Below are 57671 nucleotides of genomic sequence, written 5' to 3' on the forward strand. Positions count from 1 at the left end.
TCTTAAAACGGCTGTCAATTCAATATGTCTAGGAACGTGTTCTTATCTTTTTTTCCCTTCATTTGAGTCACATTGTGTCTCTCTGGAAGCGGGTGCAAAAGTACAACTTTCTTTTTAACTGGCAAGTAAATTTTGAAGTTTTTTTGAAATAATTTTTATCTCGTTTTCTTCTCGTTTTCTTATCAATCTATCAAGGAACTTTGCTTGTTTTGCGGGGTGCAAATGTAACATCCGTTTTCTAATCTCACAAGCTTTTTTTAATCTTTTTTAGAAAATAAATTTTCTGTTTGATTCGTTTTGCTTGCCAGTATTTGAAAGAACGTCTGCGTTGTTGCGGGTGCAAAACTACACCGTTTATTGGGTTATTCAAGCTTTTTTAATACTTTTTTTTGATGTTTTATTAAAGTAAACTTTAACTCGCTGAAACCGTGAATTTTGAAAGTAAAAGTTTTTTCATCTCCTCAGCCTTCTCCGAAGGAAATGGTGATGAAATGGCTAAAAACTGTGGATGTCTTTATATATCGGTGTTCTTGTTCTTTTGAAATTCACACCTTATGCCTGTTTTTACTGCTTCCGACTTCGCTTTGCATCCTTAAAAAGTCATCGGTTACTATCATAAGAACAAAAACAAAAGATTTAAACCAGTTAAATTGATTTATCCTATACCTTATATATAGATGGACAATGCTTTTATAATCTCTCCTATATATGGTTACCGGATTTTATGTTGGTGTGAGTTCTTCTACTCTTGATTTAACTGAATATCTTAATTATTCGAGGACCGCGTTAGGGATAGCAGCGAAAAGCCCACAGTCCCGCCTTTTGCGGGGCGAGGACTTGTAGCGAAAAGCCCGACTTATTATATAAAGAGAGGCGATTATCCTTTTTGGATAATCGCCTCTCTTTATATAATAAGGAACGCACAAATGAATTTTATTTCTTCAGATTTTCGGCTCTGGCCTCCCAGGAATCCGTTAGGTTATTATAATCCACTGGTGTTGCCGGATTTTGGTTTTGCAATCTTCCGGAGTCAAATGCCCGAACTAATATTGTTTCTATCAAATAGTCTACATTAACATCGAAAGGCGCATACTTTGTTTTTAAATTGATATCAAACATACTTGCCGCCGTATTTGACCAAAATGCTTTCCAACCACTTTTGAGGCTTTTCACCAATTCATATGTTGTGGTGCCTGTTTGACGATGAATCAATTTGACTAATATTTGACCTTGTTTACGGGAAAGCTTTTTGAGCTTGGCTTCGAACTCGTCATTCAAATAACTTTCTACTATTTTGAAATATCTTTTTTTCTCCTTATTAGTTTTCAGGTTTGCCATTCCTTTATTAAGAATAGTTAATCGCTCTGAGGCTAGTTTTGCATATGGATAGGTTTTATAAACCCTACTTTGAAGCAATAAAAACTGCTTTCTAGCTTCAGGATCCGTTTTTCCCTTGTATATTAAAATCTCCGGTAATTGAATGGTGTCATTAAGAATAAATTCATCTTCTCCTAATTCGTACCCCATCTTTGTGGTATCCTGAGGTATTACCTGTCCATTTACAGACAGAGTGGTAAATAAACAAAATAACAAAAATTTAATTAGCTTCATATAGAGAAATTTTATTGCCAAAATTATACATTATATCAACAACTGTAATGCCAAATTTATAATTTAGCAAAAAAATAATTTTATGAGCACTAAATCAATATTAAACAAGTCATCACTTGAGTTTTTAGAAAACTACCTTAATAATGCATCACCTACAGGATATGAAAGTGGCGGGCAGAAATTATGGATGGAATACTTGAAACCTTATGTAGATACTTTTATAACGGATACCTACGGTTCTGCTGTTGGAATCATAAATCCGGATGCACCATATAAGGTAGTGATTGAAGGTCATGCTGACGAAATTTCCTGGTACGTAAATTATATTACGGATGATGGGTTGATCTATGTAATAAGAAACGGTGGCTCTGATCACCAAATTGCACCTTCAAAACGCGTTAACATTCATACTAAATCAGGAATTGTAAAAGGGGTTTTTGGCTGGCCGGCTATTCATACTCGAAACAGAGATAAAGAAGAAGCGGCAAAAGTTGACAATCTATTTATTGACATTGGTTGTGAAACTAAAGAACAAGTTGATAAAATGGGCGTTCATGTAGGTTGCGTGATTACATATCCTGATGAATTCATGATTTTGAACGAAAACAAATTTGTTTGCCGCGCCATTGACAACCGTATGGGCGGGTTTATGATTGCCGAAGTGGCTCGTTTGCTACACGAAAACAAAATAAAACTTCCTTTTGGATTGTATATCACTAATTCCGTTCAGGAAGAAGTAGGTCTTCGTGGTGCAGAAATGATTACCAAAACGATCAAACCCAACGTAGCCATTGTTACCGATGTTTGTCATGACTCCACTACTCCAATGATCGAAAAGAAAATTGAAGGAGATACAAAAATTGGTCGAGGACCTGTAGTCACTTATGCGCCTGCAGTTCAAAATAATTTGAGAGAACTGATTTTAGAAACTGCAATGGCAAAAGAAATTCCGTTCCAAAGGTTGGCTTCTTCTCGCGTTACCGGCACAGATACTGATGCTTTTGCGTACAGTAATGGCGGTGTTGCTTCGGCTTTGATATCTTTGCCGTTGCGATATATGCACACTACGGTTGAAATGGTACATCGTGATGACGTTGAAAACGTGATTAAATTAATTTATGAAACCTTATTGAAATTAGAAAACGAAGAAACATTCTCTTATTTCAAATAGTTTTTAGGAGCTAATCCCGCTATCCGTTACAATCTTTCTAGTCCTGAACTTGTTTCAGGATCCTGAAATAAATTCAGGACTAGAAAGGATTTCCGCTTTTATCGGGGCTAAAAACCGCAGTTCAAATTATGAATTGCGGTTTTTTTATTAAATTTACTCAATCAATTCTTAAAAATGCAATCAACTACCACATCAATCGAAGCCTATTTAGACGAAATTCCAGAAGAGAGAAAAGATGCTTTTACAAGACTTCGAGAAACTATTCTTGAAAATATTCCAAATGGATTTGTTGAACAAATGTCCTATGGTATGATCGGTTATGTTGTGCCACATTCCATTTATCCAAACGGCTATCATTGTGATCCAAAATTACCGTTACCTTTCATAAGTATTGCTTCGCAGAAAAATTTCATCGCATTTTACCACATGGGAATTTATGCCAAGCCGGAATTACTCAATTGGTTTATTACTGAATACCCAAAACAAAGTGAACAAAAATTAGATATGGGAAAAAGTTGCATCCGATTTAAAAAGATGGACCAAATCCCGTTTGACTTAATTGCTGAACTCGTCCAAAAAATTTCGATTCAGGAATGGATTAATTGTTATGAATCAGCATTTAAAAAATAAAAAAAACCGCAATTCAAAATTATGAATTGCGGTCTTATTTATTTTTATAAAATTGTCCTATCTATTCGCTAGATATTCCAAAACATTTTTTTCGATTCTTTCATCTATATTGGTGATATCTGCTTTTACAAATTTCTCTCCTAAGATATTTTCGTATAATTCAATATATCTTTCAGAAACTGTTTGGATGTATTCATCAGTCATTTCAGGAATTTGTTGCCCTTCCAAACCTTGAAAACCATTTTCGATTAACCAACGACGAACAAACTCTTTCGATAATTGTTTCTGTTCTTCACCGCTATTTTGACGTTCTTGGTATCCTTCTGCGTAAAAATAACGAGAAGAATCCGGTGTATGAATTTCGTCAATCAAGACAATTACCCCTTCTTTAGTTTTACCAAATTCATATTTGGTATCCACCAAAATCAAACCACGACTAGCAGCAATTTCAGTTCCTCTTTGATATAAATCTCTTGTGAATTTTTCTAAAACAACATAATCTTCTTCAGAGACAATTCCTTTCAATAAAATATCCTCCCGCAAAATGTCAGCATCATGTTCTCCGTTATCCGCTTTAGTTGTTGGTGTAATAATAGGTTCAGGGAATTTATCATTTTCCTTCAAATAGTCAGGCATTGAAACTCCGCATATTTCTCTTTTGCCAAGAGCGTATTCACGTGCAGCATGTCCCGAAAGATAACCACGGATTACCATTTCTACTTTGAAAGGCTCACATAAATGACCCACCGCAACATTAGGATCAGGAGTTGCAATCAACCAGTTGGGAACAATATCCTCGGTCAATTCCATAAATTTAGTAGCAATCTGGTTTAGAATTTGCCCTTTGTATGGAATTCCTTTTGGCAAAACTACATCAAAAGCCGAAAGCCTATCCGTAGCTACCATAACCAAAAGTTCGTCATTGATATTATACACTTCTCTTACTTTACCGCGGTAAACAGATTTCTGGTTTGGAAAATTAAAATCAGTAGTTGTGATGGTGTTGCTCATTATACTAGTTGTGTGTGTGTTTATTTTTGTTTCTGCAAATTTAAAACTATTTCATAGAGTTTCGCAAAGAAGAGAACTCTTAAATTTAATTTTATCTCTAAAGTTATTTTTTAAGCAAGGTGTCGTTGAATAAATTTAAGATTCGGCTGTATTCATCTACCCACGAATAAGTTTCTTTAAAACCATGAGCTTCCACCGGGAAACTTGCTAAACTCCATTTTTTCTTACCTAATTCGATAAAACGCTGAGACAAACGAACAATATCTTTATATTCCACATTGTCATCTACCATTCCGTGAAGCATCAACAAATCGCCTTGTAAATTATCTGCAAAATAGATTGGAGAACTTTTCTTGTAAGCATCCGGATCCGTCTCAGGGAAATTAAGAATGTTTCCGGTGTAACCATGATTGTAATGCGCCCAATCCGTAACAGAACGTAAAGCAGCTCCCGAAGCAAACTCTTTTGGAGTTGTTAGCATTCCCATCAACGTGATGAAACCTCCATAAGAACCACCATAAATCCCAACTCTTGACGCGTCAATTCCGTAATTTTCGACTAGATATTTCTTGCCGTCAATTTGATCCGTTAAATCTTTTCCGCCCATAAACCGGTAAATTCCTGTTCTAAAATCACGTCCGTATCCATCGCTGCCTCTATAATCAATATCTAAAACGGTATAGCCTAAATCGACCAATAGATTATGAAACATGTATTCTCTGTGGTACGTACTCCAAAAGTTATGAGCGTTTTGCAAATAACCGGCACCATGCACAAACAAAATGGCTGCTTTGTTCGCATTTGCAGTTTGTGGTTTGTACAATCTGGCATTTACGGGAGTTCCATCCTGCGCTTTGAAAGTGATTACTTCCGGTTCACGCCAAGAATATCCTTTGAAACTGTCAGATGTTGATGACGTAATCTGATTTAAGTTGGTATTCTTTTTATTAGGCGCTACATACAGTTCCCAAGGTTTATTTTTATAGGAATAACGAACCAATAAGGAACTTTCGTCTGGTGATAAACTCACTTCATGAGCGCCATCTTTTGTTAAAATAGGTTGCAAAACGGCATTTGCGACGTCTAATTTATAAAAGTTTCTGTTTCCCGGATGCGTAGTTGTTGTGGTTAAATAAAAAGACTTTTTATCTTTTGCCAAACTTACGTTACGCACTTCCCAATTTCCTTTAGTCAACTGTGTTTTCTTTTTTGACTTTAAATTATATGAATACAAATGAGAATAACCCGTTTCTTCGGACTGAAAATAAACAGTTTCATTATCCCCCAAAAATCCAAGCGTTCCTCTACCATACGAATTAGAAGGAATTCCAGGTCCGCCAATCCAAGCTTCATCATGTTGATGATCTATTTCCTGAAAAGTCCCATTTTGTAAATTCAAACTAACAATCCATCGGTCTTTGTTATCCTGACTTCTAATTTCACTAATTGCATACGAACCATTTTCATTGTAAATAGGTTCTTGAACAACAATCAATTTATCCTTTTTCTCAACAGTTTTTGATTTTTCATAGGTCTCAAAATATTTAGGAACATCCTGAATATGACTTAACGATGAAAAATTCAAGAAATAAACAGAATCTTTGGCGATGTTATAAATCCCGAATTTAGTTGCCAACAAATTATCTACAGAAACTTTTTCCTTCGTGTCTTCAATTTGGTTGAAACCATCGGCTGTTATAAAACGTTCCATTTTTTCACTTTTTCGTTCCGAATCTTCTATTAATCTGAAGGTGGCGAAATTTCCTTTTGGATCTACTTTCAAGCTTCCAAAAGTGTTTTTTCCATAATAATAAGGTTTTGGAAAATCCGATTTTGTAGTTTTTGATTTTGCCAAATTCCATTTTTTCAGTGCTTCTTGATCTCTTACAAATTGAAATAATTCCTCTTGTTGGCTTTTCAAAAAAGAGCCTTTATCAGTGGCTTTCTCATCTGATTTTCCTTTACGAAAGTTCGTGATTTGAATAATCGAACCTTCATTGGTATTGAACTGAAAAAGGTTTTCATTTTGTCTGAAATAAAGTACTCCTGGAACTACACCCATTTGCAAATTAGCAATCGGACTGCTTTGTTGATACAATTTTTTTGAGGTTTTACTTTTTACAGAATACGAAAACAATCTTCCTTTATCGATGTAATAATACAAATCCAGATTGTTTGTTTTCTTGAAATCTAATTTTGAAAAAGCAGCTTCATTTGGTGTTGCCAATTCAGGTTTTGATAATCCATTTTTCCAAAAATAAGTACTGGTACCCAATTCATTATTTGGGTTCCAATCAAAATAAACTTTCTGTCCATCTAAAGACCATCTTTCATTCTCTGGTTGCGCACCAATGAAAGCATTGCCTTTCATGATTTCTTCCAGTTTTAGCGTTTGACTTTGAATTGCTATGGAAAACAAAATACAGATAACAAGGATTATTTTTTTGTTCATTTGGTTTTAGTTTAATGTGTAAATAGAGAAATATCGTTGGTTAAAAAAATTAAGTATTTAATAATTCCTGAGCTATATATTTGGCAACTCCTTCATTATCATTAGTCATAATTACTTCTAAATGTGAAAGTTTATTTTTCAGGCTCTCAGGTGCGTTTCCCATCACCAAAGCTTTACCAGAGGATTTGAGCATATTTTCATCATTATAGCCATCACCAAAAGAAATGCTTTGTTCGAAAACAAAATTCTCTTTTTCCAAGATTTTGGCAATCGCAAAACTTTTGTCTACAGCCTTGTCCATAAATTCCAAACAAATAGGTAGACTGAAAGCATGACTAAAAATTGCTGAATGATTTTCTAAAATTCGGTCTCTTAATTCAATTAATTTCGAATGTTTTTCGTGTGTGAAGAATAATTTTATTCCGCTGACATCATCCAAAGTATCGAAATCAACAATTTCAGGTAAGTAATTTAATTCTGTCTGAAAACTATTTAATTTTTCATTTATTTTATTGGTTTGCCAAACATTTTCTTTGAATAAAACGGTCGTAATCTCCGGGTCTATACCTAAATTTAATATTGATTTAATATCGTCACTATTTATATCAAAAGAAAAAAGCAATTCTTTTTCAGGAGAATGAATTCGAGCGCCATTTGAAGTAACTAAATAAACCGGACATCCTAATCCTTCCACTAAAGGCATTGCATCCAAGTGGTGGCGGCCTGTTGCTACAATAATTAAATAGTTTTGATTGTGAAGTTCTTGAAAAACAGTTTTGGTATATTGGGAAATTTTGTGATCTGAATTGAGTAGAGTTCCGTCTAAATCACTGATAACTACTTTAATTTTTTCTTTTAAAATCATTTCTTTTTCACTGACATTTTATTAATTCCAAATTTATTGCATTTATAAGACATACAAAAGGAATCAATTGGATTTTATTTAAAGCTTTGCGGATAAACTGGTACTTTTTTTATAAAAATAATGAAGCGGAAAGAAAATTCATTTACTACTTAAAATGAACTCGCTTTCCGCTTCAAACTTCTTTGTTTCTGATTACAACGAGGTTTTTATCCTAATCTGTATTCTCAATTGTCTTATACGCATCAATCACTTTCTTAACTAATCGGTGACGCACAATGTCTTTGTCATCCAGATAGATAATTCCAATTCCTTCGACGTCTTTAAGAACTAATAAAGCCTCTTTGAGTCCGGAAATAGTTCGTCTTGGCAAATCAACCTGACCCGGATCACCGGTTATCATAAATTTAGCACTTTTCCCCATACGAGTCAAAAACATTTTCATTTGCGAATGCGTGGTATTCTGGGCTTCATCCAGAATTACAAATGCATGATCTAGTGTTCGTCCGCGCATGAATGCCAACGGCGCAATCTGAATTATTCCCTTTAAAATATAATCTTCCAGTTTTTCATTCGGCAACATATCGCGCAATGCATCATATAATGGTTGCATGTATGGATCCAGTTTTTCCTTCATATCACCCGGAAGAAAACCAAGATTCTCCCCTGCTTCAACTGCGGGACGCGTCAATATAATACGTTTGACCTGTTTTTCTTTCAGCGCTTTTATAGCCATGGCAACTCCCGTGTAGGTTTTTCCGGTTCCGGCTGGTCCAACGGCAAAAACCATATCATTTTTTTCCATCGTATCCACCAACAATTGCTGATTGGGCGTCATGGCTTTTATGATTTTTCCGCCTACTCCATGCACTAATATTTTATCCTGTCCCTGAAATTTTCTGTCTTCCTGAACGTCACCAAGAATTACGCGTTCAATTACATTGTTATCAATATTATTGTACCTGGAAAAGTGAACCATTAATCGTTGAAAACGTTTTTCGAACTCGTCCAAAACTTCTTTTTCACCAAAAGCTTTCAATGTTGTTCCCCGAGCGACAATTTTCAATTTTGGATAATATTTTTTAATTGTTTCAAGATGAGTGTCTTGAGCACCCCAAAAGTCTTTTGGAGCGATGTCTATGAGCTCGATTATTCTTTCGTTCAAATGATGTAGTTTTTAGGTTATTTTAGTTTAAAGTGAATCGCAATCCAACTCCGTTTGAATTGGTAATTAAATCCAGTTTTTGATTGTTAAATTGATCGCCAGTAGTAGCGTTTTGATTGTTATGTTCATTAACTACATTTTTAATTTTTTTAGAAAAGCCAATTTTTATTGGAATCGCTGCTACAATTGAAGCAATTCCAATATAAGTCAATAATGATGGATAATTGTTTTTCTCGTCCTTAAGAGCATACTGCCCACCTCCAATTGGTGTTGCTGATATTCCAGATGCAGTTACTCCCTGAACTAAATCAGCAGTCAAAAATCCAAGACCACCAATAAGCAAAATGTTTCCAAGTGTTTTTTTAGATCTACCATCATTGTAATCCGATAATAATTTTTCATTGTCTTTTAATAATTCCCTTACTTGATTGGGTGAAATTTTTTGACTTTCAGAATCTAAAATAGTTCCATTGGACTTGTAAACTAATTTTTGTGAATGCGATTGTAAGCTACAAAAGAAAACAAGAAGAAAAAATAGAGGTTTGATCATGTGTCAGTTTTAAATTGAAATTAAAAATCTAATTAATTAAAGCCGAAAATACTTTAGCTTTGCGTTTCTCAAATTTAATGAAAATTAGTTTTACAAAACACCAATAGTTATAAACAAATTTATGTCAATAATTACCCTTACTTCCGATTATGGCTTGAAAGACCACTTTGTAGGTGCGCTAAAAGGGAAAATTTTATCTGAGTATTCCGAAGCTAAAATAATTGACATTTCACATGAAATTGACCCATTCAACACGGTAGAAGCAAGTTACATCATTAGTGCTTCGTATGCGAGCTTTCCAAAAGGAACTGTTCATCTTATTGGTGTGGATATGGAACACAATAAAGAAAACCAACATATTGTGATGCAATGGAATGATCATTATTTTATTGCCGCCGATAATGGTATTTTAAGCATGCTTTCGCAAAAAATTGTCCCTCAAAAAATCGTGGCAATCAATATTCACGATCGTTTACCCAGTGATGCAGTGGATCTGGATGTGTTTGTAACCGTTGCCTGCCATTTAGCCAAAGGTGGTTTGATGAACGTTATTGGCAAAGAAATAAATAAGATTAAACAAGTCACCGACTTACAAGCCGTTTTGGCCGTTGATGGGAATTCGTTGAAAGGACACGTCATTTACATTGACCATTTTGGGAATGTAGTGACCAATATTTCTAAAAAATATTTTATAGAAGTTGCCAAAGGAAGACCTTATGAAATTGTTATGAAAACCAAAAATATCAAAACCATTTTGCCCAATTATTCCGCAATTGCAAGTTCCGATAAATATCCGATTAAATCGTATGAAGGTGAAAAATTGGCGATTTTCAATGAAGCCGGTTTTCTCGAAATTGCTGTTTTCAGAAGCAACCCGTCCACCGTTGGATCAGCACATAGTTTATTGGGCCTGAATTACAGAGATGTTATTATTATAAAATTCGTTTAAAGTTTACGGTTTAAAGTGGAGCAACTTTATACCGTAAACTTTATACTTTAAACAAAAAATCTAATGTTAGTACGAATAGTAAAATTGAGTTTTCACGAGGAAAATATTCCTGCATTTTTAGAAAACTTTGAGTTAATGAAAGATAAAATACGAAATGCGCCTGGAAATCGTTTCTTAGAATTGTATCAGGATAGAGACAATAAAAGTATTTTCTTTACGTACAGTTATTGGGAAACCGAAGATGATTTGGAAAATTACAGAAATTCTGAACTTTTTTACGATGTTTGGACATTCACCAAGAAATTATTCAACGGCAAACCGGAAGCGTGGAGCGTGGATAAATTAGTCACTTTAGAATAGAAAATAGTTTAAAGTTTAAACAAAAAAATAAATGAAATCAATAGTTTTACGAGAGATAAAATCCTTTTTCGGTTCGCCCATAGGTTATTTAGTGATTGCCATTTTTCTGATTATTAACGGATTGTTTCTTTGGGTTTTCGAAGGAGAGTATAATATTTTGAATACCGGTTTTTCTGATTTGACTCCGTTTTTCACCTTGGCGCCTTGGATTTTGATATTCTTAATTCCTGCCGTAACAATGCGAAGTTTTTCGGATGAAAAAAAACAAGGAACATTAGAATTATTGCTAACTAAACCATTGAGTATTTGGCAAATCGTAAACGGAAAATTTCTTGGCGCTTTACTTTTGATTGTAATGGCAATAATTCCAACATTTATTTATGTGGCCGTTATTTCCAATTTAGGAATGCCTGAAGGCAATATCGATATGGGCAGTACGATTGGTTCTTATTTTGGATTATTATTCCTGATTGCCGGGTATTCCGCCATTGGAGTATTCACCTCAACATTGTCTGATAACCAGATTGTGGCTTTCATCGTTGCGGTATTTTTATGTTTCTTCTTCTATTTTGGATTTGACGGTTTAGCTAAAGTTGTACCAAATATGTCTTCCATAATCGCTTCTTTAGGAATGCAAGATCATTTCAAAAGCATGAGCCGAGGGGTATTAGACACCAGAGATATCCTTTATTTTACAAGCATAACCGTTGTCTTTCTTTCATTTACTGTTTATAATCTCAAATCTTTCAAATCGTAATGACTACTTCTAAGAAAAATAACCTAAAATCAATATTGATTATCCTCGCTATTGTAGTGTTTGCGAATGTAGTAGGAAGTTCATTATTTCATCGTTTTGATTTAACAAAAGATAAAAGGTATACACTTTCGCCTACGTCTTTGAATATCATTAAGCAGGTTCAAAATCCGTTGTCTATAAAAGTATATATGCAAGGCGATTTACCGCCTGAATTCAAGCGTTTACAACAAGAAACGAAACAATTACTGGAAGAATTTCAGGCGTACAATAACAATATCGTGTTTGAATTCGTAGATCCTTTGGAAAACGAAGACGCCAGCATGGACAATATTAAAGAGTTGTATCGAAAAGGGCTTACGCCAATAAACATAACCGTTGATGACAAAGGGAAGCAGTCCCAAGCGATGGTTTTTCCTTGGGCAATTGCCGTTTATGACAATAAAGAAGTTAATATTCCATTGTTAAAAAATATTATGGGCGCTTCAACAACCCAGAAAGTGATTGGTTCCGTTCAGCATTTAGAATACTCCATCGCTGAAGGGTTGAATAAGATTACCAAAGCAAAACAAAAGAAAATCGCTGTTATTAAAGGAAACGGTGAACTTCAGGATATTTTGATGGCTAAATTTCTTTTGCAGGTTCGCGAAAGTTATTTTATAGGCCCATTTACTTTAGATTCCGTTGCCAAAAATCCTATCGGAAGTTTAGAAGCATTAGAAAAATATGACTTGGCAGTTATTGTAAAACCTACTGAAACGTTTACCGATGCGGAGAAACAAGTTTTGGATCAATTTATTATCAATGGCGGAAAAACCCTGTGGCTGATCGACCAAGTTTCGGCAGAAATGGATAGTTTGTATGATGCTTCAGGAGCAACTTTAGCGTATCCAAGAGATTTGAATTTAAATGATATGTTCTTTAAATATGGAGTCCGAATCAATCCTGATTTAGTAAAAGACGAACAAGGAAGTCCAATAAAACTGGCCACTGGAGAACAAGGAAGTGCGACTCAATTTCAGGAATTCAACTGGAAATTTGCGCCGCAGGTGTATCCAAACAGCTTGCATCCGATTGTGAAAAATTTAGGTGGAATCAAATTTGATTTTGCGAATTCAATCGACACCTTGAAAAACGGAATTAAGAAAACCATTTTGTTGGAATCGTCACAATATTCGAAGAAAATAGGAACACCCGCAGAGATAAATCTTAACATCGTTGTCGAAGAAACGTCACCAACTGATTATTTAAATAAAGGAAAAATTCCACTTTCTGTTTTACTGGAAGGTTCTTTTCGCTCGATGTTTGAAAATAGAGTTTTGCCATTTGAGCAAAAAACATTTCAAGCCAAAGGAAAAGAGAACAAAATGATTGTGATTTCGGATGGGGATTTGATAAAAAATCAATTGGATAAAAATCTTCAACCGGTCGAATTGGGATATGACCAAAGGTCTGGAAATTTGTATGATAATAAAGATTACCTGATAAATTGCGTCAATTATCTATTAGATGATACCGGACTTATTAACATTCGAAGCAAAGATCTTGATTTACCTTTATTGGATAAAGAAAAAGTTTATGAAAACTACACTCGGACACAAATCCTAACTATCGGGCTTCCAATTCTTATTTTGGCACTTTTTGGTGTGGTATTTACTTTCCTTCGAAAAAGAAAATATAGTAAATAGATGTTAATAAAAAAGTTTCGAAACTAAAATAGTTTACGATATATTTGTAGAATGTATCGTATTTCGGATTTAAAGAAATACTTTAAAAAATAAAACAAAACAGATGAAATTTATAGTATCGAGTTCGTACTTATTGAAACAATTACAAGTTTTAGGTAACGTGATCAACAGCAGTAATACTTTGCCTATTTTAGATAACTTTTTATTTGATTTAGACCATAATGTGCTGACGGTTTCTGCTTCTGATTTAGAGACAACCATGTCAGCTACATTAGGAATTGATTCAGAAAGTAAAGGAAGCGTTGCTGTTCCTGCAAAATTACTTCTGGAAATCCTTAAAACATTCCCGGAACAACCCTTAACTTTCACGGTTGAAGAAAACAGTACGATTGAAATCAGTTCTAATTCTGGAAAATATGCTTTGGCTTATGCTCCCGGAGATGAATTTCCAAAATCGGTTAACTTAGACGATCCATCGGTAACACTTGTCCCTGCTGATGTTTTGGCAACAGCCATAAGCAAAACTATATTTGCTGCCGGAAACGATGATTTGCGTCCGGTAATGTCTGGTGTTTTCTTTCAGTTTTCGCCACAAGGATTAACATTTGTTGCCACTGATGCTCACAAATTAGTAAAATATGCGCGTACTGATGTAACCGCTTCTCAAGTGGCTGATTTCATTATGCCGAAGAAACCTTTAACTATTTTAAAAAATATTCTTGGTACTGCGGATGCTGAAGTGAAAATTGAATACAACGATTCGAATGCTACTTTCTCTTTTGATAATTATGTTTTAATGTGTCGTTTGATCGATGGAAAATATCCAAATTACGAAGCGGTAATTCCAAAAGAAAATCCAAATAAATTAATGATTGACCGTTCTCAATTTTTGAGTTCTGTGCGTCGTGTTGCTATCTTTTCGAATAAAACTACACATCAGATTCGTTTGAAAATCGCCGGTGCTGAGTTGAATGTTTCTGCTGAAGATATTGACTATTCCAATAAAGCTGAAGAAAGATTGACATGTGATTATCAAGGTGATGATATGCAAATAGGGTATAATTCTCGTTTCTTGACAGAAATGTTGACCAACTTGCAATCTGACATGATTATGCTTGAAATGTCATTACCAAACAGAGCCGGAATCCTTACTCCTGTTGATGGATTAGAAGAAGGTGAAACGGTTACGATGCTTGTAATGCCAGTAATGCTGAACAGCTAGTTCATTTTAAAAATACGCTATTAACCAAACCATTTTATATTTAAAAAACCGTCTCGATAAATCGGGACGGTTTTTGCTTTTATTAAAATTATAAATATTTGGTTTTACTTTTTAATAACAATCCTATTCTAAAATAAAACTCACACTGACATTAGCGGTGATATTAATTTCGCCTAATGCCAATGTTTCTCTTGGTGCATCAGCATCACTTCTTTCCATTGTTTTCATTGCTGAATACACCGGTTGCGGATAAAACGTTTGTGAATTGTCAGATATAGTCATCGCACGACCCACTTTTTGTCCTAAAACAGATACATAATCCTCTGCTTTCAATTTTGCCTCTTTCATCGCTAGCTTTCTTGCTTCTGTTTGATATTGCGCTAATTTAGAAGATTGGAATATTACAGTATTAATTCTGTTAATGCCTTCGTCAACTAAGCCTTCCATTAATTCGTCATATTTTGATAAATCTCTCAATAAAATTTCGATAGTTTGAGTTGCGTTATAATTGTGTTTCTTTTTTTCATAATCGTATTGCGGATTCAATGCAACACGTTGCGTTTTAAAATCTGCAGGTGCCAGATTCATTTTTTTAATAAACTTTAAGACGGCTTCTATCTTTTGATCATTTTGTTTTTTAACGTCTTTGGCATTATTCCCTTTTGTTTCAACAGTTACAGCGATAGTAGCCTGATCCGGAATAACTTTAACTTTTCCTTCCCCATTTACATTTATTTGAGGAATCTGTTTTACTTCTTGCCCGTAGGAAATTGTCAAAAATAAAACTGACAGTAATAGTAGTACTTTTTTCATGGGTTATATTTATTTAATTGTTTTTGTTGTAATTATCTTTCAAAAGTTGTGCCATTAAAGTTTGCCCATTTTTTCCATCACAAAAAGAATAACTATTGGAATAGTTAATAATAGTACCATCAGAGTGTTCTCTACTAATAGCGTAGGCTGCGTAATCAGTGTAATCAAATAGCCGCCAACTGCTCCGCCAAAATGAGCCGTATGTCCAATATTGTCATTCTTGGCTTTCATTCCGTAAATCGAATATAGTAAATAAAGAATTCCAAAAATGTAAGCCGGCATTGGAATAATGAAAAAGATGCCCAACATCATGTCCGGCTGCAGTAATATCGCCGAATATAAAACTCCCGTTACGGCTCCAGATGCGCCAACCGCTCTGTAACCATAGTCATTTTTATGAAAAACCATCGTCAGCAAACTTCCAAAAATTAAACTCGCAAAATAAATCAATGCAAAGGAGAAATCTCCCAAATGGGCAATAACTACCGGAGCAAAAAACCACAATGTCAGCATGTTAAAAAGTAAATGGGTCATATCCGCATGCAGAAAACCAGAAGTTAACATCCGTATATGTTCACCCGCCCGAATACTCCCAACATGAAATTCATATTTCCTAAAAAAAGAAAGGTCATTAAAACCCTTATAGCTTATTAAAACATTTACAACAATTATTGCAATTAAAATGATATTCATAAAGTCAGTCTCTTGTGAATTGTAAATATAGTCATTCTCAAATACTGATACAGTACCCGCTCATATTTTATCTCAACAATCATTTTTACATTATATTTGCAAAAAAAAATCTGCATGCAGTTACTTGTTTTTATTATTGCTTACCCTTTACTTTGGCTCATTTCTATTCTTCCGTTTCGCGTTTTTTATCGGTTGTCAGATATAATGTATTTTCTAGTTTACTACATCATTGGCTATCGAAAAAAAGTTGTTCGGGCAAATCTTGCTATGGCATTACCTCATCTAAATGATGAAGAGCGTCTTATCGTTGAAAAAAAATCCTATCACCATTTATGCGATATGTTCTTGGAAATGACAAAAACCTTGACTATTTCATCTGAAGAAATGAGCAAAAGATTTACCATAACAAATATTGAAGTTATAAAGGAATACGAGAAAAAAGGAAAAAGTATTATGCTTATAGCCTCACATTACGCAAGCTGGGAATGGCTGATTACGCTTAACCAAAAATTATCCTTTCAAGGTGTAGCAGTTTATAAAAAATTAGCCAATAAATATTTTGATAAGCTCGTTAGAGACATTCGATCAAAATATAACACTGAATTAGTTCCAACGATAAAAACGATTCCGTTAATTTCTACTAATCAAAAAAATGGTGTTCTTTGTGTTTATGGATTAGCCAGTGACCAATCTCCAAAAACAGATAGAATATTTCACTGGAAAAGCTTTATGGGTATTGAAGTTCCAGTGCACACAGGACCTGAAATGTTAGCAAAAAAATATGACATGACTGTTGTTTTTGCAAAAGTTAAAAAGGTTAAAAGAGGATATTATGTACTTACTATAATTCCAATTAGCGACAATCCTAAATCCGTTCCTGACTTTGGAATTACAGATGCCTACATCAAGGAAGTAGAAAAACAAATACATGAAGCTCCTGAATATTATTTCTGGACACATAAAAGATGGAAACACAAAAGATAGTGTTCAGTGTTCAGTAAAAAAAATCACAAATTATAAACAAGAGTGTTTATAATTTGTGATTTTTTTTTAGTTCTTTTTAAATCCTAACTTTCTTATAAAGAAAACCAGTTTTTTACCAATTCATCTTCTAAAGGTTGTGCGTTCTTATTTACAAACTCGTTCGTCACTGGATTATAATCATAATCCAAAGCCCAAGTTTTATGATTTTCAGCCAATGCTTTTATTCCGTTACAAACAAATTCAATTTCAGCATTTGTAGTTGTTGGATGAATAGACATCCTTATCCAACCCGGTTTTCTGAGTAAATCTCCTAATGTAATTTCGTCAATTAATTTATGGGAGGTCTCCTGGTCAACATGCAATAAAAAATGTCCGTAGGTTCCGGCACAACTGCAACCACCACGAGTTTGAATTCCGAATTTATCATTCAATAATTTCACTCCCAAATTAAAATGCAGGTCTTCCACAAAGAAAGAAATCACTCCTAACCTTTGCTGATGCTGTCCTGCCAGAATTTTAATATTGGATACAGTTCCTAATTCCGAAAAAATATAATCTACGATTTCGTGCTCTCTTTTTAAGATATTTTCAATTCCCATTTGCTCTTTCAACTGTACAGCCAATGCGGTTTTTATTACCTGAAGGAAGCCTGGCGTACCACCATCTTCCCTATCTTCAATATTATCAATGTATTTATGTTCTCCCCAAGGATTCGTCCAACTTACTGTTCCGCCGCCCGGATTATCGGGAACCAGATTTTGATATAATTTTTTATTAAAAACCAAAACACCGCAAGTCCCGGGTCCGCCAAGGAATTTATGTGGCGAAAAGAAGATGGCATCCAAATAACTTTCAGCGTCTTCTGGATGCATGTCGATTTTTACATAAGGACCTGAACAGGCAAAATCCACGAAACAAAGTCCGTTATGCTGATGCATGATTTTTGCGACTTCATGATACGGCGTTACGATTCCTGTAACATTTGAACACGAAGTAATGGAAGCTATTTTAAAAGGTCTTTCTTTATATTTTTCCAGTAACAGTTCCAGATTTTCAATGCTGAATAATCCCTCTTCCGTTGCAGGAATAACTTCAACATCGGCTATAGTTTCTAACCAAGACGTTTGATTGGAATGATGTTCCATGTGCGAAATAAAAATAATTGGTTTCTTTTCGGCGGGAATGGTGATAAAATTTTTCAAGTTTTCTGGAACTTTTAAACCTAAGATTCGTTGAAATTTATTTACAACACCAGTCATTCCTGTTCCATCGGTAATCAAAACATCATCAGCATTAGCATTGACATGATGCTTGATAATATGCCGCGCCTGATGATACGCTTTTGTCATGGCAGTTCCTGAAACAGTGGTTTCTGTGTGCGTATTAGCCACAAAAGGACCAAATTGATTCATCAGTTTTTCCTCAATAGGACGATACAAACGACCACTGGCTGTCCAATCCGTATAAATAATTTGTTGATGTCCATAAGGAGATTCAAACCCTTGATCTATTCCGATTATGTTATCGCGAAACTGCTTAAAGTATTGCTCTAATAATGTTGGTGCTTCTTTGGTAATCATAACATATCTAATTTGAGTTCAAAGATATTCATTTTTGATGGAATTGAAATTTTAGCAACAATAAAGATATTTTCATTTTCAGCATAAATATTCGCTTCAAAAAATTTTGATTAGTTCGAAAAAAATAAAACCCTTTCAAATTTTATTTTGAAAGGGTTCTTTTTATAGATAATTGCGGAATTAAATTCCGGCAATTGCTTTTATTTCGTCTATGATTCGAAGTGCCAAAGCATCTGCCTTTTCTTGTGTAGAAGCTTCGGTATAAATACGAATAATTGGCTCGGTATTCGATTTTCTTAGGTGAACCCAATTTTCAGCAAAGTCAATCTTCACACCGTCAATGGTTGTAATATCTTCATTTTTGTATTTTTCCGTCATCGCAACAAGAATGGCATCCACATCAATTTGTGGCGTCAATTCTATTTTATTTTTGCTCATGTAATATTCCGGATACGATGCACGCAAAGCCGAAACTGTCATTTTTTTGTTGGCCAAATGCGTTAAAAACAACGCTACTCCCACCAAACTATCACGTCCGTAATGCAATTCCGGATAAATGATTCCGCCGTTTCCTTCACCACCAATTACGGCATTGTTCTTTTTCATTAATTCCACTACATTCACCTCACCTACTGCGCTGGCTTCATAGCTTCCGTTATGACTATTAGTCACATCACGCAGCGCACGGGAAGACGACATATTCGAAACCGTATTTCCTGGTGTTTTACTCAAAACATAATCAGCGCAAGCCACCAAAGTATATTCTTCACCAAACATTTCTCCGTCTTCACAAATGAAAGCCAAGCGATCTACATCAGGATCAACCACAATTCCTAAATCAGCTTTTTCTTTGACAACCAACTCTGAAATATCAGTCAAATGTTCTTTCAACGGTTCCGGATTATGAGGAAAATGTCCGTTTGGTTCACAGTATAATTCTACCACTTCAACGCCCATTAATTCTAATAATCTTGGAATAATAATTCCACCTGAAGAATTGACACCATCCACAACCACTTTAAATTTGGCTGCTTTTACGGCTTCAACGTCTACCAAAGGCAGATTTAGTACTTCATCAATATGAATATCCATGTAGGCATCGTTGATCATAATAACTCCTAAATCATCAACATCCGAAAAAACGAAGGCTTCAGCCTCAGCAATTTCAAGAATTTTTAGTCCTTCTTCGCCATTCAGGAATTCTCCTTTTTCATTCAATAATTTCAATGCATTCCATTGTTTTGGATTGTGGGAAGCCGTAAGGATAATTCCGCCTTCGGCTTTTTCAAGAGGAACAGCAACTTCAACCGTTGGCGTTGTTGAAAGACCCAAATCAATCACGTCAATTCCTAAACCAATCAAAGTGTTTACCACCAGATTGTGAATCATTGGTCCCGAAATACGGGCGTCACGACCTACCACAACAGTGATTTTTTCTTTTCCAATATATTTTTTCAACCAAGTTCCATATGCCGAAGCAAATTTAACGGCATCAACCGGAGTAAGATTATCTCCTACTTTTCCTCCAATAGTTCCTCGAATTCCTGATATTGATTTTATTAAAGTCATTGATTATTATTTTATTTTTTGAATTGTGAATTTTAAATTGCAGACAAATATAAAAAAGTTGTAAGTTGTAAAGAGCCAAAGCAACAAAGTTTTTTAAATAACAGTAAATTTTCAAAGTATTGATTGAACTTTGAAACTTTGTATCTTTGACTAAGCCATTTGGCAGACAGACGAAATAAACGCTGCAACTTAAAAAAAAATGAATTTCTTAGCACACATTTATCTATCGGGGGATCACGAATTAATCAAAATTGGCAATTTCATGGCTGATGGAATTCGCGGGAAACACTTTGAAACCTATCCAATAGAAATTCAAAAAGGAATTATTCTGCATCGTGCTATTGACACTTTTACCGATGCACATCCGATATTTAGGAAAAGTACTAAAAAATTGCATGAAAAATACCATCATTATGCGGGTGTGATTGTTGATGTTTTTTATGATCATTTTTTGGCTAAAAACTGGAGTACATATTCACAGGAAAAGCTGGAGGATTTTATCGAACGATTTTATCAATCCTTACACGATAACCACATTAATCTTTCGGAAAGAACCAAGCAAATAATGCCCTACATGATTCAGCACAATTGGTTAGTCAGTTATCAAACAGTCGAAGGAATTAACCGGATATTAACGCAAATGGATCAGCGAACCAAAAACGAATCTAAAATGCGGTTTGCTACCAATGAACTTTCAGAATTTTATTCGGAATTTGAAGATGAATTCACGAATTTCTTTCAAGAATTAATCCTATTTTCGAATACTAAAATAACTACTTTATGAAAAAAGGCTTTTTGTAAGGTTTTTGTTCCTTAAAATTCTATTCAAATATTAATTTATAGTATAAAAATGAAAAAAATTATTATTCTATTGAGTGTTTTGTCTCTTGGTTGTAAAACCCAAAATAATATGGTTCAGCCCACAGGATTGGTTGCTAATGCAGCAATGGTAGTTTCGGCAAGGGAAGAAGCTTCAAAAATTGGAGTTGAAATCATGAGAAGAGGCGGTAATGCTTTTGATGCAATGGTTGCAACCGAATTGGCTTTGGCTGTAGCCTATCCGTTTGCAGGGAATATTGGCGGCGGCGGTTTTATGGTGTACCGAAAAGCAAACGGCGAAATTGGATCATTGGATTACCGCGAAAAAGCGCCATTAGCAGCAACAAAAGATATGTTTCTTGACGAAAATGGAAATGTTATTAAAGGAAAAAGCACCGAATCTCCCCTTGCAATTGGAATTCCGGGAACTGTTGCAGGTGTTTTTGCAGTACATGAAAAATTAGGTTCATTACCCATTGAAGAAATTCTAAAACCTGTAATTGAATTGGCTGAAAGAGGTGTCGTTGTTACAAAAAAACAAGAAAACCGATTAAATGATTACCGAGACAAAATCATTAAAGTAAATGGTGACAAAACACTATTTGCAACCGCTTTCAAAGAAAATGATATTATAAAATATCCTGCGCTGGCTGCTACATTGAAAAGGATTTCAAAAAATGGCAGAGATGAATTTTATAAAGGCGAAACAGCTAAAATATTAGTGAATTACCTTCAGGAAAAAGGAGCAATAATCACTTTGGAAGATTTGGATAAATACGAAGCTAAATGGAGAACACCACTGATTTTTGATTATAAGGATTTAAAAGTGATTTCTATGGCTCCACCCAGCAGTGGCGGAATTTGTCTTGCCCAAATATTTAAAATGGCTGAACCCTTCGATTTAGCAAAAATGGGACATAATTCAACAGAAGCGATTCAGGTAATTGTTGAAGCCGAAAGAAGAGCGTATGCAGACAGAAGTTATTTTCTGGGTGATCCGGATTTTGTAAAAACACCTTTGAAGGAACTGACGTCAGATGACTATTTGAAGCAAAGAATGTCTAATTTTAGTTTTGAAAAAGCCACGTTGTCATCGGAAATGAAAGAAGGAAAAGTAATGTATAATGAAAGCACCGAGACGACGCATTATTCAATTGTAGATCAATTTGGTAATGCCGTTTCGTCAACCACAACATTAAACGATGGGTATGGGTCCAAATATTATTGTGACGAATTGGGCTTTTTCCTAAACAACGAAATGGATGATTTCAGTTCCAAACCGGGTGAACCTAATCTGTTTGGATTAGTGGGAAATGAAGCCAACAGTATCGCGCCACAAAAACGAATGTTGAGTTCGATGACTCCAACTATCGTGGAGAAAAACGGAAAATTATTCATGGTGGTGGGTTCTCCGGGCGGTTCTACGATTATTACATCGGTATTGCAAACGATATTAAATGTATATGAATATAGTTTGAGTATGCAAGATGCTGTGAATGCACCCCGATTTCACCACCAATGGTTACCGGATTTAATCACTTTTGAACCTAATACATTCGACACTACAACCTTTGAAACCCTGAAATCAAAAGGATATCTTATCAATGAAAAAACGAACCCTGTAATAGGAAAAGTGGATGCTATTTTGGTTTTACCAAATAAAAAACTCGAAGGTGGCGCTGATTTTAGAGGAGACGATAAAGCGGTTGGATTTTAGCGTAGACGAGAGACTTCAGAGAATAGAAAATAGAGAATAGAAAATAGAAAGTAGAAAATAGAACAAAGAGAATAGAAATTTAGGCAACTGATTTTATGACGTTTTTGAATTTGATATTTAATTTTACTATTGTTATTGAATTTTGCCATCGCTATTGATTTTTAGACATTGCCATTGGATTTTGCCATTGAAATTGACCATTTATGAGCTTTATACTTGCCTTAGAAAACGCTTTTGCGGAAAACAAAAATCCTGAAAATGCTTTTGCGATGGCAAAATACATGAAGAATAAATTTCCTTTTTTTGGAATAAAAACCGAGGAACGCAGACGGATTTTCAAGAAGATTTGGAAAGAAAATAAAGCAGAAGTTTCAGCAAACGCAAGAGCAATTGCTTTAGAACTACATTCAAAACCACAACGCGAGTTTCATTATTGTGCGATTGAAATTTTAATAAAAGAACTCAAAGGGAATTACAAAAAAGAGGACATTCTGCTTATTGAAAAACTTATTCTGAACAATTCTTGGTGGGACAGCGCAGATACTATTGCAAAGAACATTTTGGGTGGCTATTTATTGCAATTCCCATCGGAAACCAAAAATGTAATGGAACGTTTTTCAAATTCAGAGAATATGTGGTTGAACCGAAGCGCTATTTTATTTCAATTGGGCTACAAACAAAAAACGAATGCTGATTTATTATTTTCTGAATGCTTAAAAAAATCTCATTCAAAGAAATTTTTTGTACAGAAAGCTATTGGCTGGGCGCTAAGGGAATATGCAAAATCAAATCCAGAAGCCGTTAAAGAATTTGTGAAAACCGGTAATTTAAAACCATTAAGCACAAAAGAAGCGTTGAAAAATATGTGTTAGGATAAAATAATAGTAGTTTTGTGTCCCTTTTAAAAATCGTCATGCTCAAAAAATATTTTTCAAAATTAGAAATCATAATAGCTTTTGCACAGTCCATGCTGACGCCAAAGCAGTTTATATTCTTATCAGCGGTTTTGGTTGGTATTTCTTCCGCTTTTGCTGTTATCGTCCTAAAAACTTTCGCACATTGGGTATTTTCTTTTGCTACTTATGTCAACGGTATTTTAAAATTAGGGTTTCTTAATAGTATTCTGCCTATAATTGGTATTTTACTGACTGTTTTAGTAGTCAAAAAAGTATTAGGAGGAACCATCCAAAAGGGAACTTCGCAAATTCTATATGCTGTTGCCAAAAAAGCAAGTATTATTCCAAAAAAACAGATGTATGCACAAATCGTAACCAGTTCATTAACAGTGGGTTTGGGAGGTTCAGCAGGTTTAGAAAGTCCGATTGTAATTACGGGAGCTGCTTTTGGTTCTAATTATGCCCAAAAGTATAAATTAAGTTATAAAGACCGAACCTTATTAATAGGATGTGGAGTCGCAGCAGGAATTGCCGCTGCCTTTAATGCGCCTATTGCCGGAGTTTTATTTGCCATCGAAGTGCTGTTAGTTGATGTGAGTATTGCTGCATTTACTCCTATTATGATCGCCGCTGCAACAGGTGCTTTAGTTTCAGTAATTGCACTTGATGAGGAAATATTGCTTTCGTTTAAACAACAGCAGAGCTTTGATTATCATAACATTGCATACTATATTCTTTTAGGATTGTTCACAGGATTTATTTCGATTTATTATTCCCGAAATTTTCAGAAAGTAGAACATTTTTTTGCGAGACTTAAATTATCACCTTACAAAAAAGCGCTATTCGGTGCTTCGATTTTAGCAATCCTTATTTTCATTTTTCCAACGCTTTTTGGAGAAGGATATGAAAGTATCAAAACATTATCTGAGAATGATCCCGGGAAATTACTGGAAAACACCTTGTTTAGCGGTTTTCGAGACAATAGTTGGGCTTTATTAGTATTTGTAGGTTTCACTATGATGCTGAAAGTTTTTGCAACTGGAATTACTCTGGGAAGTGGCGGAAACGGAGGTAATTTTGCTCCTTCCCTCTTTTTGGGATCTTATGTTGGTTTCTTTTTCTCTAAATTTTTAAATCTGACAGGACTTACAAAATTACCGGTGAGTAATTTCACTTTGGTGGGAATGGCAGGAATCTTAAGTGGTTTGTTTCATGCGCCGTTGACTGCAATATTCTTAATAGCTGAAATTACAGGAGGCTACAACTTGATGATTCCACTTATGATTGTAGCTTCCATAAGTTTTGCAATTTCAAAACGTTTTGAAAAACATTCTATGGATGTTAAGAATTTAGCCAAAAAAGGCCATGCTTTTACGAGCAATAAAGACACCAATATCCTTTCGACTTTAGAGACCACTTCCATAATTCAAACGGATTATTTGACGGTTTCCGCTGATGAAAATCTAGAGAGGCTGGTAGATTTAATTTCTCATTCCAATCAAGTTATATTTGCAGTCGTTGATACTGAAAAAAACTTATTGGGCATTGTTCATTTTAATGATATTCGAGAAATAATATTCAATTCGTACCGCGTAAAATATACTTTGGTCAGAGAAATAATGACAAACCCCGCAGAAATCATTTCTCCAGATGACAGCATGGAAACCGTTATGAATAAGTTTGAAAAATCGAAAAAAGTCTTTTTACCGGTTCTCCAAGAAGGGAAATATTACGGTTTTATTTCAAAATCTTTTGCGCTTGAAGCCTATCGAACTAAACTAAAATCGATGACGATTGAATAATTTGCCAATTAGTTTTAACATAAACTTCTAAACTGTTACAACGAAAGACTAAATCAAAATGGTAACTTTGCTTTTTTGCAAAAATTATGTTAGATAAAGACAATACCATTGAAGTTCAAGGCGCTCGCGTTCACAACTTAAAAAACATAGATGTTTCCATTCCTCGTGAAAAACTGGTCGTAATTACCGGTCTTTCAGGATCCGGAAAATCCTCCTTAGCTTTTGATACTATTTATGCCGAAGGGCAACGCCGTTATGTGGAAACTTTCTCTGCGTATGCCAGGCAGTTTCTGGGTGGTTTGGAACGTCCCGATGTTGATAAAATTGACGGGCTTTCGCCTGTAATTGCCATCGAACAAAAAACAACCAGTAAAAGTCCGCGTTCCACAGTAGGAACTATAACTGAAATATACGATTTTCTGCGTTTGTTGTATGCTCGTGGCGCTGATGCGTACAGCTATAATACCGGAGAAAAAATGGTTTCTTATTCTGATGAGCAAATCAAAGATTTGATAATTCAGGATTTTACTGGAAAACGAATCAATATTTTGGCTCCTGTTATTCGTGCTCGGAAAGGACATTATGCGGAACTCTTTCAACAAATTGCCAAGCAAGGTTTCCTTAAAGTTCGTGTAAACGGCGATGTACTGGATATAACTTTGGGCATGAAACTAGACCGTTACAAAACGCACGACATAGAAATTGTTGTGGATCGAATGGTGATTGAAGACACTGCAGATAACGAAAAACGTTTGACCGAAAGTATAAATACAGCGATGCATCACGGTGAGAATGTATTGATGGTTTTGGACCAAGACTCTAATGAAGTGCGTTTTTTTAGTAGAAATCTGATGTGTCCAAGTACTGGGATTTCCTATCAAAATCCAGAACCTAATTTATTCTCTTTCAATTCTCCAAAAGGTGCTTGTGATCATTGTAACGGCCTTGGAACGGTAAATGAAATCAACACTAAAAAGATTATCCCAAACCCGAAATTATCGATAAAAGCAGGTGGCTTCGCTCCTTTGGGCGAATATAAATCTTCTTGGATTTTCAAACAATTGGAAATCATAGGTGAAAAATATGGTTTCAAATTAACAGATGCAGTTAACACCATTCCTGATGAAGCGATGGAAATGATTTTGAACGGCGGAAAAGAAAAATTCACCATCAACTCCAAAGATCTTGGTGTTGCCCGAGAATACAAAATTGACTTTGAAGGGATTTCACATTTCATCAAAAATCAGCATGACGAAAGCGGTTCTACCAGCATAAAACGTTGGGCAAAAGAATTTATGGACGAAATAAAATGTCCGGTTTGTGATGGTTCCCGCTTGAAAAAAGAAGCGATGTTCTTTAAAATCAATGAAAAAAATATTACTGAATTGTGCGATATGGACATTTCGGATTTGACGGTTTGGTTTAATGATTTAGACAGCCATTTATCTGACAAACAAAAGCGTATTGCTACAGAAGTAATCAAAGAGATTAAAGATCGATTAAACTTTTTGATGAATGTAGGTTTAGATTATTTGGCTTTAAGCCGAAGCTCGAAATCACTTTCCGGTGGTGAAGCACAACGTATTCGTTTGGCAACTCAAATTGGTTCGCAATTAGTTGGTGTTTTGTATATTCTGGATGAACCAAGTATCGGTTTACACCAAAGAGACAATGATAAATTGATTCATTCTCTCGAACAATTACGTGATATCGGAAACTCTGTAATTGTAGTCGAGCACGATAAAGACATGATTGAACGTGCCGATTATGTAATTGATATTGGACCAAAAGCCGGAAAATACGGAGGAGAAATCATCAGTAAAGGGACGCCTGCCGAAATTATGAAACATCATACCATTACAGCGATGTACATGAATGGTGAGTTGAAAATTGAAGTTCCAAAAAAACGTCGTGAGGGAAATGGGAAATTCCTAAAACTGACCGGAGCAACAGGAAATAACCTGAAAAATGTTTCGATAGAATTGCCTTTGGGTAAAATGATTTGCGTAACGGGAGTTTCAGGAAGCGGAAAATCGACTTTAATTAATGAGACGCTCTACCCTATTTTGAACGCCTACTATTTTAATGGTGTCAAAAAACCGCAACCGTACAAAAAAATTGAAGGATTGGAACATATCGATAAAGTGATTGATATTGACCAAAGCCCGATCGGTAGAACGCCACGAAGTAATCCGGCAACTTATACGGAAGTTTTTACAGAAATCAGAAACCTGTTTACGATGACTTCTGAGAGTATGATACGGGGTTACAAAGCAGGTCGATTTAGTTTTAATGTCAAAGGCGGACGTTGTGAAACCTGCGAAGGTTCGGGTGTGCGAACAATAGAGATGAACTTTTTACCAGACGTTTATGTAGAATGTGAAACCTGTCAAGGAAAGCGTTTTAACAGAGAAACACTGGAGATTCGGTACAAAGGTAAATCCATATCAGATGTTTTGAATATGACGGTTGATGAAGCAGTTCCGTTTTTTGAAATGATTCCGAAGATTTACAGAAAAGTCAAAACCATTCAGGATGTTGGCTTGGGTTATATTACACTTGGGCAACAAAGTACAACGCTTTCCGGTGGTGAAGCACAGCGTATTAAACTTGCGGGTGAATTATCTAAAAAAGATACAGGTAATACGTTTTATATCCTGGACGAACCTACAACAGGACTGCATTTTGAAGATATTAGAGTCTTGATGGAAGTGATTAACAAATTAGTAGATAAAGGAAATACAATCCTGATTATCGAACACAATATGGACGTGATTAAGCTGGCAGATTATATTATTGATATTGGTCCTGAAGGTGGAAAAGGCGGCGGACAACTTATTGCGAAAGGAACTCCTGAAGAAATTATAAAAATTAAGAAGAGTTACACGGCGCAGTTTTTGAAAAAAGAGTTGACTTAAATTCCCCTCCTCTGGAGGGGTGCCCAGAGGGCGGGGTGGTTTTTATATTCTTTTATTATCGCTACAATTGACATATTTTTGTAAATTCAGCCTTAAAAAACCACCTCGCTATGAATGACACCCTTATAATTGAGGAGTAAAACAAGGAGTTATGGAAAACAATAGAGAAATAACCGCTCATATTTACACTCACCCTATTTATCGAAATTTCATTGAAAACTTACCCTACAACGCAAAACTAAAAGCACGTTCCCGAGCCTTGCGCAAAGCTGGTGTGCTATCAGAAGTGATTTTTTGGTTGCAAGTGCACAAAGGAATGTTTTGGAAAATAGATTTTGACAGACAAAGAATCATTGGTAACTTCATCGTAGATTTTTATATAAAAACCTTGGGATTAGTAGTCGAAATTGACGGTTCAAGTCATAATGACAAAGAAGAATACGACCAAAAAAGAGAGGATTATCTTATTTCTTTGGGTTTAAAGGTCTACAGAATCTCTGATTTAAGGGTGAAAAATGATTTGAGAAATGTGATGATGGAACTGGAGAAATATATTGTTTTAGAATATGGTGGTAAAGAGACTAGTATCTGAAAATTTATACAGAAAATCCACCCCGCCCTTCGGGCACCCCTTCAAAAGAGGGGAAAAGCTGACGGGCAACTAATTGCGAAAGGAACTCCTGAGGAAGTTGCTAAAAATAAAAAGAGCTATACAGCGCAGTTTTTAAAAAAAGAATTACTTTAGTATATAGAAGCCCTAGCCCAGATAGCAGTGAAAATCCTTATAAGCCGGGTTTCGGCTTATAAGATTGTAACGAATAGCTGGAAGTAGCTCCAAAAAAAATAAGATTATAAAATAGAGAATATGAGATTAGAAGATTTTGATAATGACGAGGATAAAGTTATCCAAGACCGATTGAAAAGAAAGACGTGGAATGAGATTAGAACCAATGATAGTTGGGCGATTTTTAAAATCATGGCCGAATTTGTAAACGGTTATGAAAGTATGGGACGCATAGGTCCTTGTGTCTCTATTTTTGGATCAGCCAGAACAAAACCCGACGCTGCTAATTATTTACTGGCAGAAAAAATTGCTTATAAAATAAGTAAAGCAGGATATGGTGTGATTACCGGCGGTGGACCCGGAATTATGGAAGCGGGCAATAAAGGCGCACATTTAGGCGGAGGTACTTCTGTGGGACTGAATATTGTATTACCATTTGAGCAACATTACAATCCTTACATTGACAGCGATAAAAATTTGAATTTTGATTATTTCTTTGTTCGAAAAGTGATGTTTGTCAAATATTCTCAGGGTTTTGTTGTGATGCCAGGAGGTTTTGGTACATTAGACGAAATGTTTGAAGCGATGACGTTAATTCAGACCAAAAAAGTAGCCAGATTCCCTATTATATTGGTTGGAACCAGTTTCTGGTCAGGACTCATTGATTGGATTAAAACGGTTTTAGTAGAAAAAGAAGGTACTGTTCATGCCGAAGACTTGAATTTGATTAAAATTGTTGACAGTGCAGATGAAGTCGTTGATGTTTTAGATAAATTCTACAAGAAATATGATTTATCTCCCAATTTTTAATAATAAGCTGCCTAAAAGCAGCTTTTTTTATTTTATTTTATACCTTCTTTCTTTATTTACTGTTTATTAATAATTACATTTATTTTTTTATTAAATTTTAAATCATTTCGTTGAAATCATTTTATAAAATCATTGTTTTTATTCTTGTTTTATTGGTTTCAGTAAAGCAATATGGACAGCATCATTCTAAGATGACCGTTGAATTGAATCCAGGGAATAAGACGTTGAATGTAGAACAGGAAATCACTTTTTTTAATCAATCGAATGATACTTTGAAATCGATTGTTTTGAATGACTGGAATAATGCCTATTCCAATAAAAACACACCATTGGCGAAGCGGTTTTCTGATGAGTTTTACCGAGGTTTTCATTTGGCAAAAGAAGAAGAACGAGGAAGTACCAAAAATTTAATTGTAACAACTTCACGACTATCGCCACTGGCTTGGCAACGACCAGATAAAAATCCAGACATCATTGTTGTTGAATTAAACGATAAATTGTTTCCCAATCAAAAAATCACTCTACATCTTACCTATATTGTAAAGATTCCCAGTGATAAATTCACCAAATATGGTTATAATGACAAAGGAGAAATCAACCTTAAAAACTGGTTTCTCAATCCGGCTCGTTATGAAAATCATGATTTTATCAGGTACAGCAACAATAATCTTAATGATATTGCTAATGCGGTTTCTAATTTTAATATTGATCTGAAAATCCCAAGAAATTTAGAAATTACTTCAGATTTAAATAGCACTGTAACCGATAATGAACTCTTTTCGTTTTATAAATTATCAGGCGAAATCAGAACAGATTTCAGCCTCTTTGTTGAACCAAAATCCAGTTTTGAACGTTACACCAATAGCTCCATCGACGTACTTTATGATCTGAAAGACAATAAATTGGATTCACTCCAAAAAGGAATTATAATTGCTAAAATTGTAAATTTCACAAACGATTTAATCGGAAAATATCCAAACCCGAAAATCATTGTGTCACAAACGGATTATGAGAGAAATCCATTTTACGGATTGAATCAACTTCCTTCTTTTATAAGTCCGTTTGCGGATGATTTTATTTTTGAAATTAAATTTTTGAAAACCTATTTAAATGAATTCTTAAAAAGCAGTCTGAATTTAGATCCAAGAAAAGACAATTGGATTTATGATGGCATTCAAGTGTATGCGATGATGAAATATATTGACGAAAATCATCCAAAAATTAAAATGATGGGAAGCGCATCGAATATCCGTCTTTTGAAAAGTTATAATTTAATGAATCTAAGTTTTAATGCGCAGTACAGTTATTTTTACATGCTGATGGCCCGTAAAAATCTGGATCAGCCATTGGGAGCGCCAAAGAATACTTTAATTAAATTCAATGAACAAATCGCCAGTAAATACCGCGCGGGTCTGAGCATTCGGTTTTTAGATGATTATTTAGCGCGCGATGTTGTAACCGCCAGTATTCGCGAATTATATGCACAAAATCAGGGGAAATCAGTTTCAGGAAAGGATTTTGAAAAGTTGCTTAAATCAAAGGCTAAAAAGGATATTAGTTGGTTTTTTAATACCATCATTAATTCCAGAGATATCATTGATTATAAATTTTCCAATGTAACCAAAACGAAAGACAGTGTCACTTTTTCTGTAATTAATAAAACAGGAGCACCAATTCCCATTCCGGTGTATGGCACCAAAAATGGCGCTATTGTTTTCAAAAAATGGCTCGATATTGAAGAATGTGACAGCACTTTCACTATTCCCAGAAACAGCGTTGACAAGATTATTTTAAATTTAAAAAATGAAGTGCCTGAATACAATTTAAGAAATAACTGGAAGAAATTAGAAGGTTTTTTTCCTAATAATCGACCGGTCAAGTTTGTTTTTATGAAAGACTTGGAGGATCCCTATTACAATCAAGTTTTGTATGTTCCTTCGATATATTACAACTTATACGATGGTTTAACTCCTGGACTTCGACTGCACAATAAAACCATCCTCGAAAAACCATTCACATTTGATGTTAACCCATCTTTTTCCACTAAATCAGAAAATTTATCCGGATCCGCGAGTTTTGTCATTACTCAAAATTATAGAAAAAGCAATCTTTTTAGTGCAAGATATTCCTTGAGCGGATCTTATTTTCATTATGCTGAGGACGCCTCCTACTTAAAACTAAATCCAACAATTCAGTTACGAATCAGGGAGCCCAACTTTAGGGACAATAGGAAACAGCTGCTTTTATTCAGACAGGTTATCGTAAACAAAGAAAAAAGTGCTTTAATTATAGACAATTCGCCTCAAAATTATTCCGTTTTTGACGCCAGATATATTAATACAACTACTGAAGTTACTAAACATTTTAGTTTTAATACAGATGTACAAATTTCCGGAAAATTTGGAAAAATAACAGGTGAAATTGAGTACCGAAAACTATTTGAAAACAATCGGCAGATTAATTTGCGATTTTACGCCGGTAGTTTTTTATACAATTCAAGCCAGTCTGATTTTTTCAGCTTCGCGCTCGATAGACCCACAGATTACCTGTTTGATTATAATTATTTAGGCAGGTCCGAAAGCAGCGGTCTTTACAGTCAGCAATATATCTCGGCGGAAGGTGGTTTTAAATCGAAAATTAATACACCTTATGCCAATCAATGGATTACAAGTGTCAATGCAAGTTTCAGCATTTGGCACTGGATCGAGATTTATGGAGACGCAGGGATAATCAAAAATAAAAGTCAGGACGAAAGATTCGTTTATGACAGTGGTATTCGTCTGAATTTAGTTACTGACTACTTTGAGTTATATTTTCCGGTGTATTCAAATAATGGATGGGAAATTAGTCAAAAAAATTACGATGAAAAAATACGTTTTCTAATCACTTTATCTCCTAAAACATTAATCAATCTTTTTAATCGAAAATGGTTCTAAAATGATGTAAAGATCATTAATTTTTAAACTATTCTTAATATATTAATATAAAAATTACATATAGTAAAAAAATAAAGTTCTTTTTAGTGTAATTTATTGCAATAATTAAATTCTATTTTTTGCAAGGAATTATGAAAATAGCATGTTTTTAATTAAATTTACATCCTAAAGTTATACTTTTGAATTATGATACAAGAAAAAAACAATACTACATTAACATTTGAGGATTTCAAAATTGAGGTGTTAAACGACTACACAACTGCGGTAATTAGCAGAGAATGCAGTCTGTTAGGACGTAAAGAAGTATTGACCGGAAAAGCTAAATTTGGCATTTTTGGGGACGGTAAGGAAGTGCCACAATTAGCGATGGCAAAAGCCTTCAAAAATGGCGACTTTCGCTCTGGATATTATCGCGACCAAACGTTTATGATGGCTATTGGTCAATTAACGGTACAACAATTTTTTGCCGGATTGTATGGGCATACTGATCTTGAACAAGAGCCAATGTCAGGAGGAAGACAGATGGGTGGCCACTTTGCCACACATAGTTTAAATGATGACGGGAGTTGGAAAGATTTAACAAAACAAAAAAATTCAAGCTCAGACATTTCTCCGACGGCCGGACAAATGCCCAGACTTTTGGGACTTGCACAAGCTTCAAAGATATACCGACAAGTTTCCGGTATTCCAAATGCCGCTAATTTCTCAGTTGAAGGGAATGAAATTGCATGGGGAACGATAGGAAATGCAAGTACTTCTGAAGGTTTATTTTTCGAGACTATAAATGCTGCTGGTGTTTTACAAGTTCCGATGGTCATGAGCGTTTGGGATGATGAATATGGTATCTCTGTACATGCAAAACATCAGACCACTAAAGAAAACATCTCTGAAATCTTAAAAGGCTACCAGAAAGAAAAAGGGACCAATGGTTTTGAAATACTTAGAGTAAAAGGCTGGGACTATGCTGATCTAGTGGCTACTTATGTGAAAGCTGCCGATATTGCGAGAGAAAATCACGTTCCGGTTTTGATTCATGTAAATGAAGTGACGCAACCACAAGGACATTCGAGTTCTGGTTCACATGAAAGATATAAAAATGCGGATCGCTTAGCTTGGGAGAGAGATTTTGACTGCATCCGTCAAATGAAATTGTGGATGATTGCCATCAACATTGCTTCGCCTGAAGAAATTGAAGCTATTGACGCACAAGCTAAAAAAGACGTTTTAGAGGGTAAAAAAGCCGCTTGGAATGCTTTTATTGAACCTATTATAAGCGAACAAAAAGAACTGATTTCTCTATTACAAAAAATAGGCGATACCAGTAAAAATAAAGAAACAATCTTAACATTCATTTCTGAATTAAGCAGCAATAAAACTCCTTTAAAAAAGGAAATTCTGGTTGCCGCACGAAAAACCTTGCGATTGGCACTGAGCGAAAACGGAAGAGAAGAATTGTCCCAGTGGATAACATCCTACACGGATAAAACCCAAAAGAATTTTAGCAGCAACTTATTTTCAGAAACAGATTTGAATGTCTTTTCTGTTAAAGAAGTATTGCCGGTCTACCCAGAAGACGCTAAAGAAGATACTGATGGACGTATGATTTTGCGTGATAATTTTGATGCTATTTTTACTAAATATCCTGAGGTTTTAATATTTGGTGAAGATGCCGGAGCCATTGGTGATGTCAATCAAGGTCTTGAAGGCATGCAGGAAAAATACGGAGAACTCCGTGTTGCCGATGTCGGAATTCGTGAAGCAACTATTCTTGGTCAGGGAATAGGAATGGCTATGAGAGGTTTACGTCCCATCGCCGAAATTCAGTATTTAGATTATTTATTATATGCGATCCAAATCATGAGTGATGATCTGGCTACGTTGCGCTACAGAACTGTCGGAAAACAAAAAGCTCCGCTGATCATTCGTACCCGCGGTCATCGATTGGAAGGAATCTGGCATTCAGGTTCACCAATGGGAATGATTATCAATGCAGTTAGAGGAATTCACGTTTTGGTCCCTAGAAACATGACACAAGCAGCAGGTTTTTATAATTCTTTACTGGAATGTGATGAACCGGCTTTAGTGATTGAATGTCTGAATGGCTACCGATTGAAAGAAAAAATGCCGTTGAATTATGGTGATTTTAAAACTCCAATTGGCGTTGTAGAAACGTTGAAAGAAGGGGCAGATATAACATTGGTTTCTTACGGTTCGACATTGAGATTGGTTCAGCAAGCGGCCAAAGAATTGCTGGAAGTAGGTATTGATTGCGAAATTATCGATTTACAGTCATTACTTCCGTTTGATATTAATCAAGATATCGTAAAAAGTATTAAGAAAACAAATAGGCTTTTAGTAATAGACGAAGACGTACCAGGTGGTGCTTCAGCATATATTTTACAACAAATAATTGAGCAGCAAGATGCTTACGTTTATTTAGACAGCAAACCGCAAACTTTAACGGCAAAAGCACACAGACCTGCTTATGGAACTGATGGTGATTATTTTTCAAAACCTTCTACCGAAGATATTTTTGAAAAAATCTACGGAATGATGAATGAGGTAAATCCTTCAAAATTTCCTAATTTGTATTAAAAAATTTTTATTTATCAAAAAGCCAGATAAAATCACATTTTGTCTGGCTTTTTTTATGGTTGCTTAACAGTGTTACCAAGCAACAAGGAAACAAATGTCAATAGATTATTTTTAATAATATCAGAAAAAAAATTCCCGAAGATTATCCTTTCAGCTTATATTAACAAAACCTAAAAGTTTCAATTCAAAGTTATTTTGGGAGTCTATTTTTTTTTGTCTGCATTTTTTAATTTAATTTTAGCGTTTTCAAAAATTTACTAAAAATGATACCATTAGAAACACTCTTACACAACATCGAAAATGTTAAGGTGATAGACGCAAAAATTGATTACACTCAGTATATTCCATTGGATTTATCTACAACAAATGAAGCCTTTACCAATTTAAAGTTCGAAACTGCAGGAGATTTTGAAGAATACATAGAACACTATTTAGTACAAAATAATGCCAAAGTAGCTTTTGGAGGCTACAACGAAATTAGAAATCTGTATAAACGAAGTAGTGTTTTTAATGATTCGAAAACTCAGGAACGAAATATACATATCGGATTAGATTTATGGATACAATCCGGCACCCCCGTTTTGGCGGCACTTGACGGATTCATCCACAGTTTCAATTACAATACTGGAGTCGGCGATTATGGCCCTACTATTATTTTGGAACATAAAATTGAGGAACTAAAGTTTTACACCTTATACGGCCATTTATCATTAGAAAGTATCAGCGGTATTAAAATTGGTGATTTTTATGAAAAAGGACAGCAATTAGCTACTTTGGGTGATACTTCCGTAAATGGTGATTATGCGCCGCATCTGCATTTTCAGATTATAAAAAATAATTTGAATACCTTTGGCGATTATCCCGGTGTTTGCAGTGAAAATGATCGTCCGTATTATTTAGACAACTGTCCAGACCCTAATATCTTACTAAAAATTAAATAAAACATGAAAAAAGTAATTATTCTCTTCACTATCCTTTTGCTCATTGGATGTAAATCAAAAAAAGTAGTAGCCGTTGCAGAACCGGTACCGGAAAAAGTTAAAATCATGAAAATCGCGCTATCTGAGGTGAATGATAGTCAAAAAAATAAATCGTATGAGCTTGGAAAAAGAGTTTTAATGACCTGTAACACCTCAAAATTTAAACCTTTTAACACTACTGAGGCAACCCTTTCTGTAATAAAAAATACTACTGAAGAAAGACTCACCAAAACATGCACGAGATTTCGCCAATATTATGGCACTTTCATTGACCTTCAATTAGTGGAGGTTTATCAAAACAATTTTGACCAAACAACTATTTTTCGTTACAAAGCATTGTATTCAAAAAAAGTAGCCAACAAAGAACTTCGGGTTACTATGAATAACGAGAATAAAGTGTCAGCCATTAAATCATCCGATTGGGTAAATTCCTTTATAGCTAAATAATCTATTACACTTATCAACGATTATTGCGTGATTTTAAAACCAAGCAAAACAAGTATTAGTCAGTAAATCATAGTTCATACAATTTCAAAAATTGTTTGCCCTGTTTTGAAGAGGTTTATAAATGACCTGTCGCAACTGTTAATAAATATTTTTACAGAAAAGTAATGGCTATTGGATAGCTGCTTTTTTTTCTGACGCGAGTTAATCAGTGCGTCAGGTTAAAAATTATAATGCGTGAATTATGTAATTTTAAAAAGAAGTTATATAATTTTATTGAACAAGTTTATTCGATTTTTACATAATCTGTTAAAAAATAATAATTTGAAGCTATACATCAAATACATGGTAAGTAATCGCTGTAAAATGGCGGTGAAAGAAGAGTTAAAAAAACTAAAACTGCACTATATGGTTGTTGATTTAGGTGAAGTCGAAATTATGGAAAACATTTCGATCGAACAGAGACAACAGTTGAAAATTGCGCTTTTGGATTCGGGATTAGAATTAATGGATGATAAAAAATCAATGTTAATCGAAAAAATTAAGAATGTTATTATTGAAATGGTACACCATTCCACCGAAAACATTAAAATCAACTTTTCGGATTATCTAAGTCAAAAATTAAGTCACGATTATACGTATTTATCTAATTTATTCTCTGAAGTACAAGGAACGACAATTGAGCAATTTATTATCTCTCATAAAACGGAACGCATTAAAGAATTAATTATCTATGGCGAATTAAACATCACTGAAATTGCCTGGAAAATGAATTACAGCAGCGTTGCGCATTTATCAAGTCAGTTTAAAAAAGTGACCGGACTTTCTCCTTCGCATTTTAAACAACTGAAGGACAAAAGAAGAAATCCTATTGAAGATATAGGAAAATAAAAGCCTCATAATACGCTAAGTTCTTTTGTATGAACTCAATAAAATTAAAAAATAGAAATCATAAATAATCAAGTACTAAAATACGCCCAAAGTTTAATAGAAGCTAGTTTAGACCCACTAATTACAATAAATAGTGAGGGTAAAATTACGGATATGAACGAGGCTGCCGTGAATATTACTGGGCAGTACCGCGCTAATTTGACAGGTACGGACTTCTATAATTATTTTACTGAACCACAAAAAGCAATAGCAGTATATCAGCAAGTTTTTGCAAATGGATCTATAACAGATTCTCCCTTAACCCTTCGCCACAAAGGCGGCAAACTGACAGATGTTTTGTTCAACGGTTCCGTGTACAAAGACGATTGTGGTAAAGTTTTAGGAATTGTAATCGTCGCCAGAGATATTGCTGAACAGAAATGGGCCTTAGATTTGAAAATGGCGAACGATGAATTGGCACATCAAAATAATGAGAAAGAACTGCGCGCTGCTGAATTAGTCATTGCCCGAAAAGAACTTGATTTTCAAAATAAAATTAAGGAAAGAAAAGCCGCTGAGCTTATAATTGCCAATAAAGAACTGAAGTATCAAAACGGCGAAAAAGCAAAACGAGCAAAGGAACTACTTGTTGCCAGGAAAGAATTAGCTTTCCAAAATGATGAAAAAGAGCGATGTTCCCATGAGTTAGTTGATGCGAATAAAGAATTGGCTTTTCAAAATGATGAAAAAGAAAAACGTGCGCAAGAACTAATTGTCGCAAACCAAGAATTAGCATTCCAAAATGATGAAAAAGAAAAGCGTGCGCAAGAATTAATTATAGCCAATAAAGAACTGGCCTATCAAAATGATGAAAAAGAGAAGCGTGCAGAGGAATTAATTATAGCCAATAAAGAACTTCGTTTTCAAAATAACGAAAAAGAAAAACGAGCATCCGAATTACTAATCGCGAACAAAGAGCTTATTTTTCAAAATCAAGAACGAGAAAAACAGAAAATTGAAAATAGAGAATTGGAAGATTTTACCAATTCCTTAAAATTAGCTTCGCAGTATTCTTTAAGTTTAATTGAGGCAAGCCGCGATCCTTTATTTACAATTTGCCCACAAGGAAAAATAACCGATACTAACGAAGCGTCAGTGAGAGTGACCGGTATTTTACGTGATAAAATAATTGGTTCTGATTTCTTTGATTATTTCACTGAACCTCAAGATGCACGTAAAGCGTATCAGGAAGTATTTGATAAAGGATTTATCGCTGATTATCCTTTAATTATTAAAGAACATGAAACTAAATTAACGGAGGTTTTACTGAATGGTTCCGTATACAAAAATGAAGAAGGTGAGGTACTAGGCGTGGTTGTGGTAGCCCGAGATATCACAGATCAAAAAAGAATTGAAAAAGAAACAGTAGAAGCACGAATTTTTGCAGAATTAGCAACTGAAATTGCAGAACAAGCAAAAAGCAATGCTGAAAATGCGACGATTATAGCAGAAAATGCAGTGAAGGCAAAACAACAATTTTTGTCAAACATGAGTCATGAAATTCGAACTCCGATGAATGCAATTATCGGATTTACCAAAGTGGTATTAAAAACAGAGTTGTCTGCCAAACAAAAAGAATATTTAACCGCGATAAAACTAAGTGGCGATGCCCTAATCGTACTTATAAATGATATACTTGATTTAGCAAAAGTAGACGCCGGTAAAATGGTTTTTGAGAAAACTCCTTTTAAATTAAAGTCCTCAATATCCTCAATGCTTCATTTATTTGAAACAAAAACCCAAGAAAAGAATTTAAAATTATTAAAGGACTACGATGCTAATATCCCTACTGTTTTAGTGGGAGATTCTATTCGATTACATCAAATTATTTTAAATCTGGTCAGTAATGCTGTAAAATTTACGAATACAGGAAATATTACTGTGGGAGTTCATATGCTGCATGAAGATAATGAACAGGTAATTCTTGAATTTGCTGTCACAGATACCGGAATTGGTATTCCCGAAACAAAAATCGAGAGTATATTCGAAAACTTTCAACAAGCAAGTAGCGGAACTTCAAGATTATATGGAGGAACAGGTCTTGGACTTGCAATTGTAAAACAATTAGTGGAACAGCAAGGCGGTAAAATTCGAGTGAAAAGCACTGTTAACAGTGGAACCACATTTAGTTTTACGTTAGTTTTTGATAAAACAGACGAGGCGGCTCCATTAGAAAATGAGATCTATGAATTAAATACCGAGATAAAAGATATTAAAGTTTTGGTGGTTGAAGACATGCCTCTGAATCAATTATTAATGAAAACGCTGCTCGATGATTTTGGATTCGAAAGAGATATAGCCGAAAACGGTGCTGTAGCGATCGAAAAACTAAAAAATAAAAAGTATGATATCATACTTATGGATTTGCAAATGCCCGTAATGAACGGCTTTGAAACTACAGAATATATTCGTAAAACAATGAATTCAAAAATTCCCATTATTGCCTTAACTGCTGATGTAACCACAGTTGATTTAGCTAAATGCAAAGCAGCGGGAATGAATGATTATCTGGCAAAACCTATTGATGAAAGAGTTTTATACAGTAAAATCATTGGGATACTAAAAAATCCAGAAGTAGCGAAGTTTGGGAAAAAAAATGTTGGGAAAAAAAATGATTCGGGAAAAAAAGTGAAATGTATCAACATGGTTTATTTAAACGAGCATACAAAATCCAATCCAGTATTAATTAAGGAAATGATATCCCTGTATTTAATACAAACACCCCCTTTAATTAACACCATAAAACAAAGTCTGGAGGATAAAAATTGGCCTTCATTAGCAGCGGCAGTACATAAAATGATTCCTTCATTTTCGATTATGGGAATCCATACTGATTTTGAAGATATGGCTAAAAAAATCCAGAAGATTGCAGTGGCAAAAGATAATACAGAAGAAATTACGGACCTAGTGCTGCAAATCGAAGAAATCTGCTTGCAAGCTTGTAGTGAATTAGAACATGAATTTAATATAATATAAATATATAATGACAAATAGCGACAACAAAATAAAAATCTTCCTTGTAGATGATGATGCATTATTTTTAAAATCTTTAGAAATTGAGTTTCTGGAAAATGCAGACTTCATAATTGAAACCTATCCTACCGGAGAGCAGTGTATTGCCAACTTATCACATAATCCTGATGTAGTAATCTTAGATTATCAACTTGATGGAATCGTAGAAAATGCAATGAATGGCCTTCAAACTTTGGAAAAAGTAAAAGCTTTCAATCCGGACACTCCTGTTATAATGTTGTCTTCACAAGATAAAATTGAAGTGGCTGTCAATTGTATGCACCATAAAGCATTTGATTATGTTGTAAAAAGTGAGACTGCTTTCGTTCGTCTGCAAAAAATAATCTCTGCTATTTTTAAATATCAAAAAATGGAAAAAGAATTGAATTGGTACATGGATAGAATGTAAGCTGCTTTTTCACAAAGCCAATTTTAATTTTACTCTCTATTTAAATTAGTTATTACCAATTTGGTGAATTTTAAATCAAATTTATCATTACAAAAATGCGCTATAAAGAAACATCTGATCTGGAAATTTCATTGCTATTGGAAGCCATTTACCGCAAATACGGTTATGATTTCAGGCAATATTCTCAGGCTCATATACGGCGCAGAATCATGAGCAGAATGGTGATGTCCGGTTTTGAAGACATTTCCGAGATGCAATCCACGGTGTTAAATGATGAAAGCTTTGCAGCAACACTCTTGCAGGATCTGTCCATTACAGTGACTGAAATGTTTCGCGATCAGAGCTTTTATAAGTCGTTACGTGAAAATGTCATCCCTATCTTAAAAACATATCCTTTTATCAAAATATGGCATGCCGGTTGCGCAACGGGTCAGGAAGCCTATTCGATGGCTATTATATTACAGGAAGAAGGCTTGTACGATCGAAGTATAATCTACGCTACTGATTTTAATCAAAATGCCTTGAATCATGCAAAAGAGGGGATTTATTCAACTTCCCTCATCAAAGAATACACTACTAATTATCAGTTGTCTGGAGGCAAAGAATCATTTTCTAATTATTATACTTCTAATTATGATAATGTGATCATGAATCAGTCGCTGAAAAAAAACATCGTATGGGCCAATCATAATTTGGTTACCGATAGCGTTTTTGCTGAAGTAAATTTGATTTTATGCCGGAATGTACTTATATATTTTGATAGAGAATTACAAAATAATGTCCAGACGTTATTTTATAATAGTCTGATAAATGGCGGCATTTTATGCTTAGGTGCCAAGGAAAGTCTTCGTTTTTCAGATGTATATGAAAAGTACACAGAATGGGATCCAAGACAGCGAATCTTTAAAAAAAAATACTAATTAGTAATGAAATATGAAGCCATTGTAATGGGAGTTTCTTCTGGTGGAATGCAGGCAATGAAAGTCATGTTTCCTCTTTTTCCTAAGGATTTCAAAATTCCAATTATTATTGTGCAACATATTGGCGTGCAGTCCGATGGAGAATGGATCAAGATTTTAAATCATAACTGCAACCTCCACATTAAAGAAGCAGATGAAAAAGAAACAATTGAAACGGGAAATATTTATATAGCACCTCCTAATTATCATTTGTTGGTTGAAAAAGATAAAACTTTTTCGCTTACGATTGGGGAACGCGTAAATTTTGCAAGACCGGCAATTGATATATTATTTGAAACGGCTGCCGAAGCGTACGAAAAAAAATTGATTGGAGTAATTCTTACCGGTTCTAATTATGATGGTACCAAAGGAATGGAACGAATAAAAGAATATGGTGGTTTAACAATTGCACAGGATCCTGAGACAGCGGCATCCTCGTTTATGCCTGCCGCGGCAATTGCTGCCATGCAACCGGATCATATATTATCTCTTGAAAATATAGTGAAGTTGCTACTAAAAATAACCTAAGTTTTTAATGATTGAATACTAAAAATGGAGCAAAATATTTCTACCAATACTAAATTAAAAATGTCGCTGTCAAACAAAATAATAACAGGATTCATTGTATGTATCCTGATTATTATAGCGGTTTCAATTTTTACTTTTAAAAACAGTGAAAAATATATCGCGTCAAATGATATGGTGAACCGTACCAATCAGATTCTATTTGAATTTGAACAGATCATGGTGAACAGCATTGAAGCCGAAAGCGGCACACGCGGTTTTATCATTACCGGCAGTGAGAATTTTCTTCAATCATTTTCAGAGTCCAATTCAAAAGTAATGTTGCACCTTAATAAGGCTAGGCAATTGACTAGAGATAATGCCCTTCAACAAAAGAATATTGAGGAACTCGAACAGGAAGTAAAAATTCGCACCGATCATTTGAACAAAAGCATTGAATTTAGAAAAAAAGGTTTTGAAAATGCAAGAGAATTAGTTGCTGCAGGAGAAGGGAAGCGAATTCAAGATAACATTGCAGCAATTGTTAATCGGGCAAAGGACATTGAACAGGATTTACTTGTGAAGCGAAAAGAAACAAGTGAAGCGGATGCCAGCAATTTTTATATAATTCTACTCTTTTTTGTTGCACTTATCATTAGCATTTTGGTCATTGTATACAATATCATTTTTAAAAACTTAAGGGCGCTTAAACAAGCCGAAACAGAAAATATAAGTAAAACCTGGTTGGCGACCGGAAACTCCGAGCTGAATAAAAAATTGATAGGTGATAAAAGTATAGAACAGCTCTCAAACAATACCATTAGTTTTTTTTGTACGTATTTGAAAGCCAATATAGGCGCTGTCTATTTGTTGGACGAAAAAGAAAACACATTGGTGCTGAGCGGACAATATGCTTTTTCTTCTCTTAAAAGTGCGAAGCGACAATTTACGCTTAATGAAGGATTAATAGGTCAGGCCGCTTGGGAACAGAAACAAATTTCAATTTCAGCTGTAGCAGAAGACCAAGTGCACATCACTTCCTCGGTAATGAACATCACACCAAAATATTTGCTGATTACTCCTTTTTTGCAGGATGGCAAAACTCTGGGAGTAATAGAACTAGGAAGGCTTACCGAGTTCAATACAACCGAAAAAGAATTCATCAATGTTTCGATGAATAGTATTGCCATTAGCGTTAATACTGTTCAACAAGCTGAAGAAAAAGAAAAACGCGCAGCTGAATTAGTTATTGCTAATCAAGAGCTTATCTTTCAAAGAGACGAAAAAGAAAAACGGGCAGCAGAATTAGTTATTGCCAACCAGGAACTGATCTTTCAAAGTGATGAAAAAGAAAAACGTGCTGCTGAACTACTAGCTGCTAATCAGGATCTTGCCTATCAGGCCGAAGAACTTCAAGCACAGCAGGAAGAGCTAAGACAGATGAATGAAGAGCTGGAAGAACAGTCGCAAAACCTGAAGCAACAACAGGAGGAACTGCAAATGACCAATGAAGAGCTCGAAGAGCAAACACAGTCATTAGAATTAAAAAACACAGAGGTTGAAGCGGCAAAAAACAACATTGAACAAAAAACCAAACAACTCGAAATAAGCAATAAATATAAATCAGAATTCTTGGCTAATATGTCCCATGAATTAAGAACACCACTCAATAGCTTACTAATATTGTCAAAAGATTTATCTGACAATAAAAAGAAAAACCTGGATCCACTTCAAGTGGAAAGTGCCGAAATAATTTATAAAAGTGGCCATGATTTACTGGTGCTGATTAATGAAGTACTTGATCTTTCTAAGATTGAGGCAGGAAAAATGGCCATCCAAATTGAAAGAATATCATTGATAAATTTTATGAATAATCTCATTCGTAATTTTAAACACCAAGCGGATCAAAAAGGACTCCTTCTCAGTGCCAATTTGGATCCACAACTTCCCGAATTCATCTATACCGATTTGCATCGTCTGAATCAAATATTGAAAAACCTTTTATCAAATGCCATAAAATTTACGGAGAAAGGAAGTGTCATTATCTCTATCAATCCCCATACTGCAAATACTATATGCATTTCAGTAACTGATACCGGAATTGGCCTACATCCAGACAAACACGCTTCCATTTTCGAAGCTTTTCAACAGGCAGACGGCGGTACAGCAAGAAAATATGGCGGAACCGGACTAGGTCTTTCCATTTCACGAGAACTCGCTAAATTGTTGGAAGCTGAAATAAAAGTAAGCAGTGAAGTCAATCAAGGTTCTACTTTTTCGCTCATTATTCCACTTAAAATAAATGCTGAAAAAGAGACTGTCGTAACTAATTTAAACGAGGTCGTTTCCTTTCAGCCACGCTTACAAGATGACTCGAAGTATTTGAATTATCCCTCGATAAACGATAACCGAAATTCAATCAACGCAAATGACAAAGTTGTGCTTCTGATTGAAGATGATTTAAAATTTGCTAAGATTCTTTTAAATCAGGCCAACGAAAAAGACTTCAAATGCATCGTTGCAGCAACAGGAGAAGACGGTTTAGTACTTGCTGCCAAATACAAACCGCAAGCCATTATTCTGGACATGGATCTGCCTGGAATCCAAGGACATCAAGTCTTAGTTGAATTAAAAGCAAATCCGGAAATTAAGCATATTCCCGTGCATATAATTTCTGCAAACGATTCGTCCTCAGAGCCAATTAGAGCCGGTGCAGTAGAATATTTAATGAAACCCATTGACAAAAATGATTTAGAAGCAGCATTCAACAGAATTGAAACATTTGTCAACAGAGAGATAAAAAACCTTCTAATTATTGAAGACAATGAAAATGCAAGAAAAGCAATAAAAATACTAATCGGTAATGACAATGTAAATTGTTTTGGAGCAGGAACCGGAAAAGAAGCCCTTGAAATATACGAAAATAATCAAATCGACTGTATCATATTGGACCTTGGTTTACCTGATATTAGCGGGTTTGACCTTATTCATCAAATCAAGAATCATAAAGACCATAATATTCCGCCCGTTATCGTTTACACCGGCAAGGAATTAACAAGAGAAGAGCATAATGAGCTTCAAAAATACTCCGAAAGTATTATTATAAAAGGAATCAAATCTGAAGAACGATTGCTCGATGAAACAGCGCTTTTTCTTCACAGAACGGTTAAGAATTTACCGGAATCGGAACAAATAGCCGTCAGTAAATTGTATCATAAAGAAACTATATTTAAGGGTAAAAAAATATTGCTGGTTGATGATGATTCACGTAATGTCTTTGCTTTAACCAAAATACTGTCCGAGCAGGGAATAGAAATAATAAAAGCAGAAAATGGAAGAATTGCTTTGGATATGCTGGACGCCAATGATGATATTGATATGGTTTTAATGGATATCATGATGCCTGAAATGGACGGCTATGAGGCAATGAAACGCATAAGAGCTCAATTTAAATTCCGAAAATTACCCGTGATTGCCTTGACTGCAAAAGCTATGAAAGACGATAAACAAAAGTGTATTGATGCCGGAGCCAACGAGTACATCACTAAACCTATTGATGTAGAACGACTACTTTCCTTGATGCGAGTATGGTTGAGCAAATAAAAAACAGCTTGAATAAAGAATGTAGATTAAAGATTAAAACATTGTGAAAAATGGATACAAATAGTGCAGTAAAAATTTTAATGGTAGATGACAGGACAGAAAATTTATTTGCCCTGGAAATCATTTTCCGAGACGAGAATTACCAATGCATTAAAGCTACTTCTGGCGGCCAGGCGTTAACCATTCTTGAGACGGAACAAGATTTTGCAATCATTTTAATGGATGTTCAAATGCCGTTGATGGATGGTTATGAAACCGTCGAATTTATTCGCCAGATTGAAAATCTTAAACACGTCCCGATTATTTTTCTGACAGCCAGTATGGATTCCTCTATTCAAATCTTTCAAGGGTATCAGGCAGGTGCAGTTGATTATATGATCAAACCATTATCACCTGAAATCTTGCGGGCAAAAGTAGCTATTTTCGTAGATTTATATAAAAAAAACAAAGAATTATTAGTTCAGGCAGAGCAATTAAAAAGGCTTAACGCCGATTTTACAGCCCAAAAATTACTTTCCAAATATTCACTCAGTCTTATCGAAGCAAATCTCGATCCTTTATTTGCGATTAATCAAGAAGGAAAAATAACGGACATGAATACTGCTTCAGTAAAAGTTACTGGAGTATCAAGGGAGAAATTACTTGGAACTAAGTTTAAAGATTATTTCACTGAACCACAAAAAGCTGTGGAAACGTATGAAAATGTTTTTGCAAAAGAAATTGTTGCTGATTCTTTATTACGGCTTCGGCACGAAAATGGCAAACTGACTGATGTATTATTTAACGGCTCCGTGTACAAAGATGATGATGGAAATGTACTAGGAGTCGTGCTTGTTGCCAGAGATGTAACTGCGCAGAAAAGATTTGAAAATGAATTAATTGAGGCAAAAAGCAATGCTGAAGGAGAAAGACAAATCGCTGTTGCGGCCGTAAAATCTAAGCAGCAATTTTTGTCAAACATGAGCCATGAAATCCGTACGCCGATGAATGCCATTATCGGATTTACGAAAGTAGTTCTAAAAACAGATTTAGATAAAAAACAAAAGGAGTACTTGAATGCCATTAAAGTTTCGGGTGACACCCTGATCGTTTTAATTAATGATATTCTTGATCTTGCAAAAGTAGATTCCGGTAAAATGACATTTGAACGGATTCCCTTCAAGATGGCTGAATCTATATCGTCAATGCTACATCTTTTTGAAACAAAAATCCAGGAAAAAAATTTACAATTAATACGGGAATATGACCACAAAATTCCTGAAGTTTTGGTAGGTGATCCAGTTCGTCTGCATCAAATCATTTTAAATCTGGTCAGTAATGCGGTTAAGTTTACACATAAAGGTAAAATTACAGTAAGCGTTAATTTACTCGATGACACTGACGATATTTCAACGATAGAATTTGCAGTCACGGACACCGGAATAGGAATTGAGACAAAAGAATTAGAAAATATATTTGAAAATTTTGAACAGGCGACCTCAGATACGTCAAGGTTGTACGGCGGTACAGGTTTAGGTCTTGCCATCGTCAAGCATTTAGTGGAGCCTCAAGGCGGAAGTGTCAGTGTAAAAAGCAGAGTAGATAAAGGCTCAATATTCAGCTTTATATTAAGCTTTCAGAAAACAAAAGCTGAAGCTGAATCAAAAACGAATTTGTTAAAATTAGAACCTGAAAATAAAAATTTAAAAGTCTTGGTAGTTGAAGACATTCCGCTCAATCAATTGCTAATGGAAACACTTATGGACGATTTTGGATTTGACTGCGATATTGCCGCCAATGGTAAAATTGCAATCGACAAACTAAAAATCACAAAATACGATATTATTTTAATGGACTTGCAGATGCCCGAGATGAACGGTTTTGAAGCGACGGAATACATCAGAAACACGATGCGTTCGGATACGCCCATAATTGCCTTTACTGCAGATGTAACCACCGTTGATATAGCTAAATGCAAGGCTGTTGGGATGAATGATTATATTACAAAACCTGTTGACGAAGAATTATTATACAGTAAAATAATCAGCTTGGTAAAACAACCTATGCTAATAAGTACTGCAGTAGATAAGGAAGTGCAAGCCGTAAAGTCGAAATGCACTGACCTAACCTATCTGATTCAGCGCACAAAGTCAAATCAAAAACTGATAATGGAAATGATTGGACTTTATCTAGAACAGACTCCCACATTAATTAATGCAATGAAAAGGGCCTTTGAGGATAAAAACTGGGATAAGGTTCAGGCGGCAGCTCACAAAATGATTCCGTCGTTTTCAATAATTGGAATAAACAGAGAGTACGAAGAAATGGCAAAAAAAATTCAAGAATACGCCTCTACAAATCAGCAGAGCGAAGAAATTCCGCGTTTAATTTTAGCCCTTGAAAACATCTGTTCTCAAGCATGCGACGAATTGGAACAAGAGGTGAACATTATTAAAAATAGTATATTATAAAAGTGAAGTAAAAATCTTTGGTGTAAATCAGTAAAAAATACAATAATTCACAACTATTCTATAGTACCGCAAACAAAAGAAAGTCGCTATTTAGCTACTTTTAATATTATTCGTTATTTGCATTCCGTCTTCATAACTCAGAAAGCACTATAAATCGTTCCTTTTTAGATAAATTATTAAACATATTTTCTTATTTTTAAACAAATATTAGAAATACAATTTGAATTAAAACGTCTCAAGAAGTCTTGGATGTAACATAAATTTACAGTCATCTATTGAAACTGTAAATTTAGCAATACCTACTCTATTATGACGTTAGCTAAAAAACCCAGTCCGAAAAAAACAACACCCGAAAAAGAAATCAAAAAAGAATCTTTTACTGTTGTAGCCATTGGTGCCTCCGCCGGAGGTCTGGAAGCGTTTAGCCTTTTACTGAAAAATTTACCTGCGGATACCGGTATGGCTTTCATATATGCCCAACACTTAAGCCCAGACCATAAAAGCTTACTGACTTCCATTTTATCAAAGATCACAAAAATGAAAGTTCAGGAAATTGATAATATGGAAAAAATGGAGCCTAATAATGTGTACGTTATTCCACCCAATAAAGTTATTGAAGTGATTAACGGACATATTCGATTACTTCCTCGCCTTAAAAAAAACGTAACCAACCTGACAATTGATCTCTTGTTTTCCTCACTTGCCGAGACTCATAAAGAAAATGTCATTGGCGTGGTGCTGTCCGGTTATGCCAGTGACGGTATGATGGGGCTTAAAGCCATTAAAGATGCCGGAGGAATTACCTTTGCACAAGATGACACCGCGCAAGCCGAAAGTATGCCTAAATCCGCTATTTCAAAAGGAGTGGTAGACTATATTTTATCGCCAGTGGAAATTGCCAAGGAATTAGTTCGCCTTAGCAAAAAAGGCATCCCGAAAAGTCCGCTTCCTAAAAAAGAGGTGAAAGAAAAAGCAATAATTCTTGAAAATGACCAGTATGATATAAATACCATTTTTGAACTTTTGCTCAAAGAAACCGGTGTGGATTTCAGTCATTATAAAATGCCCACGATCAAAAGGAGAATAAACCATAAAATGCAGCAAAATGGTATAAAAACAATCCAAGAATACGTAAAACTTTTGCTGAGCAAAAATAACGAAATCGAAATCCTTTATACTGACCTACTGATTAATGTAACCAGTTTTTTTAGGGAAACAGAAACTTTCCAGTTTCTGAGAACCAACCTGCTTCCAAATATTTTAAGGAATAAATCTCAAGACGAAACACTACGAATTTGGGTTCCAGCCTGTTCCACCGGTCAGGAAGCATACTCGATTGCAATGATTATTTCGGAACTGCAAGAGGATCAAGTAAACAAAATACCCGTGCAGATTTTTGCCACGGATCTTAGTGAAAACGTAATTAGGGATGCTCGAAACGGAGAATATTCCCGAAGTGATGTAGAATCTATTCCTCAAAACTATCTGACGCGTTATTTCACCAAAGTTGGTGACAATTATCGCATTATCAAGGACCTCCGTGAAATGTGCATATTTGCACCGCACAATATTTTGCGAGACCCTCCTTTTTCGCGTATGGATTTTGTAAGCTGCTGTAATCTTTTAATTTATTTCGATTCGGCAGCGCAAAAAAAAGTCTTTACTTCATTACATTTTGCGATGAACGATACCGGATATTTAATGCTTGGAAAAGCCGAAAGTACAGGGACATCATCACAACTTTTTACTTTAATAAATAATAAATTCAAAATCTATTCTCGAAAAAATAATTTGGGCGTACGGAAAATACTTGAATTAACACCTCGCTTTACGCGTTCCAGCATGCCCACTAAAAAAACATCTAACAATATTATCCCTAAAAACATAATTGTAGATCAGGAAAATATTGAAACTGCTATTGATTCAGCACTACTTTCTAATTATATGCCAGCCTGTGCAGTGGTCAACAAAGACATGGAAATTCTTCAGTTCAGAGGTCCCATCTCCTCCTATCTCGAGCATGCATCGGGAAGAGCCAGTCTTAATATTTTGAAAATGGCGCGACCTGAATTTGCTTTCGAACTTCGTAATGCAATCAATAAAGCGATAGAAACTAAAGGAACTATCAGCAAATCGGGCATTGAAATAAAAATAGACTCCGTTTTACGACTGATGTCTTTTGAAGTTTCTCCCCTCAAAATTGAGTGGGAAGAGCCTCTGCTTCTCATTGTTTTTAAACCTCAGGAAGCGATTGAAAATTTGATTGGAATTGATCCGACGCATACAAGCAATGGTACGCTGAAAGACATTAAAATTAAAAAACTGGCGGAAGAGTTGAACAGTACGCGTGCAGAAAGGATCTCCATTATTGAAACGCAGGAGACGATTTATGAGGAATTACAGGCGGCAAATGAGGAAATCGTTTCATCAAATGAAGAATTTCAAACTCTGAATGAAGAGCTTGAGACCTCAAAAGAAGAAATTGAAGCCACCAATGAAGAGCTCATCTCCACAAATCAGGAATTACAAATGCGTCATGATTTATTAATTGAATCGCATGAATATTCAGAGGCTATCATTGCTACCATTCATGAACCTATGTTAGTTCTAAATAAAGATTTTAATGTGATATCCGCCAATAAATCGTTTTATAAAAAATTTCTGGTGGACAAGGAAGAAACAGAAGGGAAATTATTATTTGACTTAGGAAATAAACAATGGGATATCAAAGAACTCCGCAAAGCATTAAATGATATACTGTCGCAAAACAGTAGTTTTGAAGACTTTGAAGTTACTCACACATTTTCGGCCATTGGAGAACGAATAATGTTGCTAAATGCACATCTGATTATTCAAAAAACAAATAAAGAACAGTTAATTCTTCTTGCAATTGAAGACATAACGGATCGATCTCGTTATTATCTCAAAGAAAAATACTCTTTAAGTCTTATAGAAGCCAGCCTTGATCCGCTGACCACAATAAATAATGAAGGTAAGATTACGGATGTGAATCGGGCAACGGTAAACATCACAGGCGTATCGCGGGAACAATTAAACGGGACTGATTTCTTTGGGTATTTTACAGAACCTGAAAAAGCTCGTGCTGTTTCTCAGCAAGTATTTGCCCGTGGATTTATTACCAATGCGCCTCTGAAGATTCGTCACAAAAGCGGTACCTTGACAGATGTACTATTAAATGGATCCGTTTATAAGGATGACAGCGGAAACGTTTTGGGAGTCGTTATTGTTGCACGAGATGTTACGGATGAAAAACGAATTGAAGCAGAATTGATAGAAGCTAAAGTATCTGCAGAATTGTCCGCACTACTGGCCGAAGAAGCAAAAAGTAATGCAGAAAAAGCCACAAAAATTGCTGAGAATGCGATGAAGGCCAAGCAACAATTTTTGTCTAATATGAGTCATGAAATCCGAACTCCTATGAATGCCATCATTGGATTTACCAGAGTTTTACTTAAAACAGAATTATTAGAACAACAAAAAGAATATCTGAACGCAATTAAAATGAGTGGCGACACCTTGATTGCATTGATTAATGACATACTTGATTTAGCAAAGGTCGATGCCGGCAAAATGACTTTTGAACAAAAACCATTTGAACTAGTTGCCACTGTAGATGCAATGCTAAAATTATTTGACACAAAAATTCACGAAAAAGATTTAAAATTAGTCACCCAGTATGATAAAAAAATTCCTGAAATTATTTTGGGAGACGCAATCAGACTGCAGCAGATTATTTTAAACTTAGTCAGTAATGCGGTGAAATTTACTTCCGAAGGCAAAATTTCGGTTAGTGTTCACCTATTGTTTGAAGATCAAGAAAAAGTAATCATAGAATTTGAAATTACCGATACCGGAATTGGGATTCCCGAGGATAATATAGATTTAATATTTGAAAACTTTCAGCAGGCACCAAATGGATCTTCCAGCCTTTATGGCGGCACCGGTTTAGGGTTGGCCATCGTCAAGCAACTGGTAACCTCGCAAGGAGGAAATATTCGCGTCATCAGTAAAAAGCAAGAAGGCTCCACCTTCAGGTTTACATTGCCTTTTCTCAAAACTAAAAAATCTGCAAAAGTAAAAGATAAAATAAAACCAGTAGCCGCAGTAATCAGAGAAATAAAAGTATTGGTAGTGGAAGATATGGCGCTCAACCAGTTATTGATGAAAACTATACTGAACGATTTTGGATTTGAAAGTGATATAGCCGACAATGGGCAAATTGCTATCGAAAAATTGGTAGACAATGAATACGATGTTATTTTAATGGATTTACAAATGCCTGTTATGAATGGCTTTGAAGCTACAGAATACATTCGTAATACAATGAATCTAAAAACTCCAATCATTGCACTGACAGCTGATGTCACGACAGTTGACGTGGGAAAATGTAAGGCTGTAGGAATGGATGATTATATCGCTAAACCCATTGACGAAAAGTTATTGCATGATAAAATTGTGGAATTAACCAAGACGGAAAAACTTTAAATAAAAGCAATTAACTACTACTAAAACCAAATTTACTTACTATCAAAAGTTAAGTGAATTTGGTTTTTTTTATTATTAATCCATTTTTTTTTGAATCAAAATTATTTGTATCGATAAATCAAAGCTTGAACAGTAATTATTATTTTTAAGTACTGTATATCAATTACTTAATAATATGTAAATGTTACAAATATTTTAAATAATTGTATAAAAATTTAAATCTAAATTATCCTGATATTTGTATAAGTGAAAATTAATTCACTACTTTAAATACAAAAAAGATGAATACTGAAAAATCAATTGACATATTAAATTCGCTAATTCAAATCAATAATGATAGAATTGAAGGTTATGAAACCGCGTCAAAAGAAGCTGACGAAACCGACTTGAAAACATTGTTTTCTCATTTTACTGAAACGAGCTTAAAATGCAAAGCAGAACTTGTTGCAGAAGTAAAACGATTGGGCGGAAAACCAACAGAAGGAACAACCACATCCGGTAAATTGTACCGAGTATGGATGGATCTTAAATCTGCTGTTACAGGAAGCGATAGAAAAGCGATAATTAATTCATGTGAATATGGAGAAGAGGCTGCACTTGAGACATACAAGGATGCTGTAAGTAATAGTGAAGATTTATCTTCAGAGCAACTGATGATGATCAAAGAACAACATGCAGCTATACAAGCAAATTACCAAAAAATAAAAAATTTAAGCGATTTAATGGCGTAAGCTTTTTATTTTTTTACAAAAACATGCGGTTGAAAAGTAATTTTTCTCCGCATGTTTTTTTGTTTAAATAATCTTCAAATTGAATTTAAAAATGTAATCCATTCCCTTATAAGTGTGAATGATATAACTTTTTTTAACAATTGTATAACACTTTTGTTGCGCAATCAAAATATATTTGCACTACAATTATGATTTCCGGAAACGGTTATTCTAATGATATGAAGTATTTGTTTTTCAAACTGTTATGGTTAAAAACCGGTATTAAAAAAGTATAAATCTTAAAAAGAAAAATTATGAATCTTAAAAGAATCTTTGGGGCATTACTTACCGCTCTTGGAATAGGCGGTCTTATTTACACTGCGGTTATATTTGCAGGAACATCAGGCGAAACAAGAGATATTAAAGCATTAATTATTTACGGTATACTTGGTCTGATTTTCTTTGTTTCTGGAATTAGTCTTGTTCGTACAACAAAAGACGAATCATAAAATAGTGCAGATATTCGGAATTATAAGTAACTATTATTTCGGACTATAGAATAAAAAAATTTAGAAGAGGCTGCCTAAGGTATGCCTCTTTTTATTTGTCTTAAATGTTATTTAAAAATTAAAAACAAATATTATTCCCCACAAAAATTATATGTAATGTTTTAAAAATTAATTGTTTACTTATATTTTATAAAGATAATTTTGTACTTTTAATTTTTATGAAAACATCCCAATAAGTAAAACATACATTTAATTAAATAGCTTGAAATCCCCACAATCGAGCTTTTCGTAGTAAAACAAGATGCATACGATAGTTTTTTAAATCTTGATTATTCGCTGTATAATTTCAAAAAACTGTTCGTCATTTTACAATTTTTTTGAGTTGTGTTTGCGGAGATTAGTTAAATATTTTACTGGTAATAGCATTCAATACTTTTAACAAATCGAGTTTTTTGGTGTGAAACTGTTTTATAAATTATTTTGAGAGGCACTTTAGTTCTGAGTATTTTCAAATTTCACGCAGATTTATAAATATAAAATAACAAAATATAGTGGATCAGTACGATTAGCAAAATAAAAAAACGTGAAAGATGTAAATCTTTTGCGGAATTATATAATAAATTTTGGACATATTATTGAGAACTTAGATTCTTTAATAATAGCAAAATGAAAAAAGTAATCTACATACCGAAAACCAACATCATACAGCTTAATAAAACATTAAATAGTGCTTTTCGCGGTCACATTATTTATCTTTTAAGTGAAGATGATAGTATTAAAGAAACCAGGAAAATTAATATTGTTTCTGACAATATGATCAACATGAAAGATTCTGTTAAAAAGGATGAAAATTTCGAAGCTAATCAGAAAGATGTTAATCAAAACAATTTTGGCAATGATTTGGATCCTTCTGGTTCACAATTAAAGAATGGTCAGGAAAATAGCAGAGATGAAGAGCGGCCGAATAATCATGAAAGTCCAAAATCCAACACTGATTCTGACGAGAAAGAAAATGAATAAATATGTAAAAATTATAAATCGTACCTTAAATTGTATAAAAGGTTATGAGGAGTAAAAGCTCAAATTTACAAATCTAAAGAATATAACAATTAAACTAAAACAAATGAAAAGTACAGCCACCATCATTGATAAAAAAGGTAAAGTTCAAAAAGGTAAAGGAAATTCACAGCAAACAACTTCAAGTTTAAATGAAAGTTGTCGAAATGTTTTTGTAGAGGAACTAAAAGAAATTTACTACTCCGAAAAAGCACAGCTTCTCGCTATACCAATCATGATTAAAAGCGCAGCTAGTGATGAAGTAGTAGATGCGCTAAAAATACATTTGGAATTTACGATAGAGCACATAAAGCGACTAGAGGATATCTTTTACTCGATTGGAGAATCTGCTATTATTTTAAGATATGAAGCGATTTACGGATCAATCGGGCCGGAGACTTCAACCAAAAGCTAATCACGCTATGTAGTGACAAAGAATAATTTTATTCGCCGTACAAATTTACTTGTCGACATTATTTTTTTTTAAGAATTTAATTGCCTTTCCAAAGTGACCTGCTGCGGGAAAATTTTTAAAAAACTTTGGTATCCCTCTAAGTTGCATATAAAAAATAAGTTATTCTCCATTTTTTCAGGTTTGCTAAATTGTAGTAACGGCCTCAAGAACATGGTGTTTTAGAATCTTCCACCTATAACCAACTAAAAGGTACACGAGCTTGATAACCGTTGATCTGAAAATCACAGCAAAAATGTTTATCTAACTTAATTTTTTCAATTTAACGTATAAACTTCAGCCTTTTCTAAGGCAATGGTTAATTTTTCCACAAAATAGTTAGACACCGTTCACTTTTTAGATGGAAGTCATTTTCAAACATCTTTAAAGCCTTTATTTTTAAGAATTATAATTTGCGATGGAAATTCTTCGCAATGAGTTTTTATATTTATAATTCGCTAATTATGAAATGAATACATTATTTTCATGACTATTTTAACTCCCAAAATTAATTAAATCAATTATCTTTATATCAGCAAATTAACACCAGAAAATATGAAAACAATGCAAATATTCACACCACAAAAAGTCGGGTCTTTAGAAGTAAGTAATCGAATCGTTATGGCTCCGATGACCAGATGCAGAGCGATAGATAATATTCCTAATGAATTAATGGCAGCATATTATTTACAACGTTCGAGCGCCGGATTGATAATAACGGAAGGAACCTCACCCTCACCCAATGGTCTTGGATATGCCAGAATTCCTGGAATATTTAGTAAAGTGCAGGTCGAAGGATGGAAAAAAACAACTAAAGCTGTCCATAAAAACGGCGGCAAAATATTCGTACAATTGATGCACTCCGCAAGAATCAGTCATCCACTGAACATGCATCAGGAGGCCCAAATATTGGCCCCTTCTGCGATAAAAGCCGCTGGGCAAATGTGGACAGATCTTAAAGGTCTCCAAGACTTTGTTGTGCCAAAAGAAATGACTCCCCAAGATATTTTACATGCCAGAACAGAATATGTTGCCGCAGCGGAAAATGCTCTATTTGCGGGCTTCGATGGTGTTGAACTACACAGTGCAAATGGTTATTTGTTAGAAGAATTTCTTTCTCCCGTAAGTAATATTAGAACAGACAATTATGGCGGTAGTATTGAGAACCGTTGTCGATTTGTGCTGGAAGTTGTAACCGCCGTTGCAAATGCCATTGGAAAAGATAAAACAGGAATTCGATTATCTCCCTATGGTGTAGCTAGTGATATGCCACATTATCCGGAAATAGACGCAACCTATGATTACTTGTCAAAAGAGTTAAATAAACTGGACATCGCTTATATTCATCTGGCGGACCATTCAGCCATGGGAGCGCCTGAAGTGCCTTTAGCAATTAAAAAAGTGATACGAAATAATTTTAAAAACACTATGATTATTTGTGGGGGAAATAATAAAGAAAGTGCGGAGGAGGCTATAGAGAGTGGACTTACAGATCTGGTCGCGTTTGGACGACCGTACATCAATAATCCTGATCTTGTAGAAAGATTCAAAAACAATTGGCCTCTATCTCAGGATTTAAACATGGATTTATTTTATACTGCGGATGAAAAAGGATATACTGATTATCCAAATTATAAAGATTGATTACCAACAGTTTGAACAAAATCAACATCTAGCGTTTATTGTAAATTAAAATGTTTTGAATATTTCAAATCTGAACTCAGGAAAAATAAGTAACCTAAAAAATCATTTAAATCCAGTTGCAGTGTGTGAATGATATAACTTTTAATTTAAATTTTACAACTCT

The 57671-nt window shown here is 34.7% G+C and carries 42 protein-coding genes; 32 read left to right on the forward strand and 10 right to left on the reverse strand.

Features of this window, described 5'->3' with window-relative positions:
- Nucleotides 1-933 precede the first annotated feature (933 nt).
- Nucleotides 934-1611 carry a DUF4294 domain-containing protein gene (locus E0F89_RS11055; protein ID WP_131909841.1) on the reverse strand — a complete coding sequence of 226 codons (678 nt, stop codon included), beginning with the start codon at nucleotides 1609-1611 and terminating at the stop codon, nucleotides 934-936.
- Nucleotides 1612-1693: 82 nt separating this feature from the next.
- Here E0F89_RS11055 and E0F89_RS11060 point away from each other — a divergent pair, with 82 nt between their 5' ends.
- Together E0F89_RS11060 and E0F89_RS11065 are read left to right on the forward strand one after the other, a co-directional pair.
- Nucleotides 1694-2782 carry a M42 family metallopeptidase gene (locus E0F89_RS11060; RefSeq protein ID WP_131909842.1) on the forward strand — a complete coding sequence of 363 codons (1089 nt, stop codon included), beginning with the start codon at nucleotides 1694-1696 and terminating at the stop codon, nucleotides 2780-2782.
- A gap of 174 nt (nucleotides 2783-2956) precedes the next feature.
- Entirely contained in the window at nucleotides 2957-3412 is a 456-nt protein-coding gene (locus E0F89_RS11065) for a DUF1801 domain-containing protein (RefSeq protein WP_131909843.1), read from the forward strand.
- A gap of 57 nt (nucleotides 3413-3469) precedes the next feature.
- On the opposite strand, the gene E0F89_RS11070 is transcribed toward E0F89_RS11065, so the two are convergent.
- The 5 genes from E0F89_RS11070 to E0F89_RS11090 all read right to left on the reverse strand — a co-directional run bounded on the left by E0F89_RS11070 (nucleotide 3470) and on the right by E0F89_RS11090 (nucleotide 9452).
- Nucleotides 3470-4423, reverse strand: coding sequence for a phosphoribosylaminoimidazolesuccinocarboxamide synthase (locus E0F89_RS11070; protein ID WP_131909844.1), 954 nt, complete (start codon nucleotides 4421-4423; stop codon nucleotides 3470-3472).
- Between the two features lie 103 nt (nucleotides 4424-4526).
- Entirely contained in the window at nucleotides 4527-6875 is a 2349-nt protein-coding gene (locus E0F89_RS11075) for a S9 family peptidase (protein WP_131909845.1), read from the reverse strand.
- Between the two features lie 49 nt (nucleotides 6876-6924).
- Nucleotides 6925-7740 carry a Cof-type HAD-IIB family hydrolase gene (locus tag E0F89_RS11080; protein ID WP_131909846.1) on the reverse strand — a complete coding sequence of 272 codons (816 nt, stop codon included), beginning with the start codon at nucleotides 7738-7740 and terminating at the stop codon, nucleotides 6925-6927.
- A 211-nt stretch (nucleotides 7741-7951) separates the two neighbouring features.
- Entirely contained in the window at nucleotides 7952-8902 is a 951-nt protein-coding gene (locus E0F89_RS11085) for a PhoH family protein (RefSeq protein ID WP_131909847.1), read from the reverse strand.
- A 22-nt stretch (nucleotides 8903-8924) separates the two neighbouring features.
- Complete coding sequence (locus E0F89_RS11090) at nucleotides 8925-9452, reverse strand: hypothetical protein (protein ID WP_131909848.1); 528 nt, start codon at nucleotides 9450-9452, stop codon at nucleotides 8925-8927.
- 121 nt (nucleotides 9453-9573) lie between these two features.
- On the opposite strand from E0F89_RS11090, the gene E0F89_RS11095 reads away from it, so the two are divergent.
- From E0F89_RS11095 to dnaN, 5 genes are all read left to right on the forward strand, one after another.
- On the forward strand, nucleotides 9574-10401 hold the full coding sequence (locus tag E0F89_RS11095; protein ID WP_131909849.1) for an SAM hydrolase/SAM-dependent halogenase family protein: 828 nt from the start codon (nucleotides 9574-9576) through the stop codon (nucleotides 10399-10401).
- Nucleotides 10402-10464: 63 nt separating this feature from the next.
- On the forward strand, nucleotides 10465-10761 hold the full coding sequence (locus E0F89_RS11100) for a putative quinol monooxygenase (protein ID WP_131909850.1): 297 nt from the start codon (nucleotides 10465-10467) through the stop codon (nucleotides 10759-10761).
- 31 nt (nucleotides 10762-10792) lie between these two features.
- Nucleotides 10793-11518 carry a gliding motility-associated ABC transporter permease subunit GldF gene (gene gldF / locus E0F89_RS11105; RefSeq protein WP_131909851.1) on the forward strand — a complete coding sequence of 242 codons (726 nt, stop codon included), beginning with the start codon at nucleotides 10793-10795 and terminating at the stop codon, nucleotides 11516-11518.
- Nucleotides 11518-13203, forward strand: a complete 1686-nt coding sequence (gldG, locus tag E0F89_RS11110) for a gliding motility-associated ABC transporter substrate-binding protein GldG (RefSeq protein WP_131909852.1) — start codon at nucleotides 11518-11520, stop codon at nucleotides 13201-13203. Before gldF ends, gldG begins: the two co-directional genes overlap by 1 nt.
- 103 nt (nucleotides 13204-13306) lie before the next feature.
- Nucleotides 13307-14425: a DNA polymerase III subunit beta gene (gene dnaN, locus E0F89_RS11115; protein WP_131909853.1), complete on the forward strand. Its 1119-nt coding sequence runs from the start codon at nucleotides 13307-13309 to the stop codon at nucleotides 14423-14425.
- Nucleotides 14426-14548: 123 nt separating this feature from the next.
- On the opposite strand, the gene E0F89_RS11120 is transcribed toward dnaN, so the two are convergent.
- Complete coding sequence (locus E0F89_RS11120) at nucleotides 14549-15238, reverse strand: SIMPL domain-containing protein (RefSeq protein WP_131909854.1); 690 nt, start codon at nucleotides 15236-15238, stop codon at nucleotides 14549-14551.
- Nucleotides 15239-15292: 54 nt separating this feature from the next.
- Nucleotides 15293-15931: a rhomboid family intramembrane serine protease gene (locus E0F89_RS11125; protein WP_131909855.1), complete on the reverse strand. Its 639-nt coding sequence runs from the start codon at nucleotides 15929-15931 to the stop codon at nucleotides 15293-15295.
- Nucleotides 15932-16045: 114 nt separating this feature from the next.
- Between E0F89_RS11125 and E0F89_RS11130 the strand changes: the two genes are divergently transcribed.
- Nucleotides 16046-16915: a lysophospholipid acyltransferase family protein gene (locus tag E0F89_RS11130; protein ID WP_131909856.1), complete on the forward strand. Its 870-nt coding sequence runs from the start codon at nucleotides 16046-16048 to the stop codon at nucleotides 16913-16915.
- A 92-nt stretch (nucleotides 16916-17007) separates the two neighbouring features.
- On the opposite strand, the gene E0F89_RS11135 is transcribed toward E0F89_RS11130, so the two are convergent.
- Together E0F89_RS11135 and glmM are read right to left on the reverse strand one after the other, a co-directional pair.
- Nucleotides 17008-18495 carry an aminotransferase class V-fold PLP-dependent enzyme gene (locus E0F89_RS11135; protein WP_131909857.1) on the reverse strand — a complete coding sequence of 496 codons (1488 nt, stop codon included), beginning with the start codon at nucleotides 18493-18495 and terminating at the stop codon, nucleotides 17008-17010.
- A gap of 180 nt (nucleotides 18496-18675) precedes the next feature.
- Nucleotides 18676-20064 (reverse strand): phosphoglucosamine mutase, encoded by a 1389-nt coding sequence (glmM, locus tag E0F89_RS11140; protein ID WP_131909858.1) that lies wholly within the window; start codon nucleotides 20062-20064, stop codon nucleotides 18676-18678.
- Nucleotides 20065-20263: 199 nt separating this feature from the next.
- Here glmM and E0F89_RS11145 point away from each other — a divergent pair, with 199 nt between their 5' ends.
- From E0F89_RS11145 to E0F89_RS11260, 24 genes are all read left to right on the forward strand, one after another.
- Nucleotides 20264-20848 carry an acyl carrier protein phosphodiesterase gene (locus tag E0F89_RS11145; RefSeq protein ID WP_131909859.1) on the forward strand — a complete coding sequence of 195 codons (585 nt, stop codon included), beginning with the start codon at nucleotides 20264-20266 and terminating at the stop codon, nucleotides 20846-20848.
- Between the two features lie 66 nt (nucleotides 20849-20914).
- Nucleotides 20915-22600 carry a gamma-glutamyltransferase gene (gene ggt / locus E0F89_RS11150; protein ID WP_131909860.1) on the forward strand — a complete coding sequence of 562 codons (1686 nt, stop codon included), beginning with the start codon at nucleotides 20915-20917 and terminating at the stop codon, nucleotides 22598-22600.
- 203 nt (nucleotides 22601-22803) lie between these two features.
- Nucleotides 22804-23472: a DNA alkylation repair protein gene (locus E0F89_RS11155; RefSeq protein ID WP_131909861.1), complete on the forward strand. Its 669-nt coding sequence runs from the start codon at nucleotides 22804-22806 to the stop codon at nucleotides 23470-23472.
- Between the two features lie 41 nt (nucleotides 23473-23513).
- Nucleotides 23514-25298: a chloride channel protein gene (locus tag E0F89_RS11160; protein ID WP_131909862.1), complete on the forward strand. Its 1785-nt coding sequence runs from the start codon at nucleotides 23514-23516 to the stop codon at nucleotides 25296-25298.
- 86 nt (nucleotides 25299-25384) lie between these two features.
- A complete protein-coding gene (gene uvrA / locus E0F89_RS11165; protein WP_131909863.1) occupies nucleotides 25385-28216 on the forward strand; it encodes an excinuclease ABC subunit UvrA in 2832 nt (943 codons plus the stop codon).
- Nucleotides 28217-28367: 151 nt separating this feature from the next.
- Nucleotides 28368-28808: an endonuclease domain-containing protein gene (locus E0F89_RS11170; RefSeq protein WP_131909864.1), complete on the forward strand. Its 441-nt coding sequence runs from the start codon at nucleotides 28368-28370 to the stop codon at nucleotides 28806-28808.
- Nucleotides 28809-29081: 273 nt separating this feature from the next.
- Nucleotides 29082-29810, forward strand: a complete 729-nt coding sequence (locus tag E0F89_RS11175; RefSeq protein WP_131909865.1) for an LOG family protein — start codon at nucleotides 29082-29084, stop codon at nucleotides 29808-29810.
- 191 nt (nucleotides 29811-30001) lie between these two features.
- On the forward strand, nucleotides 30002-32746 hold the full coding sequence (locus E0F89_RS11180) for a gluzincin family metallopeptidase (RefSeq protein ID WP_131910045.1): 2745 nt from the start codon (nucleotides 30002-30004) through the stop codon (nucleotides 32744-32746).
- A 186-nt stretch (nucleotides 32747-32932) separates the two neighbouring features.
- On the forward strand, nucleotides 32933-35341 hold the full coding sequence (locus E0F89_RS11185) for an alpha-ketoacid dehydrogenase subunit alpha/beta (RefSeq protein ID WP_131909866.1): 2409 nt from the start codon (nucleotides 32933-32935) through the stop codon (nucleotides 35339-35341).
- 263 nt (nucleotides 35342-35604) lie between these two features.
- Nucleotides 35605-36282: a peptidoglycan DD-metalloendopeptidase family protein gene (locus E0F89_RS11190; protein WP_131909867.1), complete on the forward strand. Its 678-nt coding sequence runs from the start codon at nucleotides 35605-35607 to the stop codon at nucleotides 36280-36282.
- Nucleotides 36283-36285: 3 nt separating this feature from the next.
- Nucleotides 36286-36768, forward strand: coding sequence for a hypothetical protein (locus E0F89_RS11195; protein WP_131909868.1), 483 nt, complete (start codon nucleotides 36286-36288; stop codon nucleotides 36766-36768).
- 342 nt (nucleotides 36769-37110) lie between these two features.
- Complete coding sequence (locus E0F89_RS11200; protein ID WP_131910046.1) at nucleotides 37111-37656, forward strand: helix-turn-helix domain-containing protein; 546 nt, start codon at nucleotides 37111-37113, stop codon at nucleotides 37654-37656.
- A gap of 96 nt (nucleotides 37657-37752) precedes the next feature.
- Nucleotides 37753-40671 carry an ATP-binding protein gene (locus E0F89_RS11205; RefSeq protein ID WP_449404027.1) on the forward strand — a complete coding sequence of 973 codons (2919 nt, stop codon included), beginning with the start codon at nucleotides 37753-37755 and terminating at the stop codon, nucleotides 40669-40671.
- A gap of 7 nt (nucleotides 40672-40678) precedes the next feature.
- A complete protein-coding gene (locus E0F89_RS11210; RefSeq protein WP_131909870.1) occupies nucleotides 40679-41116 on the forward strand; it encodes a response regulator in 438 nt (145 codons plus the stop codon).
- Nucleotides 41117-41211: 95 nt separating this feature from the next.
- The gene (locus E0F89_RS11215) at nucleotides 41212-42036 is read left to right on the forward strand and encodes a CheR family methyltransferase (RefSeq protein WP_131909871.1); all 825 of its coding nucleotides are present in this window, start codon (nucleotides 41212-41214) and stop codon (nucleotides 42034-42036) included.
- A 6-nt stretch (nucleotides 42037-42042) separates the two neighbouring features.
- Nucleotides 42043-42603 carry a chemotaxis protein CheB gene (locus E0F89_RS11220; RefSeq protein WP_131909872.1) on the forward strand — a complete coding sequence of 187 codons (561 nt, stop codon included), beginning with the start codon at nucleotides 42043-42045 and terminating at the stop codon, nucleotides 42601-42603.
- A 24-nt stretch (nucleotides 42604-42627) separates the two neighbouring features.
- On the forward strand, nucleotides 42628-46182 hold the full coding sequence (locus E0F89_RS11225) for a response regulator (RefSeq protein ID WP_131909873.1): 3555 nt from the start codon (nucleotides 42628-42630) through the stop codon (nucleotides 46180-46182).
- Between the two features lie 50 nt (nucleotides 46183-46232).
- Nucleotides 46233-48632 carry a response regulator gene (locus E0F89_RS11230; protein WP_131909874.1) on the forward strand — a complete coding sequence of 800 codons (2400 nt, stop codon included), beginning with the start codon at nucleotides 46233-46235 and terminating at the stop codon, nucleotides 48630-48632.
- 309 nt (nucleotides 48633-48941) lie between these two features.
- Nucleotides 48942-53138 (forward strand): CheR family methyltransferase, encoded by a 4197-nt coding sequence (locus E0F89_RS11235; RefSeq protein ID WP_131909875.1) that lies wholly within the window; start codon nucleotides 48942-48944, stop codon nucleotides 53136-53138.
- A 281-nt stretch (nucleotides 53139-53419) separates the two neighbouring features.
- Nucleotides 53420-53869, forward strand: coding sequence for a ferritin-like domain-containing protein (locus E0F89_RS11240; protein WP_131909876.1), 450 nt, complete (start codon nucleotides 53420-53422; stop codon nucleotides 53867-53869).
- Between the two features lie 293 nt (nucleotides 53870-54162).
- Complete coding sequence (locus E0F89_RS11245; protein ID WP_131909877.1) at nucleotides 54163-54357, forward strand: hypothetical protein; 195 nt, start codon at nucleotides 54163-54165, stop codon at nucleotides 54355-54357.
- Between the two features lie 666 nt (nucleotides 54358-55023).
- Nucleotides 55024-55377 (forward strand): hypothetical protein, encoded by a 354-nt coding sequence (locus E0F89_RS11250; RefSeq protein WP_131909878.1) that lies wholly within the window; start codon nucleotides 55024-55026, stop codon nucleotides 55375-55377.
- Between the two features lie 103 nt (nucleotides 55378-55480).
- A complete protein-coding gene (locus E0F89_RS11255; RefSeq protein WP_131909879.1) occupies nucleotides 55481-55828 on the forward strand; it encodes a DUF892 family protein in 348 nt (115 codons plus the stop codon).
- A 591-nt stretch (nucleotides 55829-56419) separates the two neighbouring features.
- The gene (locus E0F89_RS11260; protein WP_131909880.1) at nucleotides 56420-57508 is read left to right on the forward strand and encodes an alkene reductase; all 1089 of its coding nucleotides are present in this window, start codon (nucleotides 56420-56422) and stop codon (nucleotides 57506-57508) included.
- Nucleotides 57509-57671 lie beyond the last annotated feature (163 nt).

This window comes from Flavobacterium caseinilyticum, assembly GCF_004349085.1.
Lineage (GTDB): Bacteria > Bacteroidota > Bacteroidia > Flavobacteriales > Flavobacteriaceae > Flavobacterium > Flavobacterium caseinilyticum.

What these genes read in the sequence shown, in the direction of transcription:
- E0F89_RS11055 (WP_131909841.1), bottom strand. Translation starts at nt 1,611, where the DNA reads ATGAAGCTAATTAAATTTTTGTTATTTTGTTTATTTACCACTCTGTCT.
- E0F89_RS11060 (WP_131909842.1), top strand. Translation starts at nt 1,694, where the DNA reads ATGAGCACTAAATCAATATTAAACAAGTCATCACTTGAGTTTTTAGAA.
- E0F89_RS11065 (WP_131909843.1), top strand. Translation starts at nt 2,957, where the DNA reads ATGCAATCAACTACCACATCAATCGAAGCCTATTTAGACGAAATTCCA.
- E0F89_RS11070 (WP_131909844.1), bottom strand. Translation starts at nt 4,423, where the DNA reads ATGAGCAACACCATCACAACTACTGATTTTAATTTTCCAAACCAGAAA.
- E0F89_RS11075 (WP_131909845.1), bottom strand. Translation starts at nt 6,875, where the DNA reads ATGAACAAAAAAATAATCCTTGTTATCTGTATTTTGTTTTCCATAGCA.
- E0F89_RS11080 (WP_131909846.1), bottom strand. Translation starts at nt 7,740, where the DNA reads ATGATTTTAAAAGAAAAAATTAAAGTAGTTATCAGTGATTTAGACGGA.
- E0F89_RS11090 (WP_131909848.1), bottom strand. Translation starts at nt 9,452, where the DNA reads ATGATCAAACCTCTATTTTTTCTTCTTGTTTTCTTTTGTAGCTTACAA.
- E0F89_RS11095 (WP_131909849.1), top strand. Translation starts at nt 9,574, where the DNA reads ATGTCAATAATTACCCTTACTTCCGATTATGGCTTGAAAGACCACTTT.
- E0F89_RS11100 (WP_131909850.1), top strand. Translation starts at nt 10,465, where the DNA reads ATGTTAGTACGAATAGTAAAATTGAGTTTTCACGAGGAAAATATTCCT.
- gldF (WP_131909851.1), top strand. Translation starts at nt 10,793, where the DNA reads ATGAAATCAATAGTTTTACGAGAGATAAAATCCTTTTTCGGTTCGCCC.
- gldG (WP_131909852.1), top strand. Translation starts at nt 11,518, where the DNA reads ATGACTACTTCTAAGAAAAATAACCTAAAATCAATATTGATTATCCTC.
- dnaN (WP_131909853.1), top strand. Translation starts at nt 13,307, where the DNA reads ATGAAATTTATAGTATCGAGTTCGTACTTATTGAAACAATTACAAGTT.
- E0F89_RS11120 (WP_131909854.1), bottom strand. Translation starts at nt 15,238, where the DNA reads ATGAAAAAAGTACTACTATTACTGTCAGTTTTATTTTTGACAATTTCC.
- E0F89_RS11125 (WP_131909855.1), bottom strand. Translation starts at nt 15,931, where the DNA reads ATGAATATCATTTTAATTGCAATAATTGTTGTAAATGTTTTAATAAGC.
- E0F89_RS11130 (WP_131909856.1), top strand. Translation starts at nt 16,046, where the DNA reads ATGCAGTTACTTGTTTTTATTATTGCTTACCCTTTACTTTGGCTCATT.
- E0F89_RS11135 (WP_131909857.1), bottom strand. Translation starts at nt 18,495, where the DNA reads ATGATTACCAAAGAAGCACCAACATTATTAGAGCAATACTTTAAGCAG.
- glmM (WP_131909858.1), bottom strand. Translation starts at nt 20,064, where the DNA reads ATGACTTTAATAAAATCAATATCAGGAATTCGAGGAACTATTGGAGGA.
- E0F89_RS11145 (WP_131909859.1), top strand. Translation starts at nt 20,264, where the DNA reads ATGAATTTCTTAGCACACATTTATCTATCGGGGGATCACGAATTAATC.
- ggt (WP_131909860.1), top strand. Translation starts at nt 20,915, where the DNA reads ATGAAAAAAATTATTATTCTATTGAGTGTTTTGTCTCTTGGTTGTAAA.
- E0F89_RS11155 (WP_131909861.1), top strand. Translation starts at nt 22,804, where the DNA reads ATGAGCTTTATACTTGCCTTAGAAAACGCTTTTGCGGAAAACAAAAAT.
- E0F89_RS11160 (WP_131909862.1), top strand. Translation starts at nt 23,514, where the DNA reads ATGCTCAAAAAATATTTTTCAAAATTAGAAATCATAATAGCTTTTGCA.
- uvrA (WP_131909863.1), top strand. Translation starts at nt 25,385, where the DNA reads ATGTTAGATAAAGACAATACCATTGAAGTTCAAGGCGCTCGCGTTCAC.
- E0F89_RS11170 (WP_131909864.1), top strand. Translation starts at nt 28,368, where the DNA reads ATGGAAAACAATAGAGAAATAACCGCTCATATTTACACTCACCCTATT.
- E0F89_RS11175 (WP_131909865.1), top strand. Translation starts at nt 29,082, where the DNA reads ATGAGATTAGAAGATTTTGATAATGACGAGGATAAAGTTATCCAAGAC.
- E0F89_RS11180 (WP_131910045.1), top strand. Translation starts at nt 30,002, where the DNA reads ATGACCGTTGAATTGAATCCAGGGAATAAGACGTTGAATGTAGAACAG.
- E0F89_RS11185 (WP_131909866.1), top strand. Translation starts at nt 32,933, where the DNA reads ATGATACAAGAAAAAAACAATACTACATTAACATTTGAGGATTTCAAA.
- E0F89_RS11190 (WP_131909867.1), top strand. Translation starts at nt 35,605, where the DNA reads ATGATACCATTAGAAACACTCTTACACAACATCGAAAATGTTAAGGTG.
- E0F89_RS11195 (WP_131909868.1), top strand. Translation starts at nt 36,286, where the DNA reads ATGAAAAAAGTAATTATTCTCTTCACTATCCTTTTGCTCATTGGATGT.
- E0F89_RS11200 (WP_131910046.1), top strand. Translation starts at nt 37,111, where the DNA reads ATGGTAAGTAATCGCTGTAAAATGGCGGTGAAAGAAGAGTTAAAAAAA.
- E0F89_RS11210 (WP_131909870.1), top strand. Translation starts at nt 40,679, where the DNA reads ATGACAAATAGCGACAACAAAATAAAAATCTTCCTTGTAGATGATGAT.
- E0F89_RS11215 (WP_131909871.1), top strand. Translation starts at nt 41,212, where the DNA reads ATGCGCTATAAAGAAACATCTGATCTGGAAATTTCATTGCTATTGGAA.
- E0F89_RS11220 (WP_131909872.1), top strand. Translation starts at nt 42,043, where the DNA reads ATGAAATATGAAGCCATTGTAATGGGAGTTTCTTCTGGTGGAATGCAG.
- E0F89_RS11225 (WP_131909873.1), top strand. Translation starts at nt 42,628, where the DNA reads ATGGAGCAAAATATTTCTACCAATACTAAATTAAAAATGTCGCTGTCA.
- E0F89_RS11230 (WP_131909874.1), top strand. Translation starts at nt 46,233, where the DNA reads ATGGATACAAATAGTGCAGTAAAAATTTTAATGGTAGATGACAGGACA.
- E0F89_RS11235 (WP_131909875.1), top strand. Translation starts at nt 48,942, where the DNA reads ATGACGTTAGCTAAAAAACCCAGTCCGAAAAAAACAACACCCGAAAAA.
- E0F89_RS11240 (WP_131909876.1), top strand. Translation starts at nt 53,420, where the DNA reads ATGAATACTGAAAAATCAATTGACATATTAAATTCGCTAATTCAAATC.
- E0F89_RS11245 (WP_131909877.1), top strand. Translation starts at nt 54,163, where the DNA reads ATGAATCTTAAAAGAATCTTTGGGGCATTACTTACCGCTCTTGGAATA.
- E0F89_RS11250 (WP_131909878.1), top strand. Translation starts at nt 55,024, where the DNA reads ATGAAAAAAGTAATCTACATACCGAAAACCAACATCATACAGCTTAAT.
- E0F89_RS11255 (WP_131909879.1), top strand. Translation starts at nt 55,481, where the DNA reads ATGAAAAGTACAGCCACCATCATTGATAAAAAAGGTAAAGTTCAAAAA.
- E0F89_RS11260 (WP_131909880.1), top strand. Translation starts at nt 56,420, where the DNA reads ATGAAAACAATGCAAATATTCACACCACAAAAAGTCGGGTCTTTAGAA.